Raw genomic sequence first — 57,671 nt, 5'->3', positions numbered from 1 at the left:
GAATCGGATGCGGCCCGCACCGACGAGCACGCCGTCACCGCCGGTGGTCCATCGTGATCGCCGCCGACGCACCGACACCGTCAAATCGAGGAGAATCATGAGCATCCTGAACGATGCGCAGTTGGAGGCCATGCGTCGCCGACTCGCCGATGCGGGCATCGAGGTCGAACCCCAGACCGCCGACACCGCCCAGGCCGCGCCCGAACCTGTCGCGACCGACGGTCGACTCGGCATCCCCGAGCGTCGGATGTGGAAGATCTACCAGCTCGATCCGGAGTCGGACGCCCACAACTTCGCGGTGCATCTCGAGTTCGGCGACACCTACTCGATCCAGACGGTGGTTGCCTCCACGCAGCGCCTCCTCGCCTCCTCGCAGGTCCTCGGGTCGGTCATCGAGGTCGATGACGACGGGACCCCGCGACGTCGTGCCGAGCAGTTCGACGGTCGCTGGGTGGTTCCCGACCGCGTGTGGGAATGGGGCGTGATCCGCGCTGAGGCGTCCGCGACCGCATCCGTCTCCGACGACCGTCCGATCGCCGAGGCGGTCGCGGAAGCGGCTGCGACGCTGGCCAAGACACCGTTCCGGCTGGCCGAGGAGCCGGCGGGTCGCATTCGGGTCATCGCCCACGACGGCGGTGTCTCACTGATCCTGGTGCTGCACCACCTGGCAGGCGACGAGACCATCCTCCCGCCGGTGCTGCGCGTGCTGGTGTCGGACGGCTCCGACGACGGCGAGGTCGACTGGTCCGGCGGCACTGCTGTCGACGCGCCGGCCAATCCGGCCGCGCGGACCGATGCGGCGATCGCACATGCGAAGTCGACCTGGGCCGGATCCGACATCCGATACCCGTTGTCGGGCAACCTGCCCGACACCACGCCGGAGGACAGCTGGTTCTCGGTGATGGGTGAGGGACCGGGTAGCCGCATCCTGGCGCCGATCCCCGATGATCGCGTCGCACGTCTGGTCGCATTCGCCCGCGAGGTCGGGGCGACACCCAACGCACTGTTCGTCGTGCTGTCCGCGCTCACCGTCAGCGCGTTGACCGACGTCGATGACTTCGTCCTCCTGGTACCCGCCGACAACCGCCGGCCCGAGGAGACGGTCGACCGGGTCGGCTACAGCGGCAACATCATCCCGATGCGCTTCACCTTCGATCGCACCGAGCAGACCGATGCCGCGGTGCGAAAGGCGGTGTCGACGGTCTACGAGGCGATGGAGTACTCGTCGGTGGACTACGGCACGATCCTTACCGCGCTCCGCAATTCCGGTGGCCGGTTCCCCGTCGCCGAGGTGATGACGCTGGTGAAGAACGCACCGTTGCGCGGCGTGGCGCTGCCCGACGGAGCACACGTGACCTGTGAGGCCATCTTCAAGGACGTTGTGCACTACCCGTTGTCGGTCTCCTTCGAGTTCGACGAGCACGACCAGGTGCACCTCGAGGTCGAGTACCGCACCGACGTCCTCGACGACGACTACGCGGCTCGCACCGTCCGCGTCGTCGAGGATCTCGTCGCTGCACTCCCCGACTCGGCTCAGGCCGGTCTCGGCGAGCTCCTGGCGCAGGTCGGCGCGAACCAGGCCGTCTAGGTCAACCGGTCCATACGCGAACAGAACTCCCATCTGCGAGTGAAGCTGTGCTCGCGGATGGGAGTTCTGTTCGCTAGGGCTCAGTAGCGCGTCAGCTCTCCGGCGCGGCCTCCGCGAGGACTCTCGCGAACTGCTCGACGAAGGTGTCGGCGTATCCGGGCAGCGCCTCGGCGTCGACGGCGATGCCGAAGGAGGTGCTCTTGCCGAGGATCAGGCAGGTCACCGAGAACGAGTACCCGACGAGCGGAGAGACCGGCGTCAGTTCGGCGATGGGCACGCCCAGCACCGAACGCACCCGTGAGAAGCCGGGGTTGATGCCGATGTGGATGTCCGGCGACATACGGGCCATCGACTCACCGACGATGCTGCGCATGTCGGCCCACGGGATCTGCAGCACATCATCACCGGCGGCCAGGGCCAGTTCGATGTTCTTCGACTCGATGGTCGCGAGTTCGGCTCGCGCACGCTCGATCTGGCGATCGAGATCGGTCTCGTTGCCCGCCAGGTTCAGCAACGCGATGGCGACCGCGTTGCCGGTGTGCCGGAACGCCGGGTCCAGGGTGACCGGCAACGTGACGCGCAAGATCTCCGACGCCGAAGCGTCGGGGTTCGGTGGCGCCAGGCTCAGCGAACGGCCGATCGCGCCGAGCAGGAACTCGTGCACCGACGCACCGTGATTCTTTGCCGCCCGTCGCAGATCGCGGGTGGACGCGCTGAAGAGCGCCATCTCCCGTCGGCCCGACGAGGTCAGCTTCGGCCACGTGCGCTCGATCTCGCCTGCGGCCCACTGCTCCTCGAAGGCGGCGCGGGACGAGGCCAGGGTATCGGGGTCGACCTCACCGACCCGGAATCGTGGGCTCGTCGCGAAACGCTCGAACTCTGACAGCTCCTCGGGCGAACCGTCGGCCAGCAGTGCGGCGAAGGCTGCGCCCGCGATGCCGTCCGAAACGCAGTGGTGGACCTTGAGGAGGACGAACTGCCCGGCGTCGTCCGACGTCAGCAGGGTGATGCGCCAGAAGGGATCCGGACGCGGCAACGCCGTCTCCAGCTCGGCCGCGATCTGCCGGTACAGGTCGGCGCGGTCGGTGAAGCGCAGCTCGGTGACATGGCGATCCACATCGACGGCGTCGGCCACCACGATCTCCGGCGGGGTCTCGCGCCCACCGGCGACACCGATCCGGAAGAGGTCGAACAGCGAGACCCGCTCGCGCACGCGGTCCCGTACGGCTCCCAGGGTGAGCGGCTCGGCGCCGTCGGCCAGCTCCAGCACGATCGACCAGTGGCCGGGGCTGCTGTCGGTGTCGGTGTGCAGATAGGTGAAGTCTTGTGGCCCGAACTCGGTCACCGACGGCCCGGTGGGAGCATCGGGTTCGCTCGCGGTGTCCAGCTCGGTCACTGGGGCACACCGGTCTGCTTGGCGCGGATGGCGTTCTCGAGGTCGGCGACGGTCTTGCTCTCGTAGATCTCCCGCTCGGTCAACTGGACGCCGAGACGCTCCTCGATCGCGACCACGCCGATCGCGAACGCGACCGAGTCCAGCCCCAGATCGTCGACGAGCAGCGATGATTCGGTGACGTCGCCGAGCGACAGGTCGAGATCCTCCTCGAGGATGCTCTGCAGCGCTTCGTGCACGCGATCAGACATTGACTTCTCCTTTGTTGCACAGGTTCTCGATGGCCCGCGGGCGGTGCCGTGAGCGGTCAGGTGTGGTCATCGGCCCTCGGATGCACGACGGTAGCCGCGCAGCGCGAGGGGGCCGAAGACGAGGACGAGCCCGATGGTCCAGACGATGGTGCCGAGCAACGGTCCGGCGACGGCGCCGCCTTCGGTGAGACCGCGGATGGCGTCGATGGCCGGACTCATCGGTTGATATCGCACCGCGGGCTGCAGCCAGCCGGGGTACTCCGAGACGGGGGCGAAGCCGGTGTTGAAGAACAGCAGGAACAGGAAGACACCGCCGAGGACCTGGATGGCCTGCGGTCCGGATGCCACCGTGGCCATGGCGATCACCGGCACGGCGACCCCGATCGCGAAGATCATCGGCACCACCCAGGCGCCGACCGCGGCGGCGACTCCCTGGTCGAAACGGAAGCTCATCGTCATGGCGACGAGGAACAGCACGATGGTCGACAGTCCGGTGCGAACGGCCTCGGCGGTGAGCCGGCCGGCGAGGAAACCGGTGCGGGCCACCGGAAGTGTCCACATGCGCGAGAGCAATCCGCTGTCACGTTCGTTGATCAGCGACATCGCGGTTGCAACGGTGCCGTAGAGGCCACCGACGAGGGCGACGAGTCCGGTGTTGCCGTAGACGCTGGAGCCACCGCCGAGGGCGGTGACCGACTTGCCGAAGACCAGCTGGAACATCAGCAGCATGAACGTCGGGAACAGGAGCGACTGCACGACGATGCCGGGATCGCGGCTCCACGACTTCAGCAACGTGCTCGCCTGGGTGATGGTCTGCGGCAGGAATGCGACCGATCGTCGCGCGGGCCACGACGAGGTGGTGGCCGCGGAATCGGCGGCGGCAGCGCCACTCTCGGGGGTGTGGGTGCTGGTCATCGGGTCACCTGCTTTCGTCCGACCGCCGCGACGGCCAACCCGCCGGCGACCAGGAGCCCGATGGACCAGGCGATCACCGCGGTCGGGTCGAGGCCCGCGCCGGAGGACAGGTCACGGAGCGCGTCGGCGAACACCGACAGCGGCTGGTTGCGGACGAATGGTTGAGCCCACCCCGGGAAGCTCTCGGCCGGGACCAAGCCGGTCGAGGCCAACACCAGGATGAGCTGGGGGATCATCAGGAAACTGGCAACAGCCATCGAACTCGCGGCCACCGAGCCGATGGCATCGGTGAGCAGGCTCAAGGCGAGGCCGAAGACGAGGGCGAGGATGACGAACCCGATGGAGTCGACGATGGACCCCTGGAAGCGGAATCCCAGGATGTAGCCGATCACCAGTCCGCCGACCAGTGCGATGAGCAGTCGGCCGACCACCCAGGTCATGCGGCCGAGGATCGGTGAGATCCGCGGGATCGGCAACGACATCATCCGCTCACGGATCCCGGCCCGCGCGTCGGCGCCGGCGACCTCGGTCGCGGCGATGGCGGTGAAGATACCGGCCTGCAGCAGGATGATCGGCGTCAGGAACTGTGCGTAGTCGGCACCGCCGAGCTCGAAACGTCGGTGCAGCGGGACGTAGAAGCAGAGAAAGAACACGACCGGACTCAGCAGCGCGAAGATCGCGTCACCGGACCGGACGGCCGCCACGACCTTCTGCTGTGCGAGGGTCGCGGTCGCCGGGAGCAGTCCCACCGACCGGCGCGGAGCAGCGCCGGCCCGTGTCGATGCCGCGGTGGGCGCGAGGGCCGTCGTCATCAGACCTTCTCCGTCAGCTGCATGAAGACCTCGTCCAGCGACGGCTGACGCAAGCCGATGTCGACGACCTCGATGCGGGAGTCCTGCAACCGCGAGATGACGCCATGCACGGTGGCCATACCCTCGGGAGCCCGGACCACCAGTCGGGGGTGGGCCGCCGACGCATCCGTCGGTGTCTCGATGATCTCGAAGCCGGAGAGCCGCTCGATCACCCGATCGGTGTCTCCGCGCTCGACGAGGGTCATCTCGCAGACCGCTGCTCCGGCCTGTTGCTTGAGCACGCCCGGCGTCCCCGACGCGACCACCGACCCGCGATCGAGCATCACGATGTTGTCGGCGAGACGGTCGGCCTCTTCGAGGTACTGGGTGGTCAGGAGCACCGTGATGCCCTCGGCACGAAGCCCGGCGACCGTGTCCCACACGGCAGCCCGGCTGCGCGGGTCGAGGCCGGTGGTCGGCTCGTCGAGGAAGAGGACCTCAGGCCTGGTGATCAGCGCGCTCGCGATGTCGACGCGTCGGCGCATACCGCCGGAGAGCGCACCCACCCGCCGACTGCCCACCTCGTGCAGGTCGAACTGTTCGATGAGTTCACCGATCCGCGCCTTGAGGGGCGCCCCGCGGAGTCCCGTGAGCCGGCCGAACACCGACAGGTTCTCGACTGCCGTCAGGCTGTCGTCCATCGAGGCGTACTGACCGGTCAGCGAGACGAGTTCGCGCACCCTGGCGGCGTCGGCGACGACGTCGTGCCCACCGATCCGGGCAGATCCGGCGGTCGGTCGCTGCAGGGTGGACAACAGCGTGACCGTTGTCGTCTTGCCACTACCGTTGGGGCCGAGAAGTCCCAGGATCTCGCCGCGTGGGACCTCGAACGAGATGCCTTTCAAGGCCTCGACCGACCCATAGGTCTTGGTCAGGTTCTCGACTGTGATCGCGGCTTGCGCCGACATGGCCACTCCCTCTCCGGACACACGGATCACGACGCGCCCGATGGCCCGCCAGTTTAGGCCAGCCTAACCAACGCGGTCGGCGCGGCCAACACCGCGGGCAACGTTCACCCGAACGAGCGACCCTCGACCCAGTACGCCTGCGACTTCACCGACTTGCGCCCGATCTTGTAGTCACCCTTGAAGATGCTCGCGACCGCGCGGGTGCTCTTGGAATCCAATGCAACCCAACCGAAGTGGTCACCGGCATCGAAGGCCGCGGAACGGACGGCATCCACCAGGGCGGTCCCCTCCCGCTCCCGCGCGACCCAGTGCACGGTGTCGCCGTCGCGAGTGCGCAGCGGGAGGGTCTTGTCGGACTCGTGCTGGTACTCGAACCAGATGGTCACCGGGACAGTCGGCGTCGACGATGCCGATATCGCATCGAGCAGCGAGTTGATGGCGGGCAGCGAAGCGGTGTCGCCGGCCAGCAGCCAGCCAGCCGGCGCCGGTTCGGGGAACTCGAACTTCGAGCCCATCACGGTGGCGTTGATGGTGTCGCCGACCTGCGCGCCCTGCGCCCAACGCGCGGCCGCGCCGTCGTGGATGGCGAACTCGATGTCGAAGGTGTCGGTGGCCGGGTCGGCATCGACGAGGGTGTATCCCCGCTGGTGGAGCTTGCCGTCCGACTCGAACCACAGCCGCACCCACAGCGTCGGATGCACCGGCTTCGCCGACAGCAGCCCGCCACCGGAGAAGCCGATGCGGAGGTAGTGGTCGGTGACGACCTCTGAGCGCGTCACCGTCAGTTCGAAATCGTCGGCGCCGAACAACTTGAGGACGGCACCCTGCCAACCACGACCCGGAGTCTTCGTCGACGTCTCCGTCATGGCACTTCCTTCCCTCGATGACATCGAGGTCAGGCTACCCTAACTTTGCGCTGCGATCACCGTCCCGATCAGGCCGGAGCCAACGCGACCAATCCGGGATGACCGTCGAGATAATGCTTGGTGAACGAGCAGACCGGCCGCAACCGCGCCCCCTGTTCCCGCACGTAGGCGATGGCGCCCCGAGTGAGACGTGTACCCAATCCATGTCCGGTGAACTCGTCGTAGAGGACGGTGTGCAGGACCGTCACCGTGGTCTCACCGTCGACCTTTTCGGTGCTGTAACCGAGCACCCCCACCAGGTCGCCTGCGACCCAGAGTTCGAACCGATCCCGGTCCGGGTTGTGCACCACCTGCGAGATCTGCTGCAGGATCGCCTGCGCAGACTGCGGTGGATGATGGCGATGCTTTCGTTGCACCAGAACACCTCCGCGTGACTACACCGTCTGCGCGTCGGCCGGACGGTTCCCCTCTTCCTGTCGAAGCCCCCTTGTGACCCCGATCACAGCGTACCTTACGCCAACGTAGGTTGTCTCGATTCCCGCCACGCCGACGATTTCGCGGTGCCTCATCTCGCCGACGGGCAGGCGCGTAGGGTTGGGGCCGCATCGCATGCCGTCCTCTCGGACGGATCGATCGCACACACAACTGCACACGCGGGGGCTCTCACGATGACCGAGGGCTGAGATGGCGACGGGCGGTCGCCGACCGCCTGAACCTGTCCGGGTAATGCCGGCGTAGGGAGAGCATCCATGGGGACACCCCTGTCTTCGGACACCACCACATCCGCAGCGGCCACCATCACCACCGGCCCGATCGCGGGCAGTCACAAACACCACCTCGTGGTCGACCATCTCCGGGTCCCGCGGCGCCGCATCGAGCTGACCAACGGCGACCACCTCGACGTCTACGACACGTCGGGTCCGTACACCGACGACGCCGCGGACATCGACGTCGAGCGTGGTCTGGCGCCGACCCGCGACTCCTGGGGGCGGCCGGCTCCCATCGACGGTGCGTCCACCCAACTTGCCTGGGCGCGTGCAGGAATCGTCACCGACGAGATGCGGTTCATCGCCGCCCGTGAAGGTGTGGACGCCGAACTCGTCCGGTCGGAGGTGGCGATCGGCCGCGCGGTGATCCCGGCCAATCACCGACACCCGGAGTCGGAGCCGATGATCATCGGCAAGGCGTTCGCGGTGAAGATCAACGCCAACATCGGGAACTCCGCCGTCACCAGTTCCATCGCCGAGGAGGTGGAGAAGATGGTGTGGGCGACACGATGGGGCGCCGACACCATCATGGACCTGTCCACCGGCAAGGACATCCCCATGACCCGTGAGTGGATCCTGCGCAACTCCCCCGTCCCGGTCGGGACCGTGCCGATCTATCAGGCCCTCGAGAAGGTCAACGGCGATCCGACCAAGCTGACCTGGGAGATCTACCGCGACACCGTGATCGAACAGGCCGAGCAGGGCGTCGACTACATGACCGTCCACGCGGGCGTGCTGTTGCGATACGTCCCACTCACCGCCCGACGCGTCACCGGCATCGTCTCCCGCGGTGGATCGATCATGGCCGCATGGTGTCTCGCCCACCACGAGGAATCGTTCCTGTACACCCACTACGACGAGCTCTGCGAGATCTTCCGCCGCTACGACATCACCTTCTCACTGGGCGACGGACTCCGCCCCGGTTCCATCGCCGACGCCAACGACGAAGCCCAGTTCGCCGAATTGCGCACACTCGGTGAACTCACTACGCGCGCAAAGGCCTTCGGCGTCCAGGTGATGATCGAAGGCCCCGGACACGTCCCGATGCACAAGATCGCCGAGAACGTCCGTCTCGAGGAAGAACTGTGCGAGGAGGCGCCGTTCTACACCCTCGGTCCGCTCGCCACCGACATCGCGCCGGCCTACGACCACATCACCTCCGCGATCGGCGCGGCGATGATCGCCCAGGCAGGCACCGCGATGCTCTGCTATGTGACGCCCAAAGAGCATCTCGGACTGCCGAATCGGGACGATGTGAAGGTCGGGGTGATCACCTACAAGATCGCTGCGCACTCCGCCGATCTGGCCAAGGGACATCCGCGCGCACAGGAGCGTGACGACGCCCTGAGTACGGCACGCTTCGAGTTCCGCTGGACCGACCAGTTCAACCTGGCGCTCGATCCCGACACCGCACGCGAGTACCACGACGAGACACTCCCGGCCGAACCGGCGAAGACCGCGCATTTCTGCTCGATGTGCGGGCCGAAGTTCTGCTCGATGCGGATCTCCGCCGACGTCCGCGCCTACGCCGAGGAGAACGGGCTGGTCACGGCGGAGGACATCGACCGAAAACTCACCGAGGAGATGGCCGCCAAGTCGGCCGAGTTCGCCGAGTCGGGGGGACGCGTGTACCTGCCGCTGGAGGCGACGGCCGACCGATGAGCGATCCGACCCTGCTGCCCACGGCGGCACCCGGCGCGACTCCGGTGCGCGCTCTGACCATCGCCGGTTCCGACTCCGGCGGTGGTGCAGGAATCCAGGCCGACATGCGTACCTTCGCACTTCTGGGCCTGCACGCCTGCGTCGCGGTGACCGCTGTGACCGTCCAGAACACGCTGGGCGTCAACGGTTTTCAGGCGATCGATCCACCGGTTGTCGCCGATCAGGTCCGCACCGTCGTCACCGACATCGGGGTGAGCGCCGCCAAGACCGGGATGCTGGCGAACAGTGCGATCATCACGTCGGTGACCCAGGTGTGCACCGAGTTGGGCATCGGGGGCGATGGTGGGATCCCGCTGGTCGTCGACCCGGTCTGCGCGTCGATGCACGGCGACCAACTGTTGGCGACCGAGGCGCTCGACGCGTTGCGGCAGTTGCTGATCCCGATCGCCACCGTGGTGACACCCAACCTCGACGAGGTCCGCCTGATCACCGGCATCGAGGTGGTCGACGCCGCTTCCCAACGTGATGCAGCGCGCGCGCTGCGTGATCTCGGAGCGCGCTGGGCAGTGGTCAAGGGTGGGCATCTCCGGACGTCGTCGCACAGTCCCGACCTCCTCTACGACGGCGAGACGTTCCTCGAGTTCGATCACGAGCGCATCGACACCGGACACGATCACGGAGCCGGCGACACCCTCGCCGCGGCAACGGCAGCCGCCCTCGCACACGGATGGTCGGTGCCGGACGCGCTCGAGTTCGCGAAGGGGTGGGTGACCCGCGGTCTGCAGGCGGCCTATCCATTGGGCGCGGGACACGGGCCGGTGAACCCGCTGTGGCGGGTGTCGGCGGGCTGAAGGTCGGGGCCGTCGGGTTGGGGTCTGTCGGGCCGGGGGCTCTCAGGCCGGGGGCTGTCGGCTGCGGCCGGTTTGGCGGTGGTGGGTAGCGGGCTTCGGGTAGCAGGCGTCGGGTGAGGCGCGGGAATGTGGCCGTGGCGCAGGTGAGGACGCTGGTCGGCACGCTATCGTGATGCGGTGATCGCCGACGACGCACTCGTACAGGTACTCCCCGGGTCCGTCACCGCCCGGTACACACCCGACGACCTCGCCGAATTGGTTGTGCTGCAGCGCTGTTGCTGGGTTCAAGAGGCCCTCGCCAACGACACACTCGACATCCCGGCGTTGCATGAGACCATCGCCGAGGTCGGCGACTGGGCGCAGGCCTGGACGACGCTGACGGTGCGTCTCGGTCACCGTCTGGTGGCCGCGGTGCGGGGCCGCGCGATGCACGACTCCGAGTGGGAGATCGGACGTCTGATGGTGGCGCCGGATCTGGCCGGTCGCGGTGTCGGATCGGTGCTGCTGGGCGTCGTCGAGTCGTTGGCGCCGGACACCACCGAGCGCTTCACGCTGTTCACCGGCGCTCAGAGCAGCCGGAACATCCGGATGTACGAGCGTGCGGGGTATCTACTGGCCGAGTCGTCCCCGGATGGTTCGGTCGGGGTCGTGAACCTACAGAAGTCGGCGCGCTAGAAGTCGGTGCGCTGAGTGCTCGGGGTCGCGCTGAGCGCGCCCTGAAGAACCGCTTTCGCGCGGCCGAGTCGACCCGCCCCGCCACGCGTCGCCCCGCCGCGCGTCGCCCCGCCACGCGCCGGCCCGTACCGCCCAAAATCTGCCGCACAGCACCGAGCCGCGCGCAATATCCACACGACAACTCGCACAGCGGCAGATTCTGGTCAGCCCGGGCCCGACCGAGCAGACCGAAACCCGCCGCACCCGAGCCAACCCCGCCCCAACCAAAAACTGCCGCACAGCACCGAGCCGCGCGCAATATCCACACGACAACCCGCTCAACGGCAGATTCTGGTCAACCCGAGCCCGGACTCGACCGAGCAGACCGAAACCCGCCGCACCCGAGCCAACCCCGCTCAGCGGCCGAAGAGGCGGTTGACGAAGGGGATCGAATCCGCCTGCGAGGCGATCAGGGTCCCGCTGTGGTCGCTCGGATACGTCCGGAAGGTGACGGGCTGACGGTTGGCGGTCAGCCGCGCGACGTAGGCGGCCGTGGTCGGGAACGGGACGTCGGTGTCGACGAGGCCGTGCCCCATGTAGAACGGCTTGTCGAATCCGCTCTCGGGCATCGCCATGTAGTCGCGGAGCACGCCGACGAAGTTCGGTCGGCTCGCGAGCGGCGCGCTGAAGTAGTCACCGAGCGAAACCCCACGCAACTCGGCTTCGAAGTCCTCGACACAGGCTGTCTCCGCTCGTGCGGCCCAGCGCTTACCGGTCGGTGTCAGGATGCGGTCGATGCCCAGTTCCGGGTGCGCGTACCGCAGACTGGCGACGATGTAACTGACGTAGGCCGTCAGCGCGGGCGAGATCGCGATCGGCGGGACCTTGGGCCCGGCCGCGAGGAGCAACTGTTCGATGTAGGCGGGCGTCCCCGTCCCCGCAGCGCCGCGGTAGTCGAGCTCCCGACCACCGAATTGCGTCGCGTAGCGCGCGGTGTAGATGGCGGCTCCGCCACCCTGGGACTGCCCGACGACTGCCCACGATCGTGAGAGTCGTTGTCCGACCGGTAGGTCACGACTGTGCTCGCGCCCGGCAGCGACCATGTCGACGACGTTGTGCGCGGTGGTCCGCCCGTCCAGGTAGGTCGGTAGCCCCGGTGTACCGAGTCCGGTGTAGTCGCTGGCGACGATCGCGTAGCCCTGCTTCAACCAGTTGCCGAGGTACGGCAGGTCACGCTCGGGCAGGGCCGGTCCGCGACGCGACGGCGCGCAGGAGTCGCCGAGTCCCGCCGTGCCGTGGGCCCACGAGATGACCGGCCAGCCACCGGCCGGCGCGGTGCCCGACGGGATGAAGACGGTCCCGGTGCTGAGCGCGGGCTTGCCGAATGTGTCGGTGGTTCCGTACGTCAGCACCGACGCCTTCGCCGACCCAGGCACCCAGAGGTTGCGCGGCAGGTCGCGCACCCCGACGACCTCTCCGGGCCGAACCGGGGCTGCGGTTGCCGGCGCGGCGGAGAACGCGGTCACACAGACCGTCGCCGCCGCAATCGTCGCCACGCCCCGCGACACCAGATGGTTGAGCTTCATGTCCGACCGCCTCCCGACCCGACGGCCACACCGACGGGCCGACCTGATCACCATAGGACCCCCGGCGGCCGCGGCACACGGGTCGTCACCGAATCTTCGGGTCGGGCCGGCAACCATGGTTGCCGACGACCGTGAGGACCCGACGACCATGGTTGCCGACGACCGTGGTCACCGACCGTCGACCGCAGCTCACTTCTGCCAGCCGACATCCTCGACGGGGCCGATGTAGAACTGGCCCGCGCCGTAATTGGCCAGTCCCTGTTTGGTCGCGACCATCGCCGGTCCGTTGAACAGCGGGAGATCCGAGAACTGCCCGAAGGCCTGACGCTCCAAAACATTGCCGCGTGCGATCTGCGCCTTCGGGTCGGCGATGCGTGCCAGCTTGCGGATCTCCGCGTCGAGCTCAGGCGAACCGGCGCCCGCCCGGTTCAGCTGCGAACCCTCGCACCAGATCTGGCAGAAGTACGCCGTGCCGTACGGATCGGTGGACTGGAACCCCATCAGGAAGAGGTCGAACTCCTTGTTGATGACGACCTGTGAGAAGTCGGAGTTCGGTCGGACGGGCAGGGCGATGTCGATGCCGATCTGCCGCAACATCGCCTGTAGGGCGCGCGCAAGGTTCTGGACCGCGGGTGAGTCACCCAGCAGCGGCAGACTCAGCTGGAGTGATCGGCCGTCGCGCTGCCGGATCCCGTCATCGCCGACGCGCCACCCGGCTCGGTCGAGCAGTTGGCGGGCGCGACCTTGGTCGTAGTCGATGACTCCGGAGACGTTGTCGGTGTATCCGGGCTGGAACGGGTACATCACCAGCGACCCCAGCAACGGCTCGGTGAAGTTGAGTCCGGTGAAGCGGATTCGCGCGAGCGTTGCCCGGTCGATGCCGCGGAGCAGCCCTTCTCGCACCCGCGGGTCCGAGAGCAACGGGGCGTCCAGGTTGACTATCAGCAGCGACTTCTGCGGCGACGATGCGGTGCGGATGTCGATGTCGCCCATCGTCAGGACTTGGGCGCGGGCATCCTTGCTGGCAAAGGACAATGCGTCGAGCTCGCCGTTGCGAAAGGCGTTCAGCGACGCCTGGTCCTCCATCTGGCGGAACACCCGACGGTCGAGTTTGCCTCGCTTGCCCCACCATTGGGGATTGCGTTCCAGCACGACCGTCCGGGCGTTCGCGTCGTACGAGCTGATGGTGTACGGCCCCGCTCCCCACTCCGGATGCGGATTCCGCAGGTAGCCACGGTTGAACGTCTGGGCATCGGCGGCCTTGGGGTGCATCAGGTAGTTGAAGAGACCGTTGGGCCAGGCCCAGATGTCCTCGAAGCGGACGACGGCCTGCCTGTCGTCGACGCCCCTTGTCACCGACTCGATCTGGTCGTATCCGTCGGTGGAGCTGACGACGTAGGAGGGATCGACGCCCCGACTGACCCGCCAGGTCGAGTCGAAGGAGCGCCAGTCGATCGGGGTGCCGTCGTTGAAATGCGCCTTCGGGTTGATCGTGTAGGTCACCACGGTCTTGCCGTCGACGACCTCGGTGCGGACGTCGGTCAGGAAGTCGCGGTTGAACGAGTAGGTCCCGTCGGGTGCGAAGTAGGCGAGCGTGGGATTGAACCAGCGCCAGACGGTCTGCGCGTATGCGGTCGAGTCGGCGTGGAAGATGTTCCACTGCGGCGTGATCTCCGGCAGCGCGGTGGTCAGCGACCCGCCCTCGCTGATCGCCGATCGCGGCTGCGGGTTGATCTCCGGTTCGGTCGATCCCGACGGCCCGCCGTCGAGCGCGGCCCCACATCCGGCCGATGCCGCGACGACCATCAGAGCGGCCGCCACCACTGCGGCCGACCGGCGGACGAGACCGCTCCCCGTCGTGATCATGACGACTCCTCGAGGACGAGATCGGTGTGGTGACAGGCAGATCGGTGGCCTGTCCCGACCTCACGCAATTGCGGGAACTCGTCGATGCACCGGCCACGCCGAGCGGGATCGAGTGTCGGATGGAGCGGACACCGGGACACGAACGGACAGCCGACCTGTTGTTCGGTCGGCGCAGGCGGCTCGCCACGCAGCCGGATCGGGACGCGACGACGTTCGACCACCGGGTCGGGCACCGGCACCGCCGACAGCAATGCCCGGGTATACGGGTGCGCAGGCGCGCCGAACACATCGGCGACCGCGCCGATCTCACTGAATCCACCGAGATACATCACTGCGACGCGATCGGCGAGGTGGGCGATGACCGACAGGTCGTGTGCCACGACCAGATAGGCAACACCGGTCTGTTCCTGCAGTTCGCGGAGCAGCGTAACGACATCCGCCTGCACCGACACGTCGAGCGCCGACAGCGGTTCGTCCAGCACGATGAGATCCGGCTCGGTGGCCAGTGCCCGCGCGATCGCGATGCGCTGACGCTGACCGCCGGAGAACGCAGCCGGGAAGCGATCCGCGTGGGACGGATCGAGCCCGACCCGGCGGAGCAGGGTGGTCACGCGATCCTCGGTGTCGCGGCGCGAGAGGCCCAGCGCACGAAGCGGTTCGGCGACGACGTCGTAGGCGGTGAAACGCGGATCGAGCGCCTCCCCGGGATCCTGGAAGACCATCGACACGTCACGGCGCAGGGTGCGGACCCGTCGCCGGTCTGCCGTCGCCGGATCGACGTCCCCGATCCGGACCACTCCCGCGGGCTGCGAGAACTCCAGCAGCTCACGCAACGTCGTCGACTTGCCGCTCCCCGACTCTCCGACGATCGCCAGCGTCTCGCCTGCTCGGATGTCGAAAGTGACCCCCGTGACCGCTCGGACCGCACCGACCTTGCGGCGGAGCACCGACGACGTCAGCGCGAACTCTTTCCGGAGATCTCGTACCGAGAGCACCACGGGGGAGTCGGTATCGACAGTTCGCGTGAGCCCGCCGGTACGTATCGGATAGACGGGCACGCCGTTGATCTCACCGGCGGCGTCGATCTCGTCGGCCCGGATGCAGGCCACCGAATGACCGTCGGCGATGTCCCGTAGCACCGGCTCGGACTCCCGACAACGGTCCTCCGCGATCGGGCATCGCAGCACGAACGGACACGCGTCCGCGACGTCGACGAACGTGGGCGGCGTGCCGGGCACTGCGGTCAGCGGCACCGTCGTGTCGCCCAGACGTGGCACGGCTCCGAGCAATCCGATGGTGTACGGCATGCTGGGTGCGGTGAACGTGGTGTCCACGTCGGCGGTCTCGACGGCCCGGCCGGCGTACATCACCACGACGTCGTCCGCTGTGCCGGCGACGACGCCGAGGTCGTGGGTGATCAGCATCAGTGCGGCATCCGTGCGGTCGCGGACCGATGCCAGCAGGTCGAGGATCTGGGCCTGGACCGTGACGTCGAGTGCCGTGGTCGGCTCGTCGGCGATGATCAGTGCAGGATCGTTGGCGATGGCCATCGCGATCATGACCCGCTGGCGCATCCCGCCGGAGAGCTCATGGGGAAAGGCTGCCGCTCGTCGCGCCGGATCGGCGATACCCACGGCTGCAAGTAGTTCCACCGCCTCACGCATCGCCTCGCGGCGTCCCACCGACCGGTGGACGCCGATCGCCTCGGCGATCTGAGCACCAACCGTGTAGACCGGCGTCAACGCCGACAGCGGGTCCTGGAAGATCATCGCGACCTCCCGCCCACGGATCCGCGACAGCGCGCGGTCGTCGAGACCCAGCAGCTCGCGGCCGGCCAACTGCACCGATCCCGTGACGGTGGCAGCCTCCGGGAGCAATCCCATGACCGCCAGGGCCGTGACCGACTTCCCCGAGCCGGACTCACCGACCACGGCCAGTGTCGATCGGGGCGCGATGTCGAAGTCGGCACCCCGCACCGCATCCACCCGTCCGGCCTCGCTACCGAAGGAGACCGACAGATCGCGCACACGCAATACCGGGGGTGCGCCCCGGGCGAGGTCGTCGGAGGCGGCAGCGGCGGGTTCACCGGCGGTGGTCGTCATCGGCGGGTCCCCCTGTGTCGGCGGTGGCGAGAAGTGACGAGCGATCATCGGCGTACCCCTGTGCGAGCCCTGGGGTCCAACGCATCTCGGAGGCCATCGGCGATCAGGGCCATCGAGACCGTCAGCAGCGTCAATGTCGCCGCCGGGAAGTAGAACAGCCAGGGCGATGCCGCCAGCGATCCGGCCCCGGACTGCAGCAGACCGCCGAGGGAGACGTCGGGAATGGCGACCCCCAGGCCGAGGAAGGAGAGTCCGGTCTCGGCGAGCACGGTGGCGACCACCCCGAGCGCGAAGTTGATGACGAGCAGCGACGCGAGGTTGGGCAGGATGTGCCGGACGATGATCACCGGCGCCGGTTCGCCCAGATACCGCGCTGCGGTGACGTAGTCGCGTTCGCGGATCGACACCGCCATCGAATGGATGATGCGCGCCAACATCATCCACCCGAACAGGGTGAGCACCACTATCAGCCAGCGCCAGTCCCCGCCGGTCGAGCTGGAGACGAGCGCGAGGATCAGGAAGGTCGGTACCACCAGCAGCAGGTACAGGATGCCCAGCACGACACGCTGCACCCAGCCGCCGAAGTACGCCGCGCCCGCACCCACCAGGGCGGCGAGCACGGTGGTGCCGGCCGCGACCGACAGCGCGATCGTCAACGACCGCTGCAGACCGTGCACCACCTGCGCGTAGAGGTCGTTGCCCGCATCGTTGGTCCCGAACCAGTGATCCGCCCCGGGCGGGAACCCGATGGCGAGGAAGTCGGTGTCGGTGTACGAGTGCGATGCGAACACGTCGCCGAGCACCGCGAAGAGCACGAGTGCGATGAAGACGACGAGACCCGCCATCGCAGATCGATGGCGCGCGAACCGCTTCGCGACCAGGCGTCCACGTCCGGACGGTCGGCGGGCGACCGGCGCGTCGCGACCACCGGCGTCGTCGTCCTCGTAATACGTTGCCATGTCAGCCCACCCGGACCCGGGGATCGAGATAGACCACCACGATGTCGGCCAGGATGGCGCCGACAGCCGTCGTCAGAGCACCGAAGGCGGCCACCGCGACCGCGCCGTGGATGTCGTTGGTGCCGATGGAGGTCACGAAGTATCTGCCCATCCCTTCCCAACCGAAGATGGTCTCGGTGATCACCGCTCCGACGAACACCGCGGGGATCGCGAAGGCCACGCCCACCGCGACCGGGATGATCGCGGTACGCAGTGCGTGTCGCCGGACAGCAGTGCCCCGGGTCAAGCCCTTGGCGCGGGCCGTGCGCACATAGTCGGCATCGATGGTGTCGAGGAGCAGTGAGCGCTGGACGAAGTGGAGACCGGCGTACTGCACCACGACGAGCGTGAGCGTCGGGAGGATCAGGTGCCGCAGGCGGTCGGCAAGTACCGGGAAGAAGCCGTGGACATCGACTCCGCCGGACCCGGCGACGTAGAGGACGGTGTGCCCGACCGACTGGTTCAGCGAGATGCCGAGCAGCACGATGCCGAGGCCGGCCACGGCGACCGGGATGTTGATGGCGGCGATGGAGATGAACTGCCATGCGCGGTCGGCGAATCGGTATTGCCGCAGCGCGGTGTACACCCCGAGTCCCACTCCGAGGACCGTCGCGATGATCGTGGCCCCCGCTACCAGTTGTACCGAGGTGAGAATGCGGTAGCCGACCTCGCCGTTCACGCTCTCACCGACCGGGGTCGCTCCCCAGTCCCAGTGCAGCAGGATGCCACTGAGCCACGTCCACCAACGCTCGATCAACGGCGTCTTGTCGTTCAGGTTGTAGCTGGTGAGCGTCGTGTCGACCACGGAGTCGGGTAGCGGCGGCCGGCGCAACGCGTAGTTCGAGCGCGGGTCGAGAAACCAGGTGGCGAGGAACCAGGTCAGATTGGTCGCCAGGAAGACCAGCACCGCCCAGGTCGCGATGCGCTTACCGACGTATCCGATCACCGCTGCCCCACTGCGGAGCTGCGATCGTCGGCGCACGGCATGGCTGTTCCCCCGTCACTCGAGTCGGCCGGATGCGGGCTGGGCATCCGACGCGGGCCGGACCGGGCCCGTGGACGTGGGAGACAGTCTGACAGGAGAGTCGGCATCGTGCCGGGGTTCGGCGCGCGGTGGGTCGGGCACACGGGCGGCACCGGGCCGGTTTGTCCGTGACGGTTTGTCCGTGACGGATTGTCCGGTGACGGTTTGTCGCCGAAGGCGGCAGGTATCGCGGCGACGGGGTCGATAATCGGGAGATGAGCTGTAACTACCTGATGGACATGGACGGCGTGCTCGTGAGCGAGGAGCACCTCATCCCGGGCGCCGACGCCTTCCTCGCGGAACTGCGCGAACGAGAGGTCCCGTTCACGGTCCTCACCAACAACTCGATCCGTACCCCTCGCGACCTCCGTGCCCGACTCCTCGGCATCGGACTCGACATCCCGGAGGAGTCCATCTGGACGTCGGCGCTGGCAACCGCGCGCTTCCTCGAGACGCAGCGTCCGGGTGGTACCGCGTACGTGGTCGGCGAGTCGGGTCTGACGACGGCGCTACACGAGATCGGTTACGTCATCACCGATGTCGAGCCCGATTACGTGGTCCTCGGCGAGACCCGCACCTACTCCTTCGAGGCGATCACCACCGCGATCCGTCTGGTCGAACGAGGTGCGCGGTTCATCGCCACCAACCCCGACGCGACGGGTCCGTCGTCGAGCGGATCGCTACCTGCGACGGGTGCGGTGGCGGCCTTGATCACCCGCGCGACCGGCCGCGACCCCTACTACGTCGGAAAGCCCAATCCGCTGATGATGCGATCGGCGCTGCGGCAGATGGGTGCCCACTCGGAGAACACGTTGATGATCGGTGATCGGATGGACACCGACATCATCGCCGGCCTGGAGGCGGGCATGCAGACGATCCTGGTGCTGTCGGGGATCTCGACACCGCAGTCGGTCGAGCTCTACCCGTACCGGCCGACCCGTGTCATCTCGTCGGTCGCAGATCTGGTCGGTCACACCGACAATCCCTTCGAGGTCGCGCAGCCCTGACTCATGGGCCGGGTCGTCGGGTCCGGTCTGACGGGTCTGGCTACACCGACACGGCCGCACCGGGAACCGTTGCGATTGGGAATGGTCGTGGCTCGTCGGCCGCGTCATCGCCGACTTCTCCACGCACGACGGCGACCGGTCCACCACGTGGAGCCGGCCGCCGTTCGATGTCCGACGAGGTGCGGGTCTCAGGCGAGCGCCTTGGCCTTCAACGCATCGAACTCCTCCTGGGTGATGGCACCCGATTCGTGGAGCTTCTTGGCCTCGGCGATCTGCTGCGCCGGAGTCGTGCCGGCCACCGACTTGATGTAGTCGTCGGAGGCCTGCTTGGCCTCGGCCACCGCGGCGCGCTGACGCTCGGCCATGCCCCGACCCTTGAACAGCAGGTAGGCGATGGCCGTGAGATACGGGAGGATGATCAGGAAGACCACCCACACCGCCTTTTCCAGACCGGATGCCGCTTTGTCGCGGAACAGGTCGGTGATGACGTGCCAGAGCACGATGAGGTAGGCCACGAACGCGAAGATGACGATCGTGTACCAGAGGAAATCCCAGAACGAGTCCCACATGGGGCGGCTCCTTCGTAAGAGGGGAGGAGACCGGCGCACGGTTGGGGGGCGGCGCCGGTGCGTCGGCATGGACGCGCACATAGAGTCCCACAACGAGGCACTTCGCGACGGTCGAACGACCAGCGTGGACCCACCGGCGAGAACTCGTCATCGCCACCATGGCGTCGCCCGCCGGGCGACCTGATCCGGAAGGCCCCCGATGGAACTGGGACTCGACACCTTCGGCGATGTCACCGTCGATGCGGACGGCACGCCGCGAACCGCTGCGCAGTCCCTGCGCGATCTCGTCGAACAGGCTGAGCTCGCCGACCGGGTCGGCATCGACTTCATCGGCGTCGGCGAACACCACCGCGACGACTTCGCGGTGTCGGCACCCGAGGTGGTCCTCGGCGCGATCGCCGCACGCACCGAACGCATTCGCGTCGGGTCTGCCGTGACGGTGCTGAGTTCCGACGATCCGATCCGGGTCTTCGAACGCTTCGCCACCGTGGACGCCTTGTCGAACGGTCGCGCCGAGGTGATCCTGGGTCGCGGGTCGTTCACCGAGTCCTTCCCGCTGTTCGGGTACGACCTCGCCCAGTACGAAGAACTCTTCACCGACAAGCTGTCGCTCTTCGACCTGCTCCGCCGCGGGGAGCCGGTCACGTGGTCGGGTTCGACGCGCACCCCGTTGACCGCCCAGTCGGTGTATCCGCAGCTGGAGAACGCCCCCTTGCCGACATGGATCGCGGTCGGCGGCAGCCCGGAGTCGGTGGTGCGTGCGGCGTCCTACGGTCTACCGCTCATGCTCGCGATCATCGGTGGCGATCCACTCCGGTTCACCCCGTACGCGGACCTCTACCGGCGAGCGCTGCGCGAGACCGGTCACGACGAACTGCCCATCGGCGTGCACTCGCCCGGACACGTGGCCGACTCGGACTCCGAAGCGCGCGACCAGCTCTGGCCGCACTATCGGGTGTACATGGACCGCATCGGCCGCGAACGCGGATGGCCGCCGGTGACCCACATCGAGTTCGAACGGGCCACGGGACCCGGCGGGTCGCTCTACGTCGGCTCCCCCGACACCGTCGCCGCAAAGATCGCGGGCACCGCTTCTGCGCTGGGCCTCAGTCGATTCGACATGAAGTACTCACACGGCACCCTGGGCCACGCGGCCCTGATGCGCAGCATCGAGTTGTACGGGACCGAGGTGATCCCCCGGGTGCGAGCGCTGCTCGCAGCGGGGTGAGTCAACGGCGGGCGAGGACCAGCGCGAAATCTCGAGCGCCGTCGGTCCACGTGCGCACCTCGGTCAGTCCGGCGCGGGCCAGCTCAGCGGTCAGCTCGGCACGGTCGAACTTGGTACTGATCTCGGTGGCGATCTCCGTGCCGGCCGACGCGCGCCACTCCTTCTGCAGCACCCCGAACCACGCGACGACGTCGCGGCGTGCTCGCAGCGACATCTCCATCCGGTGCTCGCGTGGATTCCATCGCGCGACATGGTCGAAGTCACCGGCGTAGAGACCCGTGGTGTCCAGGCCGGTACGCAGCACCTCGATCATGTTGCGGCTGAAATCCGCGGTGACCCCGGCGCGGTCGTCGTAGGCGGCGAGAAGCCGACCGGTGTCCTTGATCAGGTCGGCACCGAGCAGGAGGAAGTCACCGGTCCGCAGGGCGGACGAGAGCCGGGACAAGAACTTCTCCCGACCGTCGGTGTCGAAGTTGCCGATCGTGCTGCCGAGGAATGCGGCCACGAGTGGACCGTCCGCGTCGGGCAATGTCAGGCCGTCGGCCGTGAAATCGGCGACCTGCGGGGTGATGTCGATGCTCGGATAGTCGACGGCCAGTGTCGCGGACGCCTCGGCCAAGATCTCGGCGCTCACGTCCAGGGGCACATACCGCGGCCGCTCGGTCACACCGGCGGCGGCGTCCGAGTGCCGATCGGCGAACGCGGTGAGCAGCAATCGCGTCTTGGTCGAGGTACCCGAGCCGAACTCGACGAGTGTCGATGCATCGGTGGACGCGGCGATCTCGGCGCCGTGCGCGCGCAGGATCTCGGTCTCACGGCGCGTCGGGTAGTACTCGGGCAGTCGGGTGATCTCGTCGAAGAGCCGGCTGCCACGCTCGTCGTAGAGCCACTTGGTCGGCAGGGTCGGCGGGTCCTGCCACAGACCCGCCAAGACGTCAGTGGCCAGCGGGTCGTCGATGTCGACGGTCGTCGGGCGAGTCGTCATCGGGCGAGTCGCAGCCCCGAGAAGGCCCAGCGTGATGCGGCCGGAAAGAAGTTCCGGTAGGTGGCGCGCTCGTGTCCTGGAACCGTGACCGCACTCGCACCACGGAGCACATGCTGGTCGTTCATGAACTTCCCGTTGTACTCGCCGACAGCGCCGTTGGCCGGCACGAATCCGGGATAGGGCAGGTACGCACTGGCCGTCCACTCCCACACGTCGCCGATCATCGCCGCGCCCGCACGACCGGGATGACATCGGTCGGGGTCGAGCAACTGACCGCGCGCATCGCCCGCGGTGACCGCCGCTGCCTCCCACTCGAACTCGGTGGGCAATCGGGCGCCTGCCCACCGAGCGAAGGCGTCGGCCTCGAAGAACGACACGTGCAGGACAGGCTCGTCGGCGACCACCGGCCGCCGACCCGAGAGCGTGAACGTCGTCCACCCGTCGTCACCCGACTCCCAGTAACCGGGTGCCTCCCACGCGGTCTGCCCGAGATGCGCCCAACCGTCGGAGAGCCACAGCTCGTGACGGTGGTAGCCGCCGTCGGCGATGAACTCGAGCCAGTCGGCATTGGTGACCGCCCGCTCGGCGATCTCGAAGTCTTCCAGGTAGACCCGGTGCCGCGGCCCCTCGTTGTCATACGAGAATCCCGCGGGGTCGGCACCCGGTGCCGGGGCACCGATCTCCGTCACGCCGCCCGATACCGATCGCCAGGTCAGCGGCTCGGGTGCGTGCGCATCGTCGGCCGGACGGTCGACGTAGGCCGGACCGAACGCATGCGTCGAGAACAGGTGCTTGATGTCCATCAGCAGCAGTTCCTGGTGCTGCTGCTCGTGGTGGCAGCCCAACTCGATCAGGTCGAGTGCGGCGTCGTCGAGTGCGCCAGACTCGATCGCCTCGACCACCGCGGAGTCGACGTATTCGCGATAGCCGCCTACCTCCGCCGCACCCGGTCGGGTGACCAGACCGCGGTCGGGTCGCGGATGCCGTGCGCCGACGGCCTCGTAGTACGAGTTGAAGAGGTACCGGTAGCTCTCGTCGTACACGGCATAGGAGGGCAGCGGCCGCAGGATGAACTCTTCGAAGAACCAGGTGACGTGTGCGCGATGCCATTTCGCCGGGCTCGACTCGGTCATCGACTGCGGGACCTGGTCCTCCGGCGACAACCGGGACGCCAACAGGTCGGTGAGACCGCGGACGCCGAGGAACCGGCTGGCGAGTGCGGACGTGCTGTCGGTGTGGATGCTCGGGTCGGTGATGCTCATTGCTGCCTCCCGCGGGGGATGGTCGGGCCGGACCAGAAGCTGTCTTCATCGTCACCGCCGCTTCCGGGGGTGTCAACGCGGCGGGCAGGGCGTGATGCGACCGTCACGAATCGACCGCGAACGGTCGCGTGCGACGTGGACATCACCCTCGTACCCGCGACGAAAGCTGATCACACCCCACCGACAGTTTCTGCGCGAGTGTGCATTCATACAGGTCAGACGCATCGTCAACCCAGGGTTGACGCACAGCCATGCGTCAACCTAGAGTTGACGCATGGCTGTGGAACCACGACTCCTGACCAATGTCCGACTCGACGACCTCATCGCGGCGATCCAGAAGGTGCACGACGAGCCACTCGAGCAGTTGTCGGGAGCGGTCGTCGCGGCCGAGCATCTCGGCGACGTCGCCGACAGCCTGATCGGGCACTTCGTCGACCAAGCACGCCGAAACGGTGCCTCCTGGACGGAGATCGGATCGAGCATGGGCGTCACCAAACAGGCCGCGCAGAAGCGATTCGTCGCCCGCGCGAAGGACGCGCCCACGGATGCGAACCCGTTCGCGCGGTTCACCCCTCGGGCCAAGAACAGCATCGTGGCGGCGCACGAGGCGGCAGTCGCCGCAGAGTCGGCGGCGGTGACGCCAGAACACCTCGCCCTGGGTCTCTTCGCCGAGCCCGAGTCCCTCGCCGTGCTGGCCCTACGAGCGCAGGACGTCGACACCGATCGCTTGGCCGAGTTGCTCAGGGCCTCGTCCCCCAAGGCGTCGACGCCTGCCGACGACGAGCCACCGGCCGCCCGAGCCTTCGTCCCGTACGACGATCGATCGAAAGCAGTCCTCGAGACGACGGTGACCACCGCAGTCGGCATGGGCCACAACTACGTCGGCACCGAGCACCTGTTGATCGCGCTGTTCACCGACGAGACGGTCGCGGCGGTGCTCGATGCCGTCGGCGCCGAGGCGTCGGCGACGCGCACACACGTCGAGGAGACGTTGGCTCAGATCTGATCGTCGGGCAGCGGTCGGTCGACCTCCGCCTCGTCGATCGCGTGCACCGCGGCCTCCTCGGCAGACGCCCCGGCACCGTCGATGCCGGCGTCGATGGCGATCTCCTCGCTGTCGACGTCCGGGCCGGTGCCACGGTCCGGGGCGATCAGGCGACCCGCGCGCTCGTCGCCGACCTCGCAATCGGTGCGGAACTCCGGGTCACTGTCGGACTCGTGCGATTCCCAGTCGGTCTCGCGGGCCCGCTCGTCACGTTCGATGTCATCGAGCGGATCGGTCGCCCCGACATCGGGCGTCTCCTCGGACAACCGCTCGTCGAGCGTCTCGCCCTCGCGCTGCTCCTCCGCCGTCAGTCCGCGTCGGGCGCCGCTGGGCGGGTAGTCGGGCGGCGAGAAGCCCTCGTCGAGGACATCGTCGACACCTCGGTCGTCCAGGGTGTCCTCCGGCTGCAGTTGATCGTCGGAGTCGAGGCTGTACTCCCCGTCCGACCCCTCCGGCGTGCTCCCGATGTCATAGGTGTCACTCATCTGTCTCACGATGCCAGCGCCGCCCGAATCCGGCCACCGTCGGGGCCGACCGGACCGGTCTGCGGGGTACGGTCGCCGACGTTTTCCGGCGATACACCGTACAGCGAACGGGCGACATCGACTGTTCGTCCACCCGTGACACGACATAAGGCGTGAAAAGCTGTTGACCGGGGCGATCGTCGCTTATCCTGCCTCCCATGACGACTCCTCCCGAACCGCCCAATCCCGGCACTCCGGGCCCTGACGAGGGCGCCGCGTACCCGCCGCCCCAGGGCTCCACACCCCCTCCCGGTGCATACCCGCCGCCGGGATCGAACCCGCCGCCTCCGGGCGCGTACCCGCCCCCGCCGGCCGGTGCGTATCCCCCGCCGGGGTCGAACCCGCCGCCTCCGGGCGCGTACCCGCCTCCGCCGGCCGGCTACGGCCCCGGAGACCAGGGTCCGGGCTACGGTGCTCCCGCAGGTTACGGCGCACCGGGATTCGCTCCGCAGCAGCAGTTCTCGGTGGGTGATGCGATCAGCTACGGCTGGAATCGCTTCAAAGACAACGTCGGCCCGTGGATCGGCATCGTGTTGGCCTTCTGGGTGATTAACGCGATCCTGCAGGTCATCAGTAACACCAGTTCACGTGACGGCGGCTGGGTGATCCCCTTCATCGTCGGCATCATCTCGATCCTGGTCGGGTACTTGTTCTCTGCCGCCTTCATCCGCGGCGCGCTGGACGAGAACGAGGCGCGCAAGCCCGGCTTCGGCGCCTTCTTCGCGTTCCGGAACTACGGACCGATCATCGCCACCGCGCTGTTGGTGGCGATCGGCACCATCGTCGGCCTGATCATCGTCATCATCCCAGGCATCATCTTCGCGTTCCTGACGTACTGGGCCCTGACCTTCGTGGTCGACAAGCAACTCGACCCGATCTCCGGTATCAAGGAGAGCTTCTCGATCATCAGCAAGAACGTCGGGCCGCTGTTGCTGCTGGCCCTGGCCAGCATCGGTCTCAACATCGTCGGCGCCATCCTGTGTGGCCTCGGACTGCTGGTGACCATTCCGGTCACCACGATCGCGAGCGTCTACGCCTACCGATTCTTCACCGGTGGCCAGATCGCTCCGCTGAATGCCGCACCGGCTGGCGGGCAGTACCCGCCGCAGTACTGATCGCGTAACTGCATCGAACATCGACGGCCGCTGCCTCATTACGAGGCGGCGGCCGTCGCCGTTGGTGCGGTTGGGTTCGGGCGGTTGGGTTCGGGCGGTGGACCAGGTCGGCGTGCTTTCCGGTGTCGGGTGCTGACCAAAAACTGCCGTCCAGCGAGGAGCCGAGTGGATATTGCACGCGAACCCCGGCTGGACGGCAGATTGTGGCCGACTTCTGTCGGGCACGCGAGCCCCCTCGGCCGGGACCCCGCACCTGAAACCCGCACCCACATCCCCGAAATGCGCCCGACTGGAAGCCGCCGCGACCGCATTGGCACCCGCGAACCGGCCGCGAGCAGATCTCAGATGAGCCCGGGCAGATTTCCGGGCCCGCGCGGGCAGCCCAACACGCGACCACCAACACCCGACTGACCCGACCAAAAACTGCCCTCCAGCGAGGAGCCGAGTGGATATTGCACACGATCCACCGCTGCACGGCAGATTGTGACCAGGACCGAGGACCCGAGTCGGGCCCGGCCACGTCGACCACCCTCCGACAGCGGCAGATCACGTCGATCCGGCCACGGTGGAGCCGACGGTCAGCGACACTGGAGAGGTGATCGAGGAGATCGAAGCGGAGGCCGCATCACTCCTGGCGGCAGGTGACTACGAGCAGGCTCTGGCCGAGTTCTCGGTGCTGCGCGAGATCAGGTCGCGGCGCGAGGGGCCGTACTCGGTGCGGTACCTGTCCGATCTGCACAACTGCGTGCGCTGCATGTCGCACCTGGAGCTGTGGGCCGACAGCATGCCTCTCTGCAGCGAGCTCCACGGCAAGTACGTGAACACCCACGGGCCCGGCGAGGCCGACACCGTCGACGTCGCGAAGCACTGGGCGTGGGCACTGGTTCATCTGCACGACTACCCGCCTGCGGTACGACTCTGGTTGATGACCGCCGATGCGCTCTGGGATGTCGACCCGGACCAGGCTCGTCGTCTGCTCGGCGCGGCTGTCGTGCACCGCGGTGACGCCCCCGCCGGACCGTCGACAGGTCAGACACTCATCGACGGGGCACAGCTGGCGCACAGTCGGGACGTGCTCGACGCCATCGACGCGGTTCTCGCCACGAACCCCGATCCGCTGACCGCCCGAGCGTCGGTGACCATCGACGGGTTGGCGTTGGCGTAGCGCAGTCAGGTCGACCGGGCTCGGGTCGGTTCGCCCCTGGCCGGACGGTCCCGGTCTGGTCGAAAACTGCCGCCCAGCACCGGGTCGCGTGCACTTATCCACACGACGCCCCGCTCCGCGGCAGATTGTGGACAAGCCGGATGGCCGCACAGCAGATTCTGGTCGAACCACCGGCACACCTCACCACCGTCAAAAACTGCCGCCCAGCGCCGAGTCGCGTGCACTATCCACACGACGCCCTGCTGGACGGCAGATTGTGGTCAGCTCCGGCCGAGCCCGAAACCCTGTCCGAGCCCCAACTCGAACCAACGCGAGCCCGGCCGACCCGACAACGCCTACGCAGCAACCTTCTTCGGCAACGTGAACAGGCTGGCGATACTGATGGCGATCAGCAGGATCGCGGCAACCCAGAGGAAGGTCGAGATCGCGAGGCCCGGGAGGAAGAGCATGACGATGCCGGCGAGGATCGAGATGATCCCGGACACGATGAGCAGCCATCGCGGAGCATGTGCGGAGCCCGAAGCCGCTGCGATCACGTCGCCGATGCCCTGGAAGATCCAGCCGATGCCGATGAACACGGCGAGCAGCCAGAGCGACTCCGCCGGGTTGAAGAGGGCGATGACGCCTGCGATCAGGATGAGCGCGCCCAGCACGCCGAGGAAGACACGCCATCCGGCGGGCAACAGTGACGCCGCGAAGGCTTGATAGAGCCGGAACACGCCGGTCGCGATCAACGCGATACCGAAGAGGATGGCGATGACCAACAACGTTGCGCCGGGCCAGACCAGCGCGATGATGCCCAGCACGATGCCGACGATCGCGGTGACGATCACCGTCGTCCGAACCGCACCCGTCAGCTCATCCGGGATCTGCTTTGCGTAATCTGCCAGTGTCATGAGCGAAGATTAGTACGCGGTCGGCGTTGTCGTCCTGGTTTACCTCTTCACTCTCGTAAACACGTGCACGTCAGCGACGTGTCGCCCCTAGCTGGACCACTCGCCGACGACGGCCGCCCACCTCTCGCCGACGAACGTGTCGCGGAAGGACCGTGGTGGCATCATCCATTGCATTCTTCGAGGCAACCGCCGACGGTCTGTTCACGCCGACGCAGTTCTCGCGCAGTCTCTGGGCGCCGGGGACACTGAACGGCCCAGCCGTGTGCGCGATCGCGGCGCGCGATGTCGAACTCGAGTTCAGCCGCCCCGGCTTCCGCCCGGCCCGGTTCACCATCGATCTGTTCAAGGCCGCCCGCCAGGCTCCGACGGCCACCCGCTCCCGGCTCGTTCGCGACGGTCGACGGATCTCCGTCGCGGAGACCGAGGTCGTGCAGTACCCCGGAGACCGTGGCGGGGACGCCGACGCGGAGATCGTCGTGGCCCGCGCGACGACCGTGTTCCTCCAGGAGTCCCAGTCGCCGCCCGGTGAGCGATGGTCCCGGCCGGAGGAGGAGTCCACCTTCCATCCGCCGACGGCCGCTCCGGACGACCTGATGCCGTGGTTCAGCGTCGACGATCCCGACCGGGATCCCGATGCCCCCGCATGGAATCAGGACATGGGCAGCAACCAGACCCCGCATCGCAAGCGGCTGTGGACCCGGTCCGCACCGCCGGTGGTCGGCGAGGAGCTGACTCCCTTCCAACGAGCTGTGACCAGCGCGGAGTCGACGAGCCTGGTGTCCAACTGGGGGTCGACCGGCATCGGCTTCATCAACTGCGACCTGACCGTCGCCCTCAGCCGACTCCCGGGCGGTGAACGGGTGGGCATCGAGACCGACACCCACATCGAGGACGACGGCATCTCGGTCAGCACCGCGACGCTCTACGACGTGCAGGGGCCGTTCGGCACCGGGATCGTCACGGCCGTGAACAACTCGGCGGCCCAGATCGACTTCACCACCGCCGACACCACGGGACGCTACAAAGAGGCGTGATCGCCTGACCTGCGACGACGCACGTGGGATCGAGCTCAGTGGTCTGAACGCACGTGCGGCTCTCAGGTCTTGATAAGGTCCACGCCATGATCTCGCGTCTCGCCCGAGCCCGGTGGCGGACAGTCGGGCTGGTGACGGCTGTATCGACCTCGCTCATCGTCGGCCTCGCCACCGCACCCAGCGCGTCCGCGGCTCCCGTCGCCGCAGCGCCGGGCTCGATCGTCGCCCGACTCACGGGGCCGGGCGCGATCAACGACACCGTCGGCCGCTACAACATCATGGGCACCGACCTCGGCGTCATGTGGGACAACGGCCGCGGCGAGATCCTCACCGCATTCGGCGACACCCAGTCCTTCAACGGCTGGTCGCTGCTCTACGGCCAGTTGTTCTACTGGCGGTCCAATGTGCTGCTGCGCAGCCGTGACCGCTACCTGGCCGACGGGATGACCTTCACCGGTCACGCGGGACGCCCCGGCCATGCCAAGCGACTGCTGAAGCCCAACCTGCGGCGCGAGGTCACGCTCATCCCGACCGCAGGCGTCGCAGCCAACGGCAAGCAGTACCTGAACTACATGTCCGTGAAGCACTGGGGCCAACCGGGTGTCTGGTACACCAACTTCGCCGGGCTCGCAGTGTCGTCCAACAATGGCCAGGACTGGCAACGCGTCAACGCCTATCGGCCCAACGGAGGCGGCAACCGCAAGTTCCAGATGGCCGCGTTCCTGAAGGTCGGGAACACCGTCTACACCTACGGCACACCCGACGGACGTTGGGGCGCAGTCTATCTGAGCCGGGTGAACGAAAAGGACATCGAGAACCTCGGCAAGTACGAGTACTTCTCGTACGGCAAGTGGGTTCGCAACAACCCCGAGTCCGCGACCCCGATCATGCCGGCACCGAGCGGTGAGTTGTCGGTGGCCTACAACGACTACCTCGGCAAGTACGTCTCACTCGCCACCAAGAACGGCGTAGTGCTCCGCACGGCCGACAACCCCTGGGGCCCATGGTCGTCCGGCGAGACAGTGGTGCCGGAGAACAACCCGTACTCGGGGTATGCCCCGTACATCCACCCGTGGTCGAAGGGCAACACCCTCTACTTCACGTACTCGATCTACCTGGGATACCAGGTCTACCTGATGCGATTGCCGTTGCGGCGGTAGTCGCTTCGGACCACCGGGTCGGTGCCGGGCGCTCGGCTGCCCGACCCGGCACCGACACCGGATCACGCTCCGAGCAGCTTCTTCATCCGGTCGATCTCCGCCCGCTGGGCGGCCGCGATCTGCTGGGCCAACACCTTCGATGCAGCATCCTTGCCATCGGCCATCTCGGCGTTCGCCATCGCGATGGCTCCCTCATGGTGACGGATCATGCCTTCGAGCCAGAGCTTGTCGAAGGCGGGCCCGCGAGCAGCCCGCAGTTTCGCGAGTTGATCGTCGGTGAGCATGCCTTCCATGCCACCGTGACCACCGTGGCCCGCGTGCTCGGAGTGGTCGTCCGACATCGTGGTGTCGACGCCCCATGAGCGCAGACGCGCTGTCATCAAGGCGATCTCGGGCTCCTGCGCGGCGCTGATCTCGGCCGCCAGCGTGCGGACGGCTGCGGTGTCGGTGCGCTCGTCGACGAGTCCGGCCATCGTGACGGCCTGCTGGTGGTGCGGGATCATCATCGAGTTGAACTCGACGTCGGCGTTGTTGTGCTCGGTCAGCGAGGTCCCCGACGAGTCGATCGCGGATGCGCTGGAGGACGCGGACGCGGAGTCACCGTCACCGCCGCACCCGGCGAGTAGTGCGGTGGCCACGATGCCGCCGAGAGCAATTGCGCAACAACGGTTCAGAGTGGTGTAAGAATCGGTTTTCACGAGAGTGATCTCCTTTGGATCCGTGATGAGGATGGTGCAGGTCCGCGCCATGCGGACAGCAAGGCTCTGCCGGCCGTGGAGCCCGGCGAGTTCATCGACTCAGCAGCGGATCACCTGTAAGCGCAGGTGCGAGAACACAGCCCAGGGTGGCGGACGTCCGAGCCGGAAGAGCCCCGCGGGGCGGGCACCCAGCGCGGCGCGGACCATCGGGAAGCCCCACCAGAACAGGATCGCGATGATCAGCGGGATCTCCGGTGCGCCCGACCGCGCGAAGACGCAGCCGTGCTGATGGACTCCGCAGTCGTGCGCGCTGTCGATCACGGTGCGAATGGTCGTGGTTGCCCGATCGATCGACTGGGGCGCCGGTGAATTCGCAGCCACGTGCCCGTCGGCGTGCTGTGAATCAGCGTGACCCTGATGTGGCGTGCCGTCACGACCAGCCACGTCGAGTTCGGTGGCGCGAACAGAGACGTTCGCAGACATCCCGTGCATCGGCTCGGCCATCGGCACCCCCGACATCGCAGACCCCGCCGTGGCGGAACCTGACGCGGCAGAACCCGACATGGCAGCGCCGGCGTCGGCATGTGTGATGACGGAGTGCATCAACATGACCGCGAAGGCCATACAGAGGATGATCAGCGCACCCGGCCACGAGCGTGGCGAGAGGCGCGGCACCGACATACCCCGGAGACTACCCGGACGCAGTGGCCGACCCCGTCGACGCCGAATCCGCATCGGCCTCTGCCGCCGCTTTCCGGCGTCTGGCTCGCGGTGTCAGCCAGCGGGCATCGACGATCCGATAGGTCAGGATCACCGCGGCGGCCAGACCCCAGCCGAGCAGGATGTCGATCACGTAGTGCTCACCGGTGAAGACCAGCGCGAACGCCATCGTGAGCGCGTAACCCATGAACAGTGTTTTTCCGAGCGCCTTCACTCGCGGCCACATGAACAGGGCCAAGAGCATCGTCAAGCCGGCGTGGAGCGACGGGATCGCGGCGACCAGGTTCGCTTTGCCCTGACCCAGCTGCAGCAGGTTGGACGCGGTCTGGAAGTTGAGGTACTCCCAACCGCGCGCCGAGATGCGTTCGACGTACGGGGCCGCTCCCGGATTGCTGGGATCGACCTGGCCGAGCAGGCCCCCGCTCGGATCGGGCGCCGGGTCGTACATGCAGAGCGGGTCGTGCGGATGGTCGACGACCTCGGCGGCCGTGCACTTGGCTGCTGCCCACGGCGGCGCCGCGGGCAGGAGGGTGTACCCGACCAATGCGAGGAACGTCGTCGCCACGAAGCAGGCCGCGTAGCGACGCCACGCGGCGCGGTCCCGGAGCCACAGGACCGCGGCCACGGCGTAGGGGACGATGAAGTAGGACATGTAGACGACGCTGGTGATGACCTCCCACCAGGTCGGCCCCGCGTGTTTGAGATGACTCTGGAGGAAGACCGTCGGGTTGACGCCGAACATCCAGTTGTCGATGTCGACGGCCAGGTGCCAATGCGTGGGCATCCCGAGCCACACCGCGACGTCGCGGGTCCAGTCGTAGAGCATCAGGATCAACGCGAACGGCAGCCAGTCGATGATGACGGTGAGTGCGCTGCGCCGACCGATCGACGCGGCCAGCAGGCCGAGGACCAGGAGGACGATCAGACGGGTGCGATCGAAGGCGAACCCGTGCTGCCAGAACTCGTAGACGATGAGCGCGGCCCAGGCGGCGATCGCGATCCATCGCACCTTGGTGAGGTCGCGGCGCTGTTCGGACGGGGTGTCGGGCGCTGCCGCCGCGGCGAAGTCGGCGAGGATCGGGTCGACGCCCGTCGAGAGAGTCCGATCATCGTCGGATTCGGTGGCGGTCACGTCCGCGCGCCGGGTGTCGGGAGCCCCGGGGGCACGTGGGACGTCCGTCTCGTCAACACTCACCGCACCTGTCCCCTGCCAGCCCGTACCCGGGCAACGCCTCGTCGCTTGCCGTTAGCCTAGTGAACTCCCGCCGTTGGTGATGCGTTCACGCTCCGGAGAGTCAGGACCGAACCGGTACCGGCGTCCTAGACTAGTGGCGTGAGTCACACCGGACGAGGGGAGTGAGGCGTGACCAACCGCTACCTCCATTACGGCAACCAGCGCTACATCATCACCAAGGAGGCCGAAGCCCGGCTGAACCGCACACTCGATGCGGTCTACGCCGACGGGAGTCGGGGCCACGAATGGCTTCATCTCTACCCGGACACCGAGGCACCCTGTCGGCTGCTGATCGCGACCGGGGTTCCGCTGACCATCGAGACCGAGGTCGGGATCGGGGACTGACCCGCCGACCGCGCCCTATCGGCCGCTCCCGAGGATGAACCGTGACGAACCGTGGGCACCGTCCGAGGTCCCCGATATCGTGAGCCCATGCGCATCGGAGCCCACCTTCGCGAAGACGCCGACCCGCTCGCCACTGCGGAGGAACTCGGCATCGACGTCTTCCAGATGTTCGTCACGGACCCGCAGAGCTGGAAGAAGCCCGAGCCGAATCCCCACGCCGCCGCGATCCGCGATTCCCCCATCGATGTGGTCGTCCACTCGAGCTACCAGATCAACGTCGCCAGCCTGAACAACCGACTCCGGATGCCGTCACGCAAAGCCGTCGAGCAGCAGGCCGCGGCCGCCGCGGAACTCGGGGCGTTCGGACTCGTCGTGCACGGCGGACATCTCCGCGACGGCGAGGACGCCAAGGCCGGATTCGACAACTGGCGCAAGCTCTTCGATCGACAGCAGGACAAAGGCGGGTTCGAGGTGCCGATCCTGATCGAGAACACCGCGGGCGGTGACCATGCGATGGCGCGCACACTCGAGGCGATCGACCGACTCTGGGCCGAGGTCGGCGACTTCGACACCGCCGGGTTCTGCCTCGACACCTGCCACGCCTGGGCGGGCGGCGAAGACCTGGTCGGGCTGGTGGAACGGGTCAAGGCGATCACCGGGCGCATCGACCTGGTGCACCTGAACAACTCACGCGACGAGTTCGACTCGGGCCGTGATCGCCACGCCAACCTCGAATCGGGACACATCGATCCGTCGGTGCTGGTCGCCGTGGCGGAGGCGGCGGGCGCCCCGGTCATCCTCGAGACACCGGGCGACGGCGTCCCCGACGACCTCGCCTACCTGCGCGACGCCCTGTAGTTCACTCGCCGCGTACCGCGACGAACGCGCTGACCACCGCGCAACCGACGGTCAGCGCGACGAGCGACACCGTATCGAGGTGGTCGGGGACGGTGGAGTCCTGCCGACGGTCGCACAGATGGAGAACTCACGATTGACGTAGCGGAAGGTGCCGCCGACCGACACCGCCCGCTACACGAGCGAGCGGACCATCAGGAGAGAGTCCACCCTGGCGACGTCACCGAACCGACCGGTGTCGCGGTGACGTCCATGATCACCGTCCCGTGGCAGGGGCCACCGTCGATGGTCGTGGTCCACACGCCGCGTAGCGTGCCGTTCGCCTGCGGCGTGTAATAGGCGACCGAGTGGGCGGGCCTCCAGACCTTCGGCACTCCCGCACCCTGGTAGCAGTCCCACTGCCAGTCGTACCGGTGGACCCACGAGCCGCTCTCCCACCGGTAGACCGGCGGTTGCGGCAGCGTCGGGTTGGCCGGCGCCGGGCCGCCGACCACGGTCGCGGTACAGGGGGCGACGGCACAGTTCGTGACGAATGTGTACACGTCGGCGAAGTCGGGCTCCTGCTGACGGGCGGCGAGGCTCGTCCCGGTCTTGGACGCGGCGAACCGCTTCAGGGAGTACTGACCGTTCCACGCAGGGTCGGCCGCGGCCGCCGGGCCCACCGCACCGAACGTGGCAGCGACGAGGGCACCGACAAGGATCATCAGGGGCTTTCGCATGCCTCATCACATCTCAGGTCGGGCGAATGCGCAGGGGTTCGCCCGATACTGACTGGGTGCTTGCTCTGGTTAGCGGAGATCACAGACCGAACGATTGATCCGTCCGCGGATCGGCGCTATTCTGGGGTTACCGGCGAGTAACTTATGCCTCACCTCGCCTGGCCAGCCGGCACCACGACGGACCGTCGTGTCCGCAGCCCGAGACCACAGCACCGCCCACACTTGAGATAGGAACACCCATGGGCCACTACAAGAGCAACCTCCGCGACCTGCACTTCAACCTGTTCGAGGTCTACGGGCTCGACAAGGTCCTGGAAGAGGGCGACTTCGGCGACCTCGACCACGAGACCGCGGTCGACATGCTCCGCGAGGTCACCGCTCTGGCCGAGGGCCCGCTCGCCGAGTCGTTCGCCGACGCGGACCGCAACCCGCCGGTCTTCGACCCCGAGGCGCACACCGTCAAGCTCCCCGAATCGTTCAAGAAGTCGTACCAGGCGCTCATCGAGGGCGGCTGGGACAAGATCGGCATCGACGAGGCGCTCGGTGGCCTGCCGGCTCCGCGGTCGCTCTACTGGGCCATCGGCGAGCTCATCCTCGGCGCCAACCCGCCCGTGTTCATGTACGCCGCCGGCTCCGGTTTCGCCAACATCTTCTACGACAACGGCACCGACGAGCAGAAGAAGTGGGCGGCCATCGCCTCCGAGAACGGCTGGGGCGCAACGATGGTCCTGACCGAGCCCGACGCCGGCTCGGATGTCGGCGCGGCCCGCACCAAGGCCGTCGAGCAGGCCGACGGCACCTGGCACATCGACGGTGTGAAGCGATTCATCACCTCCGGTGACCAGGACATGACCGACAACATCTTCCACCTGGTGCTGGCCCGCCCCGAGGGCGCGCGTCCCGGCACCAAGGGTCTGTCGCTGTTCTTCGTGCCGAAGTTCCACTTCGACCACGAGACCGGCGAACTCGGCGAGCGCAACGGCGTCTTCGTCACCGGCGTCGAGCACAAGATGGGTATCAAGGTCTCGGCCACCTGCGAGGTCACCTTCGGTCAGCACGGCACCCCGGCTGTCGGCTGGCTGGTCGGCGAGGTCCACAACGGCATCGCGCAGATGTTCGACGTCATCGAGCACGCTCGGATGATGGTGGGCACCAAGGCGATCGCCACGCTGTCGACCGGCTACCTCAACGCACTCGACTACGCCAAGGAGCGCGTCCAGGGCGCCGACCTGACCCAGATGACCGACAAGGCCGCCCCGCGCGTGACCATCACGCACCACCCGGACGTCCGCCGGTCGCTGTTCACCCAGAAGGCGTACGCCGAGGGCCTGCGCGCCGTGTACCTCTACACTGCGTCGCACCAGGACGAGGTCGCCGCCAAGATCGTCTCGGGCGCCGACAAGGACCTGGCGTTCAAGGTCAACGACCTGCTGCTCCCGATCGTCAAGGGCGTCGGCTCGGAGCGTGCCTACAGCACGCTGACCGAATCGCTGCAGACACTCGGCGGGTCCGGCTTCCTGCAGGACTACCCGATCGAGCAGTACATCCGCGACGCGAAGATCGATTCGCTGTACGAGGGCACCACGGCCATCCAGGCGCAGGACTTCTTCTTCCGCAAGATCATCCGCGACAAGGGCGAGGCGCTGGCACATGTTGCCGGCCAGATCAGTTCCTTCATCGAGTCGGAGGCGGGCAACGGTCGCCTGAAGACGGAGCGCGAGCTGCTGAAGACCGCCCTCGACGACGTCCAGGGCATCGCCGCGACGCTCACCGGCTTCCTGATGAACGCCCAGGAGGACCCGAAGGAGCTGTACAAGGTGGGGCTCGGTTCGGTCCGGTTCCTGCTGTCCGTCGGCGACCTGCTCATCGGCTGGCTGCTGCTGCGCCAGTCCGAGATCGCGCTGGCCGCTCTCGATGCAGGGACCTCCGAGGCCGACAAGTCCTTCTACGAGGGCAAAGTCGCCGTGGCGAGCTTCTTCGCGAAGAACATCCTCCCGGAGATCACCGCCGTCCGCGGGATCGTCGACAAGATCGATGGTGAGATCATGGAGGTCGACGAGTCGGTCTTCTGACCCACCCGAACACCACGGAAGACCGCCCGCCGCTGGACCACGTGTTCACCGGCGGGCGGTTTTCTTTGTCCTGACATTCCTCCGGTTTGTCGGAGCCCCCTGCTAGCGTGCGCGCATGAGCGCGCCGACCAGCTACTCCCACCAACTCACCGTCCGCTACTACGAGGTCGACAGCCAGGGCATCGTCTTCAACATGTGGTACCTCGGCTATGCCGATGTCGCGCTGGCCGGGTACTTCGCCAGCGTCGGACTGACCTTCGACAGATTCATCGAGCTCGACCTCGACATCCACGTGGTCAAGTCCGAGGTCACCTACCGAGCTCCGCTGCGGCTCGACGACACCGTGGACATCTCGGTCCGTGACGTCACCATCGGACGCACAAGCCTCACCTTCGACCTCGTATTCCACCTCGACGGCGAACCGACCACCGAGGTCCGCATCGTCTACGTCGCGCATCGCCCCAGCGACGGGAAGAAGATCGAGGTCCCGTCATCGGTACGCACAGCCCTCGGAGCGGCGACGGACTTCTGAGGGAAATTTGTAAGGACATATGTACATGTTGGTCCGAGGCTGTTAGCGTCTCGTTCATCGTCGCCGGAGCCGTGAGACATCACTGGTCGCAACGTTCGACCCGGGCAGCCGGCGACCGAGAGACGAAAGGCCGGTCCCGATGAGCACTGCCAGCGAGCCGCGAAAGCGCGCGGGGTCCGCGACCCCGTCCACCACCGAACTCGATCTCCAGGACGCGCGACCCGAGAACGGTCGACGCAACCCCAAGGGCTTCTTGCGTCTGGTCACCATCATCTCGACCTTCGGCGGCCTGCTGTTCGGCTACGACACCGGCGTCATCAACGGCGCCCTGCCCTACATGGCCGAGTCCGACCAGCTGAACCTGAACTCCTTCACCGAGTCGCTGGTCGCGAGCTCCCTGGTCTTCGGCGCGGCAATCGGCGCCGTCGCCGGCGGACGCCTGGCCGATCGCTACGGCCGACGCACGATCATCCTGTACCTCGCGGTCATCTTCTTCGTCGCCACCCTCGGATGCGTCTTCGCACCCAACCTCGAGCTCATGGTGCTCTTCCGCCTGCTGCTGGGACTCGCCGTCGGCGGCGCATCCGTCGCCGTCCCCACCTACCTGTCGGAGATGTCGCCCGCCGCGCGCCGTGGCCGCCTGGTGACCCAGAACGAGCTGATGATCGTCACCGGTCAGCTGATGGCCTTCACCTTCAACGCGATCATCGCGAACCTCTCCGACGACCACCACATCTGGCGCTACATGCTCGCCATCGCGACGTTGCCCGCGGTGGTGCTCTGGTTCGGCATGCTGGCGATGCCGGAATCACCACGCTGGCTGGGCAAGCAGGGACGTCTGGCCGACATGATGTCGGTGCTCTATCGGGTCCGCGAGGAGAACGAGGCCAAGGCCGAAGCACAGGACATCAACCGCACCACCGAGGAAGAGGCCGCGGCCGTGCGCGTGCGATGGACCGCGCTCCGCGATGTGACCTGGATCCGCCGTGTGTTCTTCATCGGCTGCGGCATCGCGGTCGTCCAGCAGATCAGCGGCGTGAACTCGATCATGTACTACGGCACCCAGATCCTGAAGGAGTCGGGTTTCGACACCCAGGCCGCGCTCGTCGCGAACATCGCCAACGGAGTGATCTCGGTGTTGGCCACGTTCCTCGGGATCTGGTTGCTGGGCAAGGTCGGTCGGCGACCGATGCTGATGGTCGGCGTGGCGGGAACGGCCACCGCACTGTTGCTCATCGGCGTCTTCTCGATGGTCCTGCCGACCGGCACCACCCGCGCTTTCATCGTCCTCGCCCTGACCGTGACCTTCCTGGCCTTCCAACAGGGCGCCACCTCGCCGGTGACCTGGCTGATGTTGTCCGAGATCTTCCCGCTGTCGATTCGCGGTTTCGCATTCGGCGTCACCGGATGTCTGTTGTGGCTCACCAACTTCCTGGTGGGCTTCTTCTTTCTGCAACTGGTCGGATGGTTCGGGATCTCGGCGACGTTCTTCCTGTTCTTCGCGCTCGGCTGCTGCGCGTTCGTCTTCGTCAAGCGATTCCTGCCGGAGACCAAGGGCCGGACCCTGGAGTCGCTGGAGCGGGAGTTCAAGCAGCACTACGGTGATCCTGCCGAGGCCGCGCGCTGATCCGACCCTGCCGAGTTCCGGTTCCCACAGATGTCTCCAACAGACAGCGGGCCGTCACGACAGAAGTCGTGACGGCCCGTCTGGGTGTGGGAGAGAACTACTTCGGTGGCATCCGGATGCCACCGTCGACGCGCACGACCTCGGCGTTCATGTACGAGTTGGTCACCAGCTCGACGACCATCGACGCCAGCTCGTCCGGCGAACCGAGACGGTGCGGGAACAACACCGATTCACCGAGCTTCGCCTTGAACGCCTCGGACGCCTCACCTTCGCCGTAGATCGGGGTGTCGATCAGACCCGGCGCAACCGTGTTGACGCGGATGCCGGCGGCCGCGAGATCGCGCGCGACGGGCAAGGTCATCCCGACCACGCCGCCCTTCGACGACGAGTAGGCGGCCTGGCCGATCTGACCGTCGAACGCGGCGACGCTGGCCATCGAGACGATGGCACCCTTCTCGCCGGTGTCGGTCGGTTCGTTGCGACTGATCGCGGTGGCCGCCAACCGGATTGCGTCGAAGGTACCGATCAGGTTGATCGCGATGACCTTCTTGTAGACGTCCAGGTCGTGCGCCGAGGCGAACTCGCCGTCACGTCCGATGGTGCGCTGGGCCGAACCGATACCGGCCGAGTTCACCAGGACGCGGAGGGGGCCGAGTTCCCCGGCCTTGTCGACTGCCGCCTGGATCTGCGCGGTGTCGGTGACGTCGACCTTGACGAAGGCGCCGCCGAGCTCGTTCGCGAGCTCGGTGCCCTTGTCCTCTTGCAGGTCGGCGATGACGACCTTGGCCCCTTTGGCGGCCAACTGACGCGCGGCGGCCGCGCCGATACCCGACGCCCCACCGGTGACTACTGCACTTGCTCCGTTGATATCCACGGTTCGGACATTACCGCCCGGTGTGATCGGGGCGACACGGGTATGGAACAAGCGGATCGAACCGTCTCAGCGCGCCTGTCGGCAGCCGATCCCACGTCGACTCACACGCACTTCACGATCGGTTCCGGGTCGTACTTGACCGTGCGGGTCTTCCGCGAGATCTCCCGACCGGTCCGGACATCGGTGATGACGCGGGTGTCGGATGTGGTGAAGCCCTTGCTCCCCGTGCTGGCCAGGCAGTCGTCACCCTTCGGCAACCGAATGGTCCGCGGGTCGGTGGACGCGGTGCGCCGGCCGGTCTGCGAGGTCACCTCGACGGTCTTGGTGCCCCACAGGCGCACGGTCACCGACGACGGCGTCCAACTCGTCTCGATGTAGATCCCGCTCTTCGTGTTGTTGCGGAAGACCAGGTCGATGGCACCCTCGAAGACCGTCGCCTCCCGCGCTTCCGGATAGCGGGAGATGTAGTAGCTGTGCTCGGTGTGATCGACGTCTTCGAGACCCGCGAAGTAGCTCGCGTTGTAGAGCGTCGTCGCGAACTGCGAGATACCGCCACCGACCGCCTTCTCCGCGTGCCCGTGATCGATCACCGTCGAGGTGACGTAGCCCTGCCGCGTGCCCCGCGGGCCCGTGTAGGTGTTCAGCGAGAACTTGGCGCCCGGAGGCACGAGTGCGCCGTCGACCTTCTCGGCCACGAGCCGGATGTTCTCGCCCGACGCACTGGTGAAACCACCGGTGGTGTACTCGCTCACCACCTCACGGACCCCGAGTTTGCGCGCCGCGTCGGTCGTCAGCTTCGGCTCGACCTTCTTGTAGACCACCTCCACCGACCGCGAGTCGGAGGCATCGCTCGAGGTCGCGACGGCCGCCGCCTGGGCCAGCGTCGCGTCCCAGTCGACACTCGCGCCGTCGCGGGCGGGGACGACGGTCGGCGAACCGGATCGCACATCGAAGGTGGCGTTCGCCGGCTTGCGCTCCGACCTCGCGAGCGATTTCGCGAACATCGTGGTGGCACGCTTCTCGTCGAAGCGGGGCAGCAGACCGCCCTTGCCGTCGGGGACGAAGGTCAGCAGTTCACCGATCTGGGTGGGCGACATCCGGGCGGTGGTGTTGTCGGTACCGCGCAGGGTCACCGCGGCCGAGGTCGCGTTCGTCGCCGGTCCGGAGACCGTGCTGCGGACGGTGTCGGCGCTGACGGTCGGATCGAAATGTTCCATCGGCAACTCGATCTCGCGTCCGTACAGCCAGCCCGACGACAGTGTTGCCATGGCCTGGTCCCGCGCGATCCGGAGCCCACCGGCGGGCAGTTCACCGACCGGTGTGGTGCCGTTGTAGCGGACACCACCCTCGACGGCCGCCTTCTCGAGCGTCGACTTCCGGCCGTCGAGAGCCGCGTCGAGTTCGGCGCGGTCGACGCGCACGACCGGATCGACTGCACGGGAGACGCCGACCATCGCCAACGCGCGCGTCCACGGGTTCGTCGGTTGCTCCATGGCCCGTTCCACCGTCGCCTCGGGATCGAACTCCAGACCGAGCTCTTTCGAGCCGATCGCGGTGGCACCTGATGACGTCCGCAGGGCGACCGGTTGCTCGGCCCGCTCGGAGAGTTGCCCGACCGCGCGGACCGCTGCCGTACGGCTCAAGTTGCCCATGTCGACGCCGGCGACGGTGATGCCGCGTGCGGTCTTGCCGTGGGTCAGTACGAGATCGAGGGCCAGGACTAAGGCCACCGCGGCGAGCACGCCGACCACGATGCGCACCACCGTGCGTCGGGTCCGGCCTTGGCTCACGAGAACAACCTTATGCAGCCGCAGCAGATGCGGCGAATCGTCGGACTTGTCGGACCTCGGATCGGACGGCCTTTCGAGCCGTCACGCAGGTCGTCGACCAGCCGAAACGAGAAACGCTCCGACCGAGCTGCCGGGTCGGGGGTCTGGCAGCTCAGTCGGAGCTATCCCGTATATCTACGGTCCGCGACGCTTCGTTACACGCTCGCGGGAAAAACTTTCGAGATCGCTCGGACGCGATTTGATGACCGCGTCCGAGCGGTCTTCTCAGCCCTCGATGATCGCGGTGACGCCCTGGCCACCGGCGGCGCAGATGGAGATCAGCGCACGACCGCCGCCGTTCTCCTTGATGCGCTTGGCGGCCTGCGCCACGATGCGACCACCGGTCGCGGCGAACGGATGGCCCGCGGCGAGCGACGATCCGTTGACGTTGAGCTTCGCGCGGTCGATCGAGCCGAGCGCGTTGTCGAGGCCCAACCGCTCCTTGCAGTACTCCTCCGACTCCCAGGCCTCGAGTGTGGCCAACACCACGGAGGCGAACGCCTCGTGGATCTCGTAGAAGTCGAAGTCCTGCAGGGTGAGGCCGTTGCGGGCCAGCAGACGCGGGACGGCGTAGGTCGGTGCCATCAGCAGTCCGTCGGGACCGTTGACGTAGTCGACGGCTGCGGTCTCGGAGTCGACGAAGTAGGCCAGCACCGGCAGGCCCTTCTCCTCGGCCCACTCGTCGGAGGAGAGCAGCACCGTCGACGCACCGTCGGTGAGCGGGGTCGAGTTGCCCGCGGTCATGGTGGCGTCGCCCAGCGAGACACCGAAGACAGGCTTGAGCTTGGACAGCTTCTCCACCGTGGCATCGCCGCGCAGGTTCTGGTCGCGGGTCAGGCCGCCGAACGGCGTGACCAGGTCGTCCAGGAAGCCCGCGTCGTAGGCGGCGGCCAGGTTCTTGTGGCTCGCGGCGGCCAGCGCGTCCTGATCGGCGCGCTTGATGCCGAACTCCTTGGCGGTGATCGCGGCATGCTCACCCATCGACATGCCGGTGCGCGGCTCGCCGTTACGCGGGATCTCGATACCGAGCTTGGGCAGCAGCTTCGCGGCCGCGAGCAGGCGGTCGGAGGTGCTGCGGGCGCGGTTGACCTCGAGCAGCTGGCGGCGCAGCCCCTCCGAGACGCCGATCGGCGCATCGGAGGTGGTGTCCACGCCGCCGCCCACGCCGGCTTCGTAGCGACCGGCGGCGATGCCGTCGGAGACCGCGACGATGGCCTGCAAGCCGGTGCCACAGGCCTGCTGGATGTCGAACGCGGGGGTGTACGGCGACAACGCCGAACCGAGCACGCTCTCGCGGATCAGGTTGAAGTCGCGCGAGTGCTTCAGCACGGCACCGCCGGCGACGACGCCCAGACGCTCACCCTGGAGGTTGAAGCGGCTGACCAGACCGTCGAGGGCGGCCGTGAACATTTCTTGGTTCCCGACCTTGGCGTAGGCCTTGTCCTGACGGGCGAACGGGATGCGATTGCCGCCGAGGATCGCGACCGGACGCGTGGAGCGGGTCTTGGGTGCTTGAGCCACTTCGATCTCCCAGGTGTTGGTTGGTACCTATAGCGTATTCTTACTCACGAGTAAGTTAGTTGTCGAACGGCGATCGTTCCCCATCCCGCTCGCGTGTTGACAGAGACCCAGAGGAGATAGCACGTGTCCGCCAACGGAAACACCGGCCTGTACTCGACCTTCGTCCATTCAGCTCCCGGTTCCTTCATCGCCAAACAGGCTGGTCTGCCGGTCCCGCCGAAGCTGCGCCGCTACTCGCCGACCGAGCCCGCACTGCCGGGGCCGGTGTTGCTCGGCGGTTCCGGACGTCTGATCGAACCCCTGCGCGAGATCCTGTCGGGCCCCGACTATGACCTCATTCACAATGCGACCACGGGTCGCAGCGCCGACAAGTACGGCGCCGTGGTGCTCGACGCCACCGGCATCACCGCTCCCGCCGAGCTGCGTCAGCTGTTCGAGTTCTTCCAGCCCGTCATGCGCTCGGTCGCCCCGAGCGCGCGATTCCTGGTCATCGGCACCACTCCGGAGCTGATCACCGACCCCGACGAGCACGTCGCACAGCGGGCTCTCGAGGGCTTCACCCGCTCGCTCGGCAAGGAGCTGCTCAAGGGCGCCACCGCCCAGCTCGTCTACGTCTCCCCCGAGGCGAAGACCGGCCTCACCGGACTCGAGTCGACGCTGCGCTTCATCCTGTCGGCGAAGTCGACCTTCGTCGACGCCCAGGTGATCCGCGTCGGCGCCGCGGACTCCGTGGCCCCGGCCGACTGGGACAAGCCGCTGGCCGGCAAGGTCGCCGTGGTGACCGGTGCGGCCCGCGGCATCGGGGCGACCATCGCCGAGGTCCTGGCCCGCGACGGCGCCCACGTCATCGCCGCCGACATCCCGCAGGCCGGTGAGGCACTGTCGGAGACCGCCAACAAGGTCAACGGCACCGCCTTCCCCATCGACGTGACCGCGGCCGACGCGGGTGAGAAGCTCGCCGAGCACGCCCTGGAGCGTCACGGCGGCATCGACATCATCGTCAACAACGCCGGCATCACACGTGACAAGCTGCTCGCCAACATGGACGACGCACGCTGGGACTCGGTGATCGCGGTCAACCTGATCGCCCCGCAGAAGCTGGTCAACGATCTGGTGGCCAAGGGTGCGCTGCGCAAGGGCGGCGCGGTAGTCGACGTCTCGTCGATCGCCGGCATCGCGGGCAACCGCGGCCAGACCAACTACGGCGCCTCCAAGGCGGGCGTGATCGGCCTGGTCGACACTTATGCGCCGATCCTCGCCGAGAAGGGCATCACCATCAACGCGGTGGCCCCCGGCTTCATCGAGACCGCGATGACCGCGGCGATCCCGGTCGCCACCCGCGAGGCCGGCCGCCTGATGAGCTCGCTGCAGCAGGGCGGCCAGACCGTCGACGTCGCGGAGACCGTGTCCTACTTCGCCAGCCCGGCGTCGAATGCGGTGACCGGCAACGTGGTCCGCGTGTGCGGCCAGGCCCTGCTGGGAGCCTGACGTGGCGAAGACGATCACGCTCGACGCCCCGCCGAGTACCCGCGAGCTCTACACGAAGGCCGTCGGCGGACTGCTGCCGGTGATCGGCAAGCCTGCCCGGGTCCGTGCCGACGCCCCGCTGCCCGACACGCGCTACCGGCTGGAGGACCTCCGGGTCGATCCGGATCAACTGCAGGCCTACACGCGGGCCACCGGCCAGCGATTCGGCCCGACGCTGCCGCTGACCTACCCGTTCGTGCTGCAGTTCCCCCTCGTGATGGCGACCATGGTCTCGTCCGAGTTCCCGTTCGGCGCAGTCGGTTCGGTGCACCTGGAGAACGTCATCCACCGCCGTCGCCAGATCAGGGCCGACGAGCCGCTGACCATCGAGACACGGTCGGAGAACCTGCGGGAGCACCGCAAGGGCATCCTGATCGACATCGTCTCGGAGATCAGCGTCGGCAGCGAGCTCGTCGTCGAGCAGACGGGCACCTTTCTCAAGCAGCAGCGCACCAGCCTGTCCGATGAGCCGCGTGGACCCGAGCCGAAGGCGACGACCCCGCCGCCGCCGGACTCGATCCTGGCCGTGGACCTCGGTCGCATCCGCGAGTATGCGGCCGCGTCGGGCGATCGCAACCCCATCCACATGAGCGACCTGTCCGCCAAGGCCTTCGGGTTCCCGCGGGCCATCGCGCACGGGATGTGGAGCGCGGCCGCCGCGGTGGCGAACGTCGAGGCCCAGCTTCCCGACGATGTCACCTACACGGTGCGATTCGGCAAGCCGATCCTGCTGCCGGCCAAGGTGAACCTCTACACCCGTCGTATCGACGGACACGGCAACTTCGACGTGTCGATCCGCGACCGGCGCAAGGGGTTCCCGCATCTGACGGCGACGACCCGTGGGGATCACTGAGCCCTGACACAGGTACTGCCACGGACCCGACCGCCCTGCTGGGTGGTCGGGTCCGGTGGTTTGTGGGGGTTTTGGGGTGGCTGGTCGGGGGCTGCTACCGGGCCGGATGTCGGGGCCGGATGTCGGGCCGGCTGGGATCTGACCGGGTCCCGAGCGCGCCCGGGTCTGGAGCGCCCCGGGTCTGCCCAAAATCTGCCGCCGAGCGAGGAGCCGCGGGGATATTGCACGCGGTCGGGCGCTGGGCGGCAGATTGTGGACAGCGGGGCCGGCCAGCCGCCCGAGAACCGCCCATCGCTCCCCGAAAACCCACCCAGCACAGCAGGATCTCGACCGCATTGGCATCCGCGAGCACCCCGTGGACAGTTATCGGACGAACCTGGGCAGTCCTCGGGGCCAACTCGAGTCGGAACCCGTGACCAAAATCTGCCGCTGAGCGGGGAGCCGCGGGGATATTGCACGCGGTCGGGCGCTGGGCGGCAGATTGTGGTCAGCGGCCGCGGGGCAGGGCGGGGTCTCGGCCGGAGAAACTGCCCGCCGACCCCCGAAAACAAGTCACGGGGCATCACCCGGACGCCGTTGTCCGGGCGATGCCCCGTGCGCGCAGCTCAGGATCGTACGGCGACCACCGCGTCGAGCTCCACCAGCGCATTCTTCGGCAGCACGGGCGACGGCAGTGCTGTCCGCGCGTGCCGGCCGGCATCGCCCAGGACGTCGATCAACAGTCGCGACGCCGACTCCGCGACCGTCGGCTGGTCGGTGAAGCCCTCCCCGCCGGCGACCCATACATTCAGCTTCAGCACCGCGGCAACCTGATCCAGTCCGACTGCCTGGTCGATCCGCGACAGCAGGTTCAGGGCGGCAACCTCGGCTGCGGCAGACGCGTCCGCGACGGTGGCATCGTCACCCACCCGACCGGCGAGGATGGATCCGTCCGCGACCCTGGAGATCTGGCCCGAGAGATAGAGCAGGTCCTCGTGTCGGGTCCATGCCTCGTAGGCGTAGGCCGGCGCACCGAGGTCGGGTAGGACCAGACCTCGGTCGGCAAGCCGGACATGAGGCCCGGCCACCGTCTTCTCACCCGCGGTCTTCTCACCCGCGACGTTCTCGCTCACGACCTTCTCACTCACGACGTCTCCTCGCTCAACGCTGCGACAGGATGTATGTGCGATCGGCCCCGATGTACCAGAGGTCTTCGGTGCCGATCGCGGCATCGTCATAACGCCAGGGGATCTCGGCCGCTCCGAATGACCCGACGTCCAGCGCATGCTTGTACCCCGGTCGCAGCTCGTTGGCGAACGACTCCTGCTTGCCCATCAGGTGACCGACGTTGCGCCGGCGGTAGATCGTGTCGAAATCGGTGTCCGCGCCGAGCATTCCGATCTCGACCATCCAGTCGAGGTGCGGCGCGACGAACCGCAGTGTGCCCTCGTGGACATCCTCGCAGACCACCCCCGGACGCAACTGACCGATGATCCCCTCGCGCACGACGGTGAAGAAGAACTCGTAGGCCTCCTTCGCCGACTCCGTGCGCGGCAACGACCGGGCCATGTCAGAGGTGGCGACCACCACGCCGTCGATCACCACGGCGACACCCGCGTCGAGCTGGATGCACGTGGTGGTCTGGTCGATCGGGAAATCGACGGGCGGGCCGGGGAACAGCATCCGGTTGGACGAGTGGAGATTGGTGAAGTACGGCCGCACCCCGAAGGGAATCCGGTTGTCCAGGACGAAGTCGGCCAGGAAGCCCACATAGCGCTGGTAGATGTCTCGCTCGGTGAACTCGGCCCCCGCACCGATCTCGCGCGCAGCCCAGGAGAGCGCTTCCTCGATCGCGTACACGGTGGCGCGAGCCGCGATCACCTGGAACGGCAGGTCCTCGTTGTCGCGGACGTCTCGCCAGTGCCCGAGTTCCGTTGTGATGGAGATGGGTTCGATGTCATTGTCCTCCAGGTTCCCGACCACGCCGACAGAGATGAAGTCCTCTTCGACGCCGACCCGACGTCCCGGCGCCAGCGCGGAGACCGCCGCACCCACGGACGGATACTCGCCGATCACCGCGCCCAGGTTGCCCACCTCCGCAGCGTCCGGATCATCCGCGGGAGCGATGACGAGCACATGTTCAGCACCGGGCGACCACAGCGCGAGCGCTCCCGGGATCGGAGCTCGCCCGGTCAGTTCGGAGAAGTTCGGCGGGGCGGCCACGAGCACCGCATCGAGCCGACTCTCGGCAGCGATCGACTCCAGACGCGCAAATCGGGTTTCCGGAGCGCCGAACTCGTCGACCAACCCGTCGAGATGCGCGACGTCCGCGATCAGATCGGCGGCCACCGTGGCTCCGTGCTCACGCCATCCGGCGAATCGGTCGACCACCTCGGCGACCGGGATCTCGCGAACCTGTACGGCTCGGGAAACCGACTGTTCGCATACCACGGTCATCCTCTCCGACAACGCGATCCGATGCGCGAACACCACGTCGGCGGCGAGCGTCACGGCGCCGTCGGAGCTCAGCTGCGCGACGAGATCGGTCAACGACGCAGCGACGTCGACGCCTTCCACCGGTCGCGGGTCGAGCGTGACCCATGGGGCATAGAAGCGGATCCGCTCGGGTGCCACGCCCGCGGACAAGACGTTGCCCTGCTCCTGTTGACGGACCAGCAGCACCTGCTCGGCGTCATCCCGTGACGCGATCAGTGGCGCCACGAGCGGGTGCGAGTCGAGTCGGATCGCGGAGAACAGCAGGCTCCGTTGCGGATACAGGTCGAAGACGGTTGCCAGCGCGGTGGCGTCTGCGGTGAGGCGCAGCATGTGCGAGTCCTTTCGTCGAGGTGGGTGGGTATCGCCGGAGGTGGGTTCGGTCAGCTGATGCCGGCCGTGACGCCGATGTGAGATTCGACCTCACCGACGAGGTCGGCGAACTCCGGTGAATAGCGGTGCTCCTTGGTGCGCAGTCGCGGAAGATCGACGGTGATGTCGGCGACGATGCGCCCGGGCCGTCCACCGATCACGACCACGCGGTCACCGAGCCACACGGCCTCGGAGATGCTGTGTGTGACGAAGAGGACGCTGCAGCCCGCCTGCCGCCAGATCCGTTGGATCTCGAAGTTCATGCTGTCCCGTGTCATCGCGTCGAGCGCGCCGAACGGCTCGTCCATGAGCAGCAACTCCGGGTTGGAGACCAGCGCCCGACAGATGGCAACGCGCTGCTGCATCCCGCCGGACAGCTCGTAGGAGTAGCGTTTGGCCTTGCCCTCGAGTCCCACCATGTCCAGCAGCTCTCGGGCGTACGCCTCGGCTGTCCGATCACGGTTACCCCGGAACTCCAGGGGCAGCAACACATTGTCGAGATTGTTGCGCCACGGCAGCAGCACCGGACTCTGGAAGACCATGCCGATCTCGTCCACTCCCTCGGCGATGGGCTTGTCCTTGATCCGGACCTCACCGTCGGTGGCCGGTTGCAGACCGGAGATCGTCTTGAGGAGGGTCGTCTTACCGCTGCCGGATTGTCCGACGATGGAGACGAACTGACCGTGTTCGACATCGAAGTCGACTCCGGACAGGACGGTGTTGGTCTCACCGTCGCGTGATCGGAAGGTCACACCGACGTTGTCGACGGAGATGGCTGAGTGTGTGTTCATGGGGTGAGCCGTTCACGAGTTCGGTGGTGGATGGTCACGGTTGGATGGCCATAGTTGGATGGTCAGGGTGCCTGGATGCCGTGGGGCGGCACGTCATCGAGATAGTCGTTGCTGTAGACCTGGTCGGGCCGCACGGTGCTCGAACGGTCGAGACCCAGGAATTCATGGGCGACGTCGATCATCGTGACGACCTCGTCATCGGTCATGTGCCCGTAAGGATCTCCTTCACGACCGACGCGGAAGTTGAGGGCGCACTGTTCACTCAGCGCCAGTTCCACGGTCCGGGTCTCGTAGCCCTGCACCTCCCGGTGGAAGGACTCGGCGGCGTCGGCAGGATGCTCACAGGACCACAGGTAGGCCCGCTGCATCGCACGATTGAACCGCTTGACGCGGTCGGGTCGGTTCGTCAGCTGCTCTTCGGAGAAGATGATCCCGTTGCCGTACAGGTCGATCCCGATGTCGGACCACTTCAGGATCACCGGCTTCTTGCCGACCGCGTCCACCGCAGGGCCGTCGGAGACCGACATCGCGAGGTTGGCGTCCCACTGTTCGGCCACGAGTCCGGGGATCTTGGCACTGCTGGTCGCGTGGACGACGGTGACATCCCGTTCGGTCAGGCCGAGTTTGCGCATCGCGTACGGCCACATAGCGGTCATCGCGCCTGCCCCCTCGGTGGCGACGGTCTTGCCCTTCAGGTCGCCCCAACCGTGGATGCGTCCGTCGTCGGTGCCGACGACCGCGTAGGCGGATCGCGCCTGGAGGAGGTCGACCTGTTTGATCTTGGCGCCCCGCCCCTGACTGAGGATCGTCACGCCGAAGTCGGCCCAACCGGCATCGACCTTCCCGGTGTCGACCGCGGTGATGGTGTTGCCCGATCCCGAGCCCGGCATGACGGTGACGTCGAGCCCCTCCTGGGCGAAGAAGCCGCGATCGACCGCAGCGAAGAACGGTGCATGCTTGGGCAAGTAGCCGACGTCGACCATGAGTGACATCGCGTTCTCGGAATTGCCTGTGCCGCAAGCGGCGAGCGTCGGGAGCAGGATGGCTGCGGCGATGGCCGCACCCCACCGGTGGATTCGTCTCATCATGTTCGGCACCTCACTTCGTGTGCGATTTCCACGGCATGAGCTTCTTGCCGGCGAGGTCGACGATGAAGAACAGCACGAGGGCGATGGCGGCGAGGACCATGAACGCGGCGAACATCGAGGCCAGGTCGACCTGACTGTTGGCGAGCATGATCACGTAACCGAGCCCCTTGGAGCCGGCGATGAACTCACCGACCACCGCACCTCCGACAGCCAACGAGATGGAGATCTTGGCGCCCGAGAAGATCGACGGCAAGGCGTAGATGAACTCGATCTTGGTGAGACGCTTCCAGGTCGACGCCTTGTTGATGCGCGCCAACTCCTTGAGCTCGTGCGGCACCGAACCGAGGCCGTCGAAGGTGTTGATCACCAGCGGGAAGAACGCGATGGCCATGGCCACGAACGCCTTCGACTCGAACCCGAATCCGAACCACACGATGAACAGCGGCGCCAGTGCGACTTTCGGGATCGTATCGATCGCGACCAGCGCTGGATAGAGGAAGCTGCGCACGGTCGGCGAGTAGTGCAGGAGTGCGCCGAACACGACACCGAGCACGGTTCCGCCGACGAACCCGGCCAGGGCCTCGCCGATCGTGATCCAGGCGTTGGTGGCGTAGTACTCAGGTCGGGTGAACAACTCGTCGAAGGCGTCGAGCGGACCGACCAGGATGTACTCGGCGGGTCGCAGAACCCATACCGCGATCTGCCAGAGTGCCAGCAGGCCGAGCACCCCGAGCAGCGCCTTGACGCCGGTGATCGCGGAGTCGCGGTGGAACCGGGGGCGTCGTCGGGCGCTGTCTGGTCGGTCGGTTCCTGACCGGGTGGTCGACGGCGCACCCGATGCGGCCGGCGGTCGAGAGGTGAGCTTCGGAGCGGTCATGCCTGTTCTTCCTTGCCTTCAGACGCGGGCTCGGTGGTTCGCCCGTCGAGTCGTCGGTGGATGCCGGCGGGGGCCGGGTCGGAGATGTCCGTGGGCAACAACTCTGCGGGGACGTCCTGATACGCGACCGGCCGCAGGAATCTCTCGATGGCTGCGCTGCCCACCGACGTCGAACGGGTGTCGGTGGTCGCCGGGAAGGGACCACCGTGCACGATGGCGTGGCCGACCTCCACACCGGTGGGCCAGCCGTTGACGATCAGGCGCCCGGCGATGTCCTCGAGCGCGGGTAGCAGGCGCCCGACGATCCCATGATCCTCCGGCGACGCGTGGACCGTCGCGGTCAGCTGTCCCTCGAGCACGTCGAGGGTCGCACGCAGTCGGTCGAGATCGGGGCAGACCACCAGCAGGGAGGTGGCTCCGAAGACCTCGGACTGGAGCCCGGGGTCGGCCGCGAATCGGTCGGCGTCCACTCGGAAGAGTCGGGCGGCTGCGCCCGCCGCGGTCGCCGGTGCCGTCCCGACGGCGAGTTGGACGACGCCGGCCCGGGCCGCGAGCTCGTCACCGCCCGCTCGATACGCATCGGCGATCCCGGTGGTGAGCATCGTGGCGCCCTCGTCGCCTGCGACGGCGTCGGTGGCTGCGGCCACGAACTCGTCGAGACCCGGCCCGTCGACGGCGATGACCAGACCGGGGTTGGTGCAGAACTGCCCCGCACCCAGGGTCATTGAGGCGGCGAACTCGGTGCCGAGTCGGGCGCCGTCGGCCGCCAGCGTGTTCGGTAGAAGAACCACCGGGTTGATGCTGCTCATCTCGGCGTAGACCGGGATGGGCACACCACGTGCCGCCGCCGTCGCGGCGAGGGCGAGGCCGCCCCGACGGGAGCCGGTGAATCCGACGGCTCGGATGTGCGGGTCCCCGACCAGTGCCTGACCGACGTCGACGCCGCCGACGATCTGGGCGAAGACACCGCGCGGCATACCCGTCGACGCGGCCGCGGCCGCAACCGCCCGGCCGACAAGTTCGGCGGTACCCAGGTGCGCAGGGTGCGCCTTCACGACCACAGGACATCCTGCTGCCAGAGCAGACGCCGTGTCACCGCCGGCGGTCGAGAAGGCCAGCGGGAAGTTGCTCGCCCCGAAGACGGCGACCGGCCCGATGCCGATCCGCCGCTGCCGGATGTCCGACCGCGGGGCAGGTGCGCGATCCGGGATCGCCGGATCGACGCGTGCCCCCTGCCAGAACCCTGCCCGCAGTTCGGAAGCGAAGAGACGCAACTGCCCGCTGGTCCGACCGACCTCGCCGGTGAGACGAGGTCGGGGCAGGGCCGTCTCGCGATGCGCACGGTCCACCAACGCATCGCGGGCATCGTCGAGACGGTCGGCGATCGCATCGAGGAAGCCGGCGCGTCGCTCGGCCGGCGCGGACCGATACTCCGCGAAGGCGGCTGCGGCCTGGGCGCACACGTCGGCGACCTGCTCTGGTGACGCCGACGGATATCCCGGTTTCACGCGCTCGCCGCTGACGGGATCCGCCGAATACAGTGCGTCACCATCACCGACGAGCTCACCGCCGTCGACGATCATCACGCCGGTCGGCGTCTCCGCGGTACCGAGGTCGACACCATCGGCCAGTTCCGTCGTCGTCATGGTCACTCCTCTCAGTGGCCGGCGGTCGCCAGCGCCGGGGTCAGCCGGGCGGCGGTCGCGACGACCTCCGCCAGCATGGCCTCCTCGGTCTCGTCGAGATCGGTCAGCGGTGGACGCACCGGCCCGGCTGGATGTCCGGTCAGGCGCATCCCGGCTTTCACGATGCTGACCGCGTACCCGGCCTTGCGATCACGGATCGATGCGTAGGGCAGGACGACCTCGTCGAGCAGGCGCTGCACGGTGGCCGTGTCACGACCGCGGACCGCGCCGTAGAAGGTGAGGGCGAAGTCGGGCAGGAAGTTGAAGATCGCAGAACTGTAGGTGGTCACGCCCAGTTCGAGGTACGGGAGCGCGAACAGTTCCGCGGTCGGCAGTCCGCCGATGTAGACGAGTCGGTCACCGAGGGCACTGTGGATTCGGGTGATGGCTTCCAGGTCGCCGGCGCCGTCCTTGAAACCGATGAAGTTGGGGCAGCGGTCGGCGATCTCGACGAGTGCGTCGGCGCGATAGATGGCATTGGCGCGGTTGTAGACGATGACGCCGAGGTCGGTGCTCTCACAGACCGCGATCACGTAGTCCCGGAGTCCGTCTGCGGAGGCCTCCGTGAGGTAGGGCGGGAAGAGCAAGATGCCGTCGGCACCGGCGTCCTGGGCATCGCGAGCCATCTCGATCGCCTGCTTGGTGCCGAGACCCGCGGGCGCGAGCACCGGGGTGTCCGCCGGCGAACTGGTGACCGCGGCGCGGACCAGGGTCCCGATCTCGGCGCCGGTGAGCGAGAAGAACTCACCCGTGCCACCCGCAGCGAACAGTCCGGCGACCGGATGCCCGGCCAGCCGCGCGATGTTGTCCCGGTACGCGGCCTCGTCGACGGTGAGGTCCGCGGTGAAGTGCGAGACCGGGAAGGACAGCAGACCCGAGCCGAGACGGACGGCCAGGTCGGCCGGTGCGAACGATGTCACGTGGGCCTCCTTGAGGTGTGTTGTGCGACTGGGATCACACTACGAACACCGACTGATGCGCGTCCAACGCCATTTTCGCATCGACCTATGCATAATCGGTATCCGTGTTCACCCTGAGTCAACTGGAGAGCTTCGTCGCGGTCGCCGAGACGCTGCACTACGGGCGTGCGGCCGATCGACTCTCCATCACGCAGCCACCCCTGTCGCGCCGCATCCAGAGCCTCGAGCGCGAACTGGGTGTCGACCTGTTCGATCGCGCCGGCCGAGGGGTGACCCTCACCCCCGCCGGTCGGGCATTACTCGGGGATGCACGTCGAATCCTCGGACTCAGCGACCAGGCCGCGCTGTCGGTCCGACGCGCACTGGTCGGTGAGAGTGGCAGCGTCACACTCGGTTTCACCGGATCGTCGGCGCACTCCGTCCTCGACTCGGTGGTCGGTGCGGCACGCAACCGGTTGCCCGGCATAGACCTCGTGTTGCGCGAACGGGTATCGGGTAGCCAGTTGGAAGAATTGCGTTCGGGGGGACTGGATCTCGGCCTACTCCGACCACCTGTGCCCGCCGGGGCCTTCGAAGCCGTACTGGTACAACGCGAACCACTCATCCTGGCCGTCCCCGAAGCGCACCCGCTGGCGTCGCCGTCGGCGACACCGAACATCGGCGACCTGGACGACGAGGCGCTGGTGATGTACTCGCCCGCCGAGGCCAGATATTTCTACGAACTGCTGGTCAGCATCTTCCGCGACGCCGGGATCGCGCCGAGGTACGTGCAACACATCAGCCAGGTCCACACCATCCTGGCGCTGGTGAAGGCCGGGTTGGGGCTCGCACTGGTGCCCGCTGCGGCGGCCGCGATGGCCGTGCGCGGGGTGGTGCTGAAGGAGGTCGACGGCATCGAGGCACGGCCTGTCGAACTGTTCCTGACGTGGCGATCCAGCGAGACCGAGCCACCGGTGCTCGCCATCCGGAACCTCGTGGTCGAGGAGTTGAGGGGGAGCTGACCGGGTTGGGTGCTTCCGGTTCCGGGGAGCGCGGGTGCACTCGGGCCCAGGTATCTCCGAGGCGCGGCTTCGGGACCCGGCCCGGCCGTCATCGGCGGCCGGCGCGGCCCGGCCCGGTCCCGTCCGGTCCGGTGACAAAAAACTGCCGCCCAGCGGGGAGCCACGTGGATATTGCACGCGGTGGAGCGCTGGACGGCAGATTTGGACAGCGGCGCGGGCCCCGGGGCCGGCGCGGGTCGGGGCCGGCCGAATCTGCCCGCCAAATCCCGAAAACCACCCAGCACGGCAGGATCGCGACCGCATCGGCATCCGCGAGCACCCCGTGGACAGCAATCGGACCAACCCGGGCAGACCTCAGGGCAGGCCGGGCCGCCCCTAGCAGGATCTAGCCACAATCTGCCGCTGAGCGAGGCGCCGCGGGGATATCGCACGCGGCCGAGCGCTGGGCGGCAGATTGTGGTCGCGGCCGCGGGCAGAGCGCGACCAGACCTCAGGGCAGGGTCACGACCGCATTGGCAACCGCGGGCACCTCGTGGACAGATTCAAGACGAACATGGGCAGTTTTCGGGACCGCGCGGGAGCCGCCGCGTCCGGATCTAGCCCAATCTGCCGCCGAGCGACGAGCCGCGGGGATATCGCACACCACCAGACGCTGGACGGCAGATTGTGGTCGACCTCGAACCAGCACGCACACTCCACAGATCAGAGCGCGTCGACGTCCTCCGCATGAGCCCGACTGCCGACGCCCTTCAGGCCGCGCCAGGTGATGCCCAGCAGCAGGTCGGTGGCGGTGTCGATGTCGACGTCGCCTTCGGAGATACGGTCGGCAACCGCCTCGCCCGCACCGACCAGTGCCACGGCGGTCAGCTCGAAGTCGATGTCGCGGGCGCCTTCGACGGTGGTGCCCTGGCGGATCAGCTCGGCGACCATCAGGGTCACCTGGGCACGACTGTCGGTGACGATGTGGGCGAAGCTCTGGGTCCCGACGGCGACGCGGTAGAGGACCTTCCAGGACTGCCGATGCTCGTCAACGAAGCGCAGGAACTCCTTCACAACGGTCCGGGCCTGGTCGCGCTGACGCAGGGACGGGTCGAAGCCGACGCTCATCGCTTCGATGAACAGCCCTGACTCGCGGGCGATGCACGCGCTGAACAGGTCTTCCTTGGACCCGTAGTAGAGGTACAGCATCGGCTTGCTGATCTCCGCCTCGGCGGCGATCGCGTCCATCGACGTCTCGCGGAAGCCGTTCTGGGAGAACACCTTGACCGCGGCGTCGAGCATCTGCTGTTCCCGTACCGCACGGGGCAGCCGCTTTGTTCCGCCGGCCATCGACACTCCTCACACACGTCCTGAAGGAGTCATCCTACCGGACTACTTACCTGACAGTAAGTTCCGCTGGGGTAGGTCAGCGATAGCCTGCCGCACGCAGCGCCGACAACAATTCGGACCGCGACCCGGCATCCAGGCGGCGGCGTATGCGCGCCACGTGATGCTCGACGGTCTTCGCCGAAATGAACAGCCGCTCGCCGATCTCGCGATAGGTGAAGCCGGCCAACAACTCCCGCGCCACCTCGGCCTCCCGCTCGGTGAGCGGACCGGCGGTGTCGACCGCATCCCGTCGCTCCTCCGCGACCGCCCGGGCGGTGTGCAACAGCGCCGCAGCGGTGCGTGAGTCGTCGGAACGCAGCGCAGCCTCACCGGCGAGTCGGGCCGCTTCCCACGCGCGCCCTGCCCGTCGCAAGCCATCGACCGCCGCATCGACATCTGATGTGGGAACCGGCTGGGCATCGGCGATGCGGGTCCATACCTCTGCCGCCCGCGCCAGATCTGTCGCAGGTCCGGCGGAGGTGGCGAGCCGCGAGAGTCGTTCGCAGCCGACCGCCGCAGCCCCGGAATCGCGCGCCGCGATCGCGGACACCACCTCGGCGAACCGCCAGTCCGCCGACCATGCGACGGGATCACCGAGACCGGTCAGCAACTCGTCGACGGCCGCGATCCGTCGGTCGATCTGCGCGGTCTGCCCGAGGCGGGCGGCCACCACCCGGTATTCGGCGAGATGAGCGAGCGAGTAGAGGTCGACCTCGACGGCGGCGAGCACCGACGGTGCCTGGAGCCACAGCGCGGTCATCGCGCCGACATCGCCGGCCCGACGGGCGAGTCCGAGTCGGATCGCGAGCGTGCGGAAGCGGTCGGCCGCACCGACCGGCTCAGCCGGGCACCGACGTCCTGCGGTCTCGAGATCACCTGCGCGCAAGGCGATCCACGACTCGGTGGGATCGGCGGTCGACGAGCGGACCGTCGATGCCATGAGATGTGCGGTCGGCGTTGCTGTCTGCAACGAGAGGGAGACGGCGGCCAGCAGCGGCGCATACGTCGCCGGAGCCGGCCTGCGCACGTCACCCGCCGACAGCCCGCGGACGACGTCGTCGAGAGCGGCGGTCGGATCGTCGAGCGATGCCGACAGGCCACGGACGGCCGGCGCTCGGCGTGCGCGTACCCCGATCGGCGGTCGCGTCGCATCCGTCGCGACGAACGCTGCCGCCGACTCCCGGTCGCCGACGCCCAGCAGCGCCGCAACTGCACCCAGCGCGTCGTCGGTGCGGGTCGGACCGAGCCAGCGGTGTAGGTCGGCGGCGTGGGTGTGATGTCCACGGACACCGGCGATGTCGGCGGCCAAGGCGATCCAGGGGGGAACATCGGCATCCTCGACGGATGCCCCCTCGAGGTGACGGTCGGCGACCGCGGCGGCGCCGTCGACGTCACCCGCCGCCAAGGCCAGGCGCGCCA

At 67.5% G+C, this 57,671-nt stretch carries 53 protein-coding genes and 1 riboswitch (1 of these 54 running past the window's edge); of the genes, 20 read left to right on the top strand and 33 right to left on the bottom strand.

What is annotated here, in order from left to right; genetic code table 11:
• Together GS4_RS22325 and GS4_RS22320 are read left to right on the top strand one after the other, a co-directional pair.
• On the top strand, positions 1-57 hold the final stretch of the coding sequence (locus GS4_RS22325) for a penicillin acylase family protein (protein ID WP_007624855.1). The gene continues 2,334 nt to the left of window position 1, outside the view; only the last 57 of its 2,391 coding nucleotides appear in the window; its start codon lies beyond the left edge, outside the window; it ends in the stop codon at positions 55-57.
• Positions 58-97: 40 nt separating this feature from the next.
• Positions 98-1,588, top strand: a complete 1,491-nt coding sequence (locus GS4_RS22320; RefSeq protein WP_007624853.1) for a condensation domain-containing protein — start codon at positions 98-100, stop codon at positions 1,586-1,588.
• A gap of 91 nt (positions 1,589-1,679) precedes the next feature.
• On the opposite strand, the gene GS4_RS22315 is transcribed toward GS4_RS22320, so the two are convergent.
• The 7 genes from GS4_RS22315 to GS4_RS22285 all read right to left on the bottom strand — a co-directional run bounded on the left by GS4_RS22315 (position 1,680) and on the right by GS4_RS22285 (position 7,188).
• Positions 1,680-2,984: a wax ester/triacylglycerol synthase domain-containing protein gene (locus GS4_RS22315; RefSeq protein ID WP_007624852.1), complete on the bottom strand. Its 1,305-nt coding sequence runs from the start codon at positions 2,982-2,984 to the stop codon at positions 1,680-1,682.
• Positions 2,981-3,292 carry an acyl carrier protein gene (locus GS4_RS22310; protein WP_281169232.1) on the bottom strand — a complete coding sequence of 104 codons (312 nt, stop codon included), beginning with the start codon at positions 3,290-3,292 and terminating at the stop codon, positions 2,981-2,983. Before GS4_RS22310 ends, GS4_RS22315 begins: the two co-directional genes overlap by 4 nt.
• A 6-nt stretch (positions 3,293-3,298) precedes the next feature.
• Positions 3,299-4,147: an ABC transporter permease gene (locus GS4_RS22305; protein WP_007624850.1), complete on the bottom strand. Its 849-nt coding sequence runs from the start codon at positions 4,145-4,147 to the stop codon at positions 3,299-3,301.
• Positions 4,144-4,959, bottom strand: a complete 816-nt coding sequence (locus GS4_RS22300) for an ABC transporter permease (RefSeq protein ID WP_007624849.1) — start codon at positions 4,957-4,959, stop codon at positions 4,144-4,146. The genes GS4_RS22305 and GS4_RS22300 overlap by 4 nt, the downstream gene beginning before the upstream one ends.
• Positions 4,959-5,906 (bottom strand): daunorubicin resistance protein DrrA family ABC transporter ATP-binding protein, encoded by a 948-nt coding sequence (locus GS4_RS22295; protein ID WP_007624848.1) that lies wholly within the window; start codon positions 5,904-5,906, stop codon positions 4,959-4,961. The genes GS4_RS22300 and GS4_RS22295 overlap by 1 nt, the downstream gene beginning before the upstream one ends.
• A 104-nt stretch (positions 5,907-6,010) precedes the next feature.
• On the bottom strand, positions 6,011-6,772 hold the full coding sequence (locus tag GS4_RS22290; protein ID WP_007624847.1) for a siderophore-interacting protein: 762 nt from the start codon (positions 6,770-6,772) through the stop codon (positions 6,011-6,013).
• 68 nt (positions 6,773-6,840) lie between these two features.
• Positions 6,841-7,188 carry a GNAT family N-acetyltransferase gene (locus GS4_RS22285; RefSeq protein WP_007624846.1) on the bottom strand — a complete coding sequence of 116 codons (348 nt, stop codon included), beginning with the start codon at positions 7,186-7,188 and terminating at the stop codon, positions 6,841-6,843.
• Between the two features lie 227 nt (positions 7,189-7,415).
• Positions 7,416-7,530: riboswitch (TPP riboswitch) on the top strand.
• On the opposite strand from GS4_RS22285, the gene thiC reads away from it, so the two are divergent.
• The 3 genes from thiC to GS4_RS22270 all read left to right on the top strand — a co-directional run bounded on the left by thiC (position 7,522) and on the right by GS4_RS22270 (position 10,727).
• Positions 7,522-9,201, top strand: a complete 1,680-nt coding sequence (thiC, locus tag GS4_RS22280) for a phosphomethylpyrimidine synthase ThiC (protein ID WP_007624843.1) — start codon at positions 7,522-7,524, stop codon at positions 9,199-9,201. It overlaps the preceding riboswitch by 9 nt.
• Positions 9,198-10,052: a bifunctional hydroxymethylpyrimidine kinase/phosphomethylpyrimidine kinase gene (thiD, locus tag GS4_RS22275; RefSeq protein WP_007624841.1), complete on the top strand. Its 855-nt coding sequence runs from the start codon at positions 9,198-9,200 to the stop codon at positions 10,050-10,052. Before thiC ends, thiD begins: the two co-directional genes overlap by 4 nt.
• A gap of 177 nt (positions 10,053-10,229) precedes the next feature.
• Positions 10,230-10,727, top strand: coding sequence for a GNAT family N-acetyltransferase (locus GS4_RS22270; RefSeq protein WP_007624839.1), 498 nt, complete (start codon positions 10,230-10,232; stop codon positions 10,725-10,727).
• Between the two features lie 395 nt (positions 10,728-11,122).
• Here the strand turns inward: GS4_RS22270 and GS4_RS22265 are convergent, their stop codons facing one another.
• From GS4_RS22265 to GS4_RS22245, 5 genes are all read right to left on the bottom strand, one after another.
• Positions 11,123-12,292, bottom strand: a complete 1,170-nt coding sequence (locus tag GS4_RS22265) for a lipase family protein (protein ID WP_007624837.1) — start codon at positions 12,290-12,292, stop codon at positions 11,123-11,125.
• A gap of 189 nt (positions 12,293-12,481) precedes the next feature.
• Positions 12,482-14,158, bottom strand: coding sequence for an ABC transporter family substrate-binding protein (locus tag GS4_RS22260; protein ID WP_007624834.1), 1,677 nt, complete (start codon positions 14,156-14,158; stop codon positions 12,482-12,484).
• Positions 14,155-16,260: a dipeptide ABC transporter ATP-binding protein gene (locus GS4_RS22255; protein WP_007624833.1), complete on the bottom strand. Its 2,106-nt coding sequence runs from the start codon at positions 16,258-16,260 to the stop codon at positions 14,155-14,157. Before GS4_RS22255 ends, GS4_RS22260 begins: the two co-directional genes overlap by 4 nt.
• Positions 16,261-16,304: 44 nt before the next feature.
• Positions 16,305-17,219, bottom strand: coding sequence for an ABC transporter permease (locus tag GS4_RS22250; RefSeq protein WP_007624828.1), 915 nt, complete (start codon positions 17,217-17,219; stop codon positions 16,305-16,307).
• Between the two features lies 1 nt (position 17,220).
• The gene (locus GS4_RS22245; RefSeq protein WP_007624827.1) at positions 17,221-18,204 is read right to left on the bottom strand and encodes an ABC transporter permease; all 984 of its coding nucleotides are present in this window, start codon (positions 18,202-18,204) and stop codon (positions 17,221-17,223) included.
• 293 nt (positions 18,205-18,497) lie between these two features.
• On the opposite strand from GS4_RS22245, the gene GS4_RS22240 reads away from it, so the two are divergent.
• Complete coding sequence (locus GS4_RS22240) at positions 18,498-19,289, top strand: HAD-IIA family hydrolase (protein ID WP_007624826.1); 792 nt, start codon at positions 18,498-18,500, stop codon at positions 19,287-19,289.
• Positions 19,290-19,477: 188 nt separating this feature from the next.
• On the opposite strand, the gene GS4_RS22235 is transcribed toward GS4_RS22240, so the two are convergent.
• Positions 19,478-19,858, bottom strand: coding sequence for an SHOCT domain-containing protein (locus GS4_RS22235; protein ID WP_007624825.1), 381 nt, complete (start codon positions 19,856-19,858; stop codon positions 19,478-19,480).
• A gap of 199 nt (positions 19,859-20,057) precedes the next feature.
• Between GS4_RS22235 and GS4_RS22230 the strand changes: the two genes are divergently transcribed.
• Entirely contained in the window at positions 20,058-21,086 is a 1,029-nt protein-coding gene (locus tag GS4_RS22230; RefSeq protein ID WP_007624824.1) for an LLM class flavin-dependent oxidoreductase, read from the top strand.
• Position 21,087: 1 nt separating this feature from the next.
• Here GS4_RS22230 and egtD read toward each other — a convergent pair whose 3' ends face one another.
• Both egtD and egtB read right to left on the bottom strand, forming a co-directional pair.
• Positions 21,088-22,071 carry an L-histidine N(alpha)-methyltransferase gene (egtD, locus tag GS4_RS22225; protein ID WP_007624823.1) on the bottom strand — a complete coding sequence of 328 codons (984 nt, stop codon included), beginning with the start codon at positions 22,069-22,071 and terminating at the stop codon, positions 21,088-21,090.
• On the bottom strand, positions 22,068-23,333 hold the full coding sequence (gene egtB / locus GS4_RS22220) for an ergothioneine biosynthesis protein EgtB (RefSeq protein ID WP_007624822.1): 1,266 nt from the start codon (positions 23,331-23,333) through the stop codon (positions 22,068-22,070). The genes egtD and egtB overlap by 4 nt, the downstream gene beginning before the upstream one ends.
• 274 nt (positions 23,334-23,607) lie before the next feature.
• On the opposite strand from egtB, the gene GS4_RS22215 reads away from it, so the two are divergent.
• Complete coding sequence (locus GS4_RS22215; protein WP_007624821.1) at positions 23,608-24,339, top strand: Clp protease N-terminal domain-containing protein; 732 nt, start codon at positions 23,608-23,610, stop codon at positions 24,337-24,339.
• Here GS4_RS22215 and GS4_RS22210 read toward each other — a convergent pair.
• Positions 24,330-24,863 carry a DUF5709 domain-containing protein gene (locus GS4_RS22210; protein ID WP_007624819.1) on the bottom strand — a complete coding sequence of 178 codons (534 nt, stop codon included), beginning with the start codon at positions 24,861-24,863 and terminating at the stop codon, positions 24,330-24,332. The genes GS4_RS22215 and GS4_RS22210 overlap by 10 nt on opposite strands.
• Positions 24,864-25,060: 197 nt before the next feature.
• On the opposite strand from GS4_RS22210, the gene GS4_RS22205 reads away from it, so the two are divergent.
• Both GS4_RS22205 and GS4_RS22200 read left to right on the top strand, forming a co-directional pair.
• Positions 25,061-26,017: a DUF2189 domain-containing protein gene (locus tag GS4_RS22205; RefSeq protein WP_007624817.1), complete on the top strand. Its 957-nt coding sequence runs from the start codon at positions 25,061-25,063 to the stop codon at positions 26,015-26,017.
• A gap of 595 nt (positions 26,018-26,612) precedes the next feature.
• Complete coding sequence (locus GS4_RS22200) at positions 26,613-27,182, top strand: hypothetical protein (protein ID WP_040511511.1); 570 nt, start codon at positions 26,613-26,615, stop codon at positions 27,180-27,182.
• A gap of 335 nt (positions 27,183-27,517) precedes the next feature.
• Here GS4_RS22200 and GS4_RS22195 read toward each other — a convergent pair whose 3' ends face one another.
• Complete coding sequence (locus tag GS4_RS22195; protein ID WP_007624813.1) at positions 27,518-28,078, bottom strand: HdeD family acid-resistance protein; 561 nt, start codon at positions 28,076-28,078, stop codon at positions 27,518-27,520.
• 155 nt (positions 28,079-28,233) lie between these two features.
• On the opposite strand from GS4_RS22195, the gene GS4_RS22190 reads away from it, so the two are divergent.
• Together GS4_RS22190 and GS4_RS22185 are read left to right on the top strand one after the other, a co-directional pair.
• Positions 28,234-29,112, top strand: a complete 879-nt coding sequence (locus tag GS4_RS22190; RefSeq protein ID WP_007624812.1) for an acyl-CoA thioesterase domain-containing protein — start codon at positions 28,234-28,236, stop codon at positions 29,110-29,112.
• 86 nt (positions 29,113-29,198) lie between these two features.
• Positions 29,199-30,272, top strand: coding sequence for a glycoside hydrolase family 183 protein (locus GS4_RS22185; protein WP_007624811.1), 1,074 nt, complete (start codon positions 29,199-29,201; stop codon positions 30,270-30,272).
• A 62-nt stretch (positions 30,273-30,334) separates the two neighbouring features.
• Here GS4_RS22185 and GS4_RS22180 read toward each other — a convergent pair whose 3' ends face one another.
• From GS4_RS22180 to GS4_RS22170, 3 genes are all read right to left on the bottom strand, one after another.
• Entirely contained in the window at positions 30,335-30,970 is a 636-nt protein-coding gene (locus GS4_RS22180) for a DUF305 domain-containing protein (protein ID WP_245555801.1), read from the bottom strand.
• Positions 30,971-31,069: 99 nt separating this feature from the next.
• Entirely contained in the window at positions 31,070-31,651 is a 582-nt protein-coding gene (locus GS4_RS24960; protein ID WP_007624809.1) for a hypothetical protein, read from the bottom strand.
• 10 nt (positions 31,652-31,661) lie between these two features.
• Positions 31,662-32,885 (bottom strand): phosphatase PAP2 family protein, encoded by a 1,224-nt coding sequence (locus tag GS4_RS22170; RefSeq protein WP_007624807.1) that lies wholly within the window; start codon positions 32,883-32,885, stop codon positions 31,662-31,664.
• A gap of 168 nt (positions 32,886-33,053) precedes the next feature.
• On the opposite strand from GS4_RS22170, the gene GS4_RS22165 reads away from it, so the two are divergent.
• Both GS4_RS22165 and GS4_RS22160 read left to right on the top strand, forming a co-directional pair.
• Positions 33,054-33,269, top strand: a complete 216-nt coding sequence (locus GS4_RS22165; RefSeq protein ID WP_007624805.1) for a hypothetical protein — start codon at positions 33,054-33,056, stop codon at positions 33,267-33,269.
• 87 nt (positions 33,270-33,356) lie between these two features.
• Complete coding sequence (locus GS4_RS22160; protein WP_007624802.1) at positions 33,357-34,127, top strand: deoxyribonuclease IV; 771 nt, start codon at positions 33,357-33,359, stop codon at positions 34,125-34,127.
• A 191-nt stretch (positions 34,128-34,318) separates the two neighbouring features.
• On the opposite strand, the gene GS4_RS22155 is transcribed toward GS4_RS22160, so the two are convergent.
• Positions 34,319-34,843: an Rv2253 family sensor-like surface protein gene (locus GS4_RS22155; protein WP_007624799.1), complete on the bottom strand. Its 525-nt coding sequence runs from the start codon at positions 34,841-34,843 to the stop codon at positions 34,319-34,321.
• Positions 34,844-35,082: 239 nt separating this feature from the next.
• On the opposite strand from GS4_RS22155, the gene GS4_RS22150 reads away from it, so the two are divergent.
• From GS4_RS22150 to GS4_RS22140, 3 genes are all read left to right on the top strand, one after another.
• Entirely contained in the window at positions 35,083-36,915 is a 1,833-nt protein-coding gene (locus GS4_RS22150) for an acyl-CoA dehydrogenase (RefSeq protein WP_007624797.1), read from the top strand.
• 115 nt (positions 36,916-37,030) lie between these two features.
• A complete protein-coding gene (locus GS4_RS22145; RefSeq protein ID WP_007624791.1) occupies positions 37,031-37,447 on the top strand; it encodes an acyl-CoA thioesterase in 417 nt (138 codons plus the stop codon).
• A 139-nt stretch (positions 37,448-37,586) separates the two neighbouring features.
• On the top strand, positions 37,587-39,074 hold the full coding sequence (locus GS4_RS22140; RefSeq protein WP_007624789.1) for a sugar porter family MFS transporter: 1,488 nt from the start codon (positions 37,587-37,589) through the stop codon (positions 39,072-39,074).
• Positions 39,075-39,171: 97 nt separating this feature from the next.
• Here GS4_RS22140 and GS4_RS22135 read toward each other — a convergent pair whose 3' ends face one another.
• The 3 genes from GS4_RS22135 to GS4_RS22125 all read right to left on the bottom strand — a co-directional run bounded on the left by GS4_RS22135 (position 39,172) and on the right by GS4_RS22125 (position 43,298).
• Positions 39,172-39,948, bottom strand: coding sequence for an SDR family NAD(P)-dependent oxidoreductase (locus GS4_RS22135; protein ID WP_007624787.1), 777 nt, complete (start codon positions 39,946-39,948; stop codon positions 39,172-39,174).
• Positions 39,949-40,049: 101 nt separating this feature from the next.
• On the bottom strand, positions 40,050-41,738 hold the full coding sequence (locus tag GS4_RS22130; RefSeq protein ID WP_007624785.1) for a VanW family protein: 1,689 nt from the start codon (positions 41,736-41,738) through the stop codon (positions 40,050-40,052).
• Positions 41,739-42,002: 264 nt separating this feature from the next.
• Complete coding sequence (locus tag GS4_RS22125) at positions 42,003-43,298, bottom strand: acetyl-CoA C-acetyltransferase (protein WP_007624783.1); 1,296 nt, start codon at positions 43,296-43,298, stop codon at positions 42,003-42,005.
• A gap of 123 nt (positions 43,299-43,421) precedes the next feature.
• Here GS4_RS22125 and GS4_RS22120 point away from each other — a divergent pair, with 123 nt between their 5' ends.
• On the top strand, positions 43,422-44,786 hold the full coding sequence (locus GS4_RS22120) for a 3-oxoacyl-ACP reductase (RefSeq protein WP_007624780.1): 1,365 nt from the start codon (positions 43,422-43,424) through the stop codon (positions 44,784-44,786).
• Position 44,787: 1 nt separating this feature from the next.
• On the top strand, positions 44,788-45,678 hold the full coding sequence (locus GS4_RS22115; RefSeq protein ID WP_007624779.1) for a MaoC family dehydratase: 891 nt from the start codon (positions 44,788-44,790) through the stop codon (positions 45,676-45,678).
• A gap of 605 nt (positions 45,679-46,283) precedes the next feature.
• Here GS4_RS22115 and GS4_RS22110 read toward each other — a convergent pair.
• The 7 genes from GS4_RS22110 to kdgD all read right to left on the bottom strand — a co-directional run bounded on the left by GS4_RS22110 (position 46,284) and on the right by kdgD (position 53,883).
• Entirely contained in the window at positions 46,284-46,805 is a 522-nt protein-coding gene (locus GS4_RS22110) for a RidA family protein (RefSeq protein WP_245555800.1), read from the bottom strand.
• Positions 46,806-46,818: 13 nt separating this feature from the next.
• The gene (locus tag GS4_RS22105; RefSeq protein WP_007624773.1) at positions 46,819-48,483 is read right to left on the bottom strand and encodes an aminopeptidase P family N-terminal domain-containing protein; all 1,665 of its coding nucleotides are present in this window, start codon (positions 48,481-48,483) and stop codon (positions 46,819-46,821) included.
• Between the two features lie 50 nt (positions 48,484-48,533).
• Positions 48,534-49,313 carry an ABC transporter ATP-binding protein gene (locus GS4_RS22100; protein ID WP_007624771.1) on the bottom strand — a complete coding sequence of 260 codons (780 nt, stop codon included), beginning with the start codon at positions 49,311-49,313 and terminating at the stop codon, positions 48,534-48,536.
• A 62-nt stretch (positions 49,314-49,375) separates the two neighbouring features.
• The gene (locus tag GS4_RS22095) at positions 49,376-50,401 is read right to left on the bottom strand and encodes an ABC transporter substrate-binding protein (protein ID WP_007624769.1); all 1,026 of its coding nucleotides are present in this window, start codon (positions 50,399-50,401) and stop codon (positions 49,376-49,378) included.
• A 10-nt stretch (positions 50,402-50,411) separates the two neighbouring features.
• Complete coding sequence (locus GS4_RS22090; protein WP_007624766.1) at positions 50,412-51,278, bottom strand: ABC transporter permease; 867 nt, start codon at positions 51,276-51,278, stop codon at positions 50,412-50,414.
• A complete protein-coding gene (locus GS4_RS22085; protein ID WP_007624765.1) occupies positions 51,275-52,924 on the bottom strand; it encodes an aldehyde dehydrogenase (NADP(+)) in 1,650 nt (549 codons plus the stop codon). Before GS4_RS22085 ends, GS4_RS22090 begins: the two co-directional genes overlap by 4 nt.
• Before the next feature lie 11 nt (positions 52,925-52,935).
• Entirely contained in the window at positions 52,936-53,883 is a 948-nt protein-coding gene (gene kdgD, locus GS4_RS22080) for a 5-dehydro-4-deoxyglucarate dehydratase (protein WP_007624764.1), read from the bottom strand.
• Positions 53,884-53,987: 104 nt separating this feature from the next.
• Between kdgD and GS4_RS22075 the strand changes: the two genes are divergently transcribed.
• Positions 53,988-54,884 (top strand): LysR family transcriptional regulator, encoded by an 897-nt coding sequence (locus GS4_RS22075; protein WP_007624763.1) that lies wholly within the window; start codon positions 53,988-53,990, stop codon positions 54,882-54,884.
• Between the two features lie 702 nt (positions 54,885-55,586).
• Here the strand turns inward: GS4_RS22075 and GS4_RS22070 are convergent.
• Both GS4_RS22070 and GS4_RS22065 read right to left on the bottom strand, forming a co-directional pair.
• Complete coding sequence (locus GS4_RS22070) at positions 55,587-56,213, bottom strand: TetR/AcrR family transcriptional regulator (RefSeq protein WP_007624762.1); 627 nt, start codon at positions 56,211-56,213, stop codon at positions 55,587-55,589.
• Positions 56,214-56,289: 76 nt separating this feature from the next.
• Positions 56,290-57,671: LuxR C-terminal-related transcriptional regulator (locus GS4_RS22065; protein ID WP_007624761.1), on the bottom strand; the 1,382-nt coding region annotated here is incomplete at its 5' end.

Source organism: Gordonia soli NBRC 108243, from assembly GCF_000334455.1.
GTDB lineage: Bacteria > Actinomycetota > Actinomycetes > Mycobacteriales > Mycobacteriaceae > Gordonia > Gordonia soli.
Note: the sequence above shows the minus strand (reverse complement) of the source record. Positions and strands in the feature narration are given on the sequence as shown.

Excerpts from the sequence above, each read along its gene's own strand:
- GS4_RS22320 (WP_007624853.1), top strand. The coding sequence starts at position 98 with ATGAGCATCCTGAACGATGCGCAGTTGGAGGCCATGCGTCGCCGACTC.
- GS4_RS22305 (WP_007624850.1), bottom strand. The coding sequence starts at position 4,147 with ATGACCAGCACCCACACCCCCGAGAGTGGCGCTGCCGCCGCCGATTCC.
- GS4_RS22300 (WP_007624849.1), bottom strand. The coding sequence starts at position 4,959 with ATGACGACGGCCCTCGCGCCCACCGCGGCATCGACACGGGCCGGCGCT.
- GS4_RS22295 (WP_007624848.1), bottom strand. The coding sequence starts at position 5,906 with ATGTCGGCGCAAGCCGCGATCACAGTCGAGAACCTGACCAAGACCTAT.
- GS4_RS22290 (WP_007624847.1), bottom strand. The coding sequence starts at position 6,772 with ATGACGGAGACGTCGACGAAGACTCCGGGTCGTGGTTGGCAGGGTGCC.
- thiC (WP_007624843.1), top strand. The coding sequence starts at position 7,522 with ATGGGGACACCCCTGTCTTCGGACACCACCACATCCGCAGCGGCCACC.
- thiD (WP_007624841.1), top strand. The coding sequence starts at position 9,198 with ATGAGCGATCCGACCCTGCTGCCCACGGCGGCACCCGGCGCGACTCCG.
- GS4_RS22265 (WP_007624837.1), bottom strand. The coding sequence starts at position 12,292 with ATGAAGCTCAACCATCTGGTGTCGCGGGGCGTGGCGACGATTGCGGCG.
- GS4_RS22260 (WP_007624834.1), bottom strand. The coding sequence starts at position 14,158 with ATGATCACGACGGGGAGCGGTCTCGTCCGCCGGTCGGCCGCAGTGGTG.
- GS4_RS22255 (WP_007624833.1), bottom strand. The coding sequence starts at position 16,260 with ATGACGACCACCGCCGGTGAACCCGCCGCTGCCGCCTCCGACGACCTC.
- GS4_RS22250 (WP_007624828.1), bottom strand. The coding sequence starts at position 17,219 with ATGGCAACGTATTACGAGGACGACGACGCCGGTGGTCGCGACGCGCCG.
- GS4_RS22240 (WP_007624826.1), top strand. The coding sequence starts at position 18,498 with ATGAGCTGTAACTACCTGATGGACATGGACGGCGTGCTCGTGAGCGAG.
- GS4_RS22235 (WP_007624825.1), bottom strand. The coding sequence starts at position 19,858 with ATGTGGGACTCGTTCTGGGATTTCCTCTGGTACACGATCGTCATCTTC.
- GS4_RS22230 (WP_007624824.1), top strand. The coding sequence starts at position 20,058 with ATGGAACTGGGACTCGACACCTTCGGCGATGTCACCGTCGATGCGGAC.
- egtD (WP_007624823.1), bottom strand. The coding sequence starts at position 22,071 with ATGACGACTCGCCCGACGACCGTCGACATCGACGACCCGCTGGCCACT.
- egtB (WP_007624822.1), bottom strand. The coding sequence starts at position 23,333 with ATGAGCATCACCGACCCGAGCATCCACACCGACAGCACGTCCGCACTC.
- GS4_RS22215 (WP_007624821.1), top strand. The coding sequence starts at position 23,608 with ATGGCTGTGGAACCACGACTCCTGACCAATGTCCGACTCGACGACCTC.
- GS4_RS22210 (WP_007624819.1), bottom strand. The coding sequence starts at position 24,863 with ATGAGTGACACCTATGACATCGGGAGCACGCCGGAGGGGTCGGACGGG.
- GS4_RS22205 (WP_007624817.1), top strand. The coding sequence starts at position 25,061 with ATGACGACTCCTCCCGAACCGCCCAATCCCGGCACTCCGGGCCCTGAC.
- GS4_RS22195 (WP_007624813.1), bottom strand. The coding sequence starts at position 28,078 with ATGACACTGGCAGATTACGCAAAGCAGATCCCGGATGAGCTGACGGGT.
- GS4_RS22185 (WP_007624811.1), top strand. The coding sequence starts at position 29,199 with ATGATCTCGCGTCTCGCCCGAGCCCGGTGGCGGACAGTCGGGCTGGTG.
- GS4_RS24960 (WP_007624809.1), bottom strand. The coding sequence starts at position 31,651 with ATGTCGGTGCCGCGCCTCTCGCCACGCTCGTGGCCGGGTGCGCTGATC.
- GS4_RS22160 (WP_007624802.1), top strand. The coding sequence starts at position 33,357 with ATGCGCATCGGAGCCCACCTTCGCGAAGACGCCGACCCGCTCGCCACT.
- GS4_RS22155 (WP_007624799.1), bottom strand. The coding sequence starts at position 34,843 with ATGCGAAAGCCCCTGATGATCCTTGTCGGTGCCCTCGTCGCTGCCACG.
- GS4_RS22150 (WP_007624797.1), top strand. The coding sequence starts at position 35,083 with ATGGGCCACTACAAGAGCAACCTCCGCGACCTGCACTTCAACCTGTTC.
- GS4_RS22145 (WP_007624791.1), top strand. The coding sequence starts at position 37,031 with ATGAGCGCGCCGACCAGCTACTCCCACCAACTCACCGTCCGCTACTAC.
- GS4_RS22140 (WP_007624789.1), top strand. The coding sequence starts at position 37,587 with ATGAGCACTGCCAGCGAGCCGCGAAAGCGCGCGGGGTCCGCGACCCCG.
- GS4_RS22105 (WP_007624773.1), bottom strand. The coding sequence starts at position 48,483 with ATGCTGCGCCTCACCGCAGACGCCACCGCGCTGGCAACCGTCTTCGAC.
- GS4_RS22100 (WP_007624771.1), bottom strand. The coding sequence starts at position 49,313 with ATGAACACACACTCAGCCATCTCCGTCGACAACGTCGGTGTGACCTTC.
- GS4_RS22095 (WP_007624769.1), bottom strand. The coding sequence starts at position 50,401 with ATGATGAGACGAATCCACCGGTGGGGTGCGGCCATCGCCGCAGCCATC.
- GS4_RS22090 (WP_007624766.1), bottom strand. The coding sequence starts at position 51,278 with ATGACCGCTCCGAAGCTCACCTCTCGACCGCCGGCCGCATCGGGTGCG.
- GS4_RS22085 (WP_007624765.1), bottom strand. The coding sequence starts at position 52,924 with ATGACGACGACGGAACTGGCCGATGGTGTCGACCTCGGTACCGCGGAG.
- GS4_RS22070 (WP_007624762.1), bottom strand. The coding sequence starts at position 56,213 with ATGGCCGGCGGAACAAAGCGGCTGCCCCGTGCGGTACGGGAACAGCAG.